The following is a 57,671-nucleotide window of genomic DNA, read 5'->3' as shown; positions in this document are numbered from 1 at the left end:
GCCGCGGTCGGCCGCGGTCGGGGCGGGGGTCGGCGCGTGAGGCTGCTTCCGATGGGAGAGGACTCGCTGCTCCTCGACCTCGACAGTCCGGCAGAGGCCCAGGCATGGCACGCCGAGCTGCTGCGCCGCCGTGGCGCCGGCACGGTGACGCCCATACGGGACATCGTGCCGGGGGAGAAGACGGTGCTGCTGTACGGCGTGTCCGATGTCGACAGCATCCACCGGGAACTGCCGCGGTGGTCCGTGTCCGGGCCGACCGCGGACGACGGGCCCCTGGTGGAGATTCCCGTGCGGTACGACGGGGCCGACCTGGGCGCGGTCGCCGGGCTGTGGGGCGTCAGCGAGGAGGAGGTGGTGCGGGTGCACAGCGGTGCCGAACACCGGGTGGCCTTCTGCGGGTTCGCTCCCGGCTTCGCCTACCTGACCGGCCTCCCCGGCGCATACCAGGTGCCCCGGCTCGCGGTGCCGCGCACCTCCGTACCGGCCGGCTCCGTGGCGCTCGCGGGCACGTACACCGGCATCTATCCCCGTGTCTCGCCAGGAGGCTGGCAGCTGATCGGAAGGACGGACGTCCCCCTCTGGGACCTGGAACGCGAGCCCGCGGCCCTGCTGACCCCGGGCACGCGGGTGCGCTTCGTACCCCAGGAGCCGGCGCCCGGTGAGGCGCCCGTCAGCGTCCGTTCGACGAGTGCCGAGAGGCGCGCGTGAGCGGCGGCAAGCTGGAGGTCGTACGGGCCGGGGCGCTGACCACCCTCCAGGACCTGGGGCGGTATGGGCATGCCGGTCTCGGGGTCCCGCGGTCCGGTGCCCTCGACCAGCCGGCACACCGGCTGGCGAACCGGCTGGTGGGCAATCCCGCCGATGCCGCGACGCTGGAGACCACGCTGACCGGCGTGGCGGTGCGCGCGAGCCAGGCCGTCACCGTCGCGGTGACCGGTGCGCCCGCCCCGGTGCGTGTGGACGGCCGGCCGGTGGCGTGGGCCGCCGCGGTGCACCTGCCCGCCGGTGCCGTCCTCGACGTGGGGCTCACCACCGGCGGCCTGCGCAGCTACGTGGCCATCGGTGGAGGCATCACGGTCGCCCCCGTTCTCGGCAGCCGTTCCACCGACCTGCTGTCCGGGCTGGGGCCGGCGCCCCTCGCGGACGGTGACGCCCTTCCCCTGGGCGCAAGGATCGCGCCGTCCCGCCATGCCGACACCGTGGTGTGGCAGGGGCCCCAACGGGAGCTGGTGCTGCCGGTGCTGCTCGGTCCGCGGGACGACTGGTTCACCGGCGCCGCCGTGCGCACCCTCGCCGCGGCCCGGTTCTCCGTCTCCCCGGCGAGCAACCGCATCGCGCTCCGCACCGAGGGGCCGGCCCTGGAGCGCGCCGTGCACGGCGAGTTGGCCAGCGAAGGCATGGTGCCGGGGGCCGTCCAGGTGCCGCCCGACGGGAAACCCGTGCTGTTCCTCGCCGACTGCCCGACGACCGGTGGCTACCCGGTGATCGGCGTGGTGCCGGAGAGCCGGCTGTTCGCGGCCGCGCAGGCGGTGCCGGGCCTTCCGGTCCGCTTTGTGCCGACGCGGCGCCGACGCCGGCCGGCTGAGTGAGTCACCCGCCAAGGGGCGGTGACTCGGCGGACCGGCCCGGGACATGGCGGCCCGCCGGCAGGGCCTCACACGAAGGACTGCAGCCGGACCCCGGCCGCCACCAGCTCCGTACGGACCGTCCGGGCGAGTTCGGCCGCACCGGGGGTGTCGCCGTGCAGGCACAGGGAGCGTGCCCGCAGGCGGACGCGGGTGCCGTCGGATGCGGTGACTTCGCCGTCGCGGGCGAGGCGGAGGGAGCGCCGGACGACCGCGGACGGGTCCTTGACGACCGCTTCGGGGTGGCTGCGGGGGACCAGCGTGCCGTCCGCGGCGTAGGCGCGGTCGGCGAACGCCTCGCCGACCGCGGCCAGTCCGGCCTTCTCGACGGCGGCGTGCAGCCGGGATCCCGGCAGGCCGAGGACGGGAACGTCCCCACCGGCGAGCAGTATGCCGTCGACGACGGCCGTCGCCTGCTCGTCGTCGACGGCGACGCGGTTGTACAGCGCACCGTGCGGTTTGACATATCCGACGCGCGCCCCAGCGGCCTTGGCGAAGACCGCCAGTGCGCCGATCTGGTAGGCGACTTCGTGGGCGAGCTCGTCGGCCGGTACGTCCATCGCGCGGCGACCGAAGCCGGCGAGGTCCCGGTACGAGACATGGGCGCCGATCGTGACGCCTCGCTCGGCGGCCAGCGCGCAGACCCGGCGCATGGTGCCGGGGTCCCCGGCGTGGAAGCCGCAGGCGACGTTGGCGCTGGTGACCACCGAGAGCAGGGCCTCGTCGTCGGTGAGGCTCCAGCGCCCGAATCCTTCGCCGAGGTCGGCGTTGAGATCGATCACTGCGTCGGTCATGTCCATCCGTTCCGGCATGCCGGGCCGCACGCCGGGCCCGAGAACGCCCGCTGGCACTTCGAGGCCCACACGATAGAGGATTGTTGAACAATGCGGCAAGGGGTGGCATGGGGCTGAAGCGGGCGTCTGCCCCGAGGCCGCCCCTGTTCGGCGCGGCTCGGGCGACCGCGGCGGACGGAAAATCCCTGCGTACCCCAGGGGCGTCCGCTGTACGTTGTGGTGTCCCGTCGCTGTGGTCCACCCGGGTTCCTGCGCCTGTGCGCGATCTGCGCCCGCGCGCCACCGAACGGTGAGTTTCCGCAGCTCAGAAGACGTTTCGAGGCATCCCACAGTGTTCCTGACGATAACCACCACCGGCACCGCCGAACGCCCCGCGACCGACCTCGGGTTCCTGCTGCACAAGCACCCCGACAAGGCGCAGCAGTTCTCCACGTCGTACGGCACCGCGCATGTGCTCTACCCCGAGGCGGACGCCCAACGGTGCACGGCGGCGCTGCTGCTGGAGGTCGATCCCGTCGCCCTGGTCCGCAGGGGGCGGGGGAAGGGCCGGGGCGGCGCTCCGGATTCGGCGCTCGGGCAGTACGTCAACGACCGGCCCTACGCGGCGTCCTCGCTGCTGGCGGTGGCGCTGCGGAGCGTCTTCGCGAGCGCGCTGAAGGGGCAGTGCGCGGCCCGGCCCGAGCTGCCCGAACGGGCACTGCCGTTGCGTGTCGAGGTGCCCGTGCTGCCCGCCCGGGGCGGCGCGGAGCTGGTGCGGAAACTGTTCCGGCCGCTGGGGTGGACGGTGCTGGCCGAGCCGCTGCCGCTGGACGAGACGTTCCCGGAATGGGGCGAATCGCGCTACGTGCGGCTCGTCCTGGAAGGGGAGCTCAGGCTCGCCGACGCGCTGCGGCATCTGTATGTGCTGCTGCCGGTCCTGGACGACGCCAAGCACTACTGGGTCGCGCCCGACGAGGTCGACAAACTGCTGCGCGCCGGCGAGGGCTGGCTGGAGGGCCACCCCGAGCAGCGGGTGATCGTCGGCCGCTATCTCGCACGGCGCGGGTCGCTGACCCGCCAGGCCATGGAGCGGCTGGAGCTGGAGCGGCTGGCCGAGGCCGACGGAGTGCAGGTCGAGGAGATCGACAACGCCGTGGACGAGGAGACCGACACCGAGGAGAAGCCGGTGCCGCTCGCCGTACAGCGGCGCGAGGCGATACTCACGGTGCTGCGCGGGGCCGATGCGGCGCGGGTGCTCGATCTGGGCTGCGGGCAGGGCCAGTTGGTCGGTGCGCTGCTCAAGGAGAAGCAGTTCACCGAGATCGTCGGGGTGGATGTGTCGATGCGGGCGCTGCACGAAGCGCGGCGCCGGCTGCGGCTGGACCGGATGTCCGAGCGGCAGTCGGAGCGGGTGCGCCTCGTACAGGGATCGCTGGCGTACACCGACACCCGGCTCGGCGGGTATGACGCGGCGGTGCTGAGCGAGGTCGTCGAGCATGTCGATCCGGCGCGGCTGCCTGCGCTGGAGTACGCGGTGTTCGGGTCGGCCAGGCCGAGGACGGTCGTGGTGACGACGCCGAACGTCGAGTACAACGTGCGCTGGGAGTCGCTGCCGGCCGGCCATGTGCGCCATGCGGACCACCGCTTCGAATGGACGCGGGAGGAGTTCCGGCGGTGGGCGCGGGAGGTCGCCGGGCGGCACGGCTACACGGTGACCTTCGGTCCCGTGGGGCCGGACGACCCCGAGGTCGGGCCGCCCACCCAGCTCGCGCACTTCCGGATGGCGGACGGTTCGGACGGTGCGGACGGTTCGGACGGTGTGGCGCGTACGAAGGAGGCTGCGGCATGACGGACACCGACCGTACGGCGCCTGCGACCAGTGCCGAGACCGAGAACGAGACCGAGATCAAGACCGAGATCAAGACCGAGATCAAGACCGAGACCATGAGCCAGAAGCAGAACCAGAGCGACGACCGGAACGAGGCGGACCGGTCCCGGCCGCACCGTGTGCTGCCCGTGCCCGACCTCTCGCTCGTGGTGCTGGTGGGGGCCACCGGCTCCGGCAAGTCCACCTTCGCCGCCCGGCACTTCAAGCCGACCGAGGTCATCTCCTCCGACTTCTGCCGGGGGCTGGTCAGCGACGACGAGAACGACCAGGGAGCCAGCGGCGACGCCTTCGACGTGCTGCACTTCATCGCCGGCAAGCGGCTCGCGGCCGGTCGGCTGACCGTCGTGGACGCCACCAACGTGCAGTCCGAGTCCCGTGCCCAGCTGATACGGCTGGCGCGCGAGCACGACGTACTGCCGGTGGCGATCGTGCTCGACGTACCGGAGCAGGTCTGCGCCGAGCGCAATGCCGGGCGCGCCGACCGGGCCGGGCTGCCGCGCCGGGTCATCCAGCGTCATCAGCGTGAACTGCGGCGTTCCTTGCGGCACTTGGAGCGCGAAGGCTTCCGCAAGGTGCACATCCTGCGTGGCCAGGAAGAGGTCGAGTCGGCCGAGGTCGTCACCGAGCGGCGGTTCAACGACCTGCGCCACCTCACCGGCCCGTTCGACATCGTCGGTGACATCCACGGCTGCCGCTCCGAGCTGGAGACGCTGCTCGGGCGGCTCGGCTATGCGCTGGTGCGCGATGAGCTCGGCCGGGCCGTGGACGCGGCGCACCCGGAGGGCCGTACCGCCGTCTTCGTCGGCGACCTGGTCGACCGCGGGCCGGACAGCCCCGGAGTGCTGCGTCTGGTGATGGGCATGGTCGGGGCCGGCCACGCGCTGTGTGTGCCGGGCAACCATGAGAACAAGCTCGGCCGGTACCTCAAGGGCCGCAAGGTCCAGCACACGCACGGTCTGGCGGAGACCACCGAGCAGCTGGACCGGGAGGACGACGCCTTCCGCGCCGAGGTCGGCGACTTCATCCAGGGCCTGGTCAGCCACTACGTCCTGGACGGCGGCGGGCTGGTGGTGTGCCACGCCGGACTGCCGGAGAAGTACCACGGCCGGACGTCGGGCCGGGTGCGGTCGTTCGCGCTGTACGGCGACACGACCGGCGAGACCGACGAGTTCGGGCTCCCGGTGCGCTACCCGTGGGCCGAGGACTACCGGGGCCGCGCCGCCGTCGTCTACGGCCACACGCCCACTCCGCGCGCCAACTGGCTCAACAACACCATCTGCCTGGACACCGGCTGTGTTTTCGGTGGCACGATGACGGCGCTGCGCTGGCCGGAGCGCGAGCTGGTCGACGTACCGGCGGAGCGGGTCTGGTACGAGCCCACCAAACCGCTCGCCACCGAGGCACCGGGTGGTGCGGACGGCCGACCGCTCGACCTGAACGACGTGGTGGGCAAGCGCATCGTGGAGACCCGCCACATGGGCCGGCTCGCGGTCAAGGAGGAGAACTCCGCGGCCGCGCTGGAGGTGATGAGCCGCTTCGCGATCGACCCGCGGCTGCTGCCGTACCTTCCGCCGACGATGGCGCCCTGCGCGACCTCCAAGGAGGAGGCCGGCGGCGAAGCCGCTGAGGGGGGCTACCTGGAGCACCCGAGGGAGGCGTTCGCCGCCTACCGTGCCGACGGTGTGCGCGAGGTGGTGTGCGAGGAGAAGCACATGGGCTCGCGCGCGGTGGTCCTGGTCTGCCGGGACGAGGCCGCGGCCGCCGAGAGCTTCGGGGTGCCGAAGGGGGTGACGGGCGCGCTCTGCACCCGTACGGGGCGGCCGTTCTTCGACGACGCGGAGACGACCGAGCGCGTTCTGCGGCGGATACGTGACTGCGCCGACCGGGCCGGACTGTGGACCGAGCTGGAGACCGACTGGCTGCTGCTGGACGCCGAGCTGATGCCGTGGTCCCTGAAGGCGACCGGTCTGCTGCGCAAGCAGTACGCGGCTGTCGGTGCGGCGTCCGGGGCGGTGTTCCCCGGCGCGCTCGCCGCGCTGGAGTCGGCGGCCGCGCGGGGTGTCGATGTGTCGACTCTGCTGGGGCGGCAGCGCGACCGGGCCGCGGACGCCGCGGCGTTCACGGACGCCTACCGGCGTTACTGCTGGCGGGTTGGCGCCGACGCGGCCGGCGGAGGGGACGGCACTGGTGCGGCCGACGGGGCCGATGCGCTGGACGGCGTACGGCTCGCCCCGTTCCAGATTCTCGCCGTGCAGGGCCGCAGCCTCGCCGGGCTGGCGCACACCGAGCAGCTCGCGCTGATCGACCGGCTCATCGCGGCGGAGGGCGAGATCGCGGCGGCGGACGGGGTCGCGGACCGGCGCGGGCTGCTCGCGCCGACCCGCCGGCTCGTCGTCGACACCGAGGACGAGGCATCGGTCGCGGCCGGTATCGCATGGTGGCTGGATCTCACCGCCGACGGTGGCGAGGGCATGGTCGTCAAGCCGGTCCAGGCGCTGGTGCGGCAGAAGGACGGACGGCTCGTACAGCCGGGCATCAAGTGCCGCGGCCGCGAGTACCTGCGGATCATCTACGGTCCTGAGTACACCCGCCCGGAGAACCTGCGGCGGCTGCGCGTACGCCACCTCGGCCACAAGCGTTCGCTGGCCCTGCGCGAGTACGCGCTCGGGCTGGAGGCGCTCGACCGGCTGGCGGACGGCGAACCGCTGTGGCGGGTGCACGAGGCGGTCTTCGCGGTGCTCGCGCTGGAGTCCGAGCCGGTGGACCCGCGGTTGTAGGGGCGGGCGTACGGGCCGAGGTCACGCCACCCGCGCCGCCCGGAAGGACCGCCGGTAGTCGATCGGCGGTACACCGACGGCGCGGGTGAAGTGGCGGCGCAGGTTGGCGCCGGTACCGAGGCCGGAGACCTCCGCGACCCGGTCCACCGGCAGGTCGCTGCATTCGAGCAACTCGCGGGCACGGGCGAGGCGTTGGGTCTGGAGCCACTGCATGGGCGTGGTGCCTGTCGTGGCGTGGAAGCGGCGTACGAGGGTGCGGGGGCTGGTGTTGCGGTGCGTGACTATCCGCGGGTCGCGCCTTCAGGCCACAGCACGCGTACGGGCGTCCCCGTGTGCTTGCCATAGGCGACCACGTCGGCGGTACCCCCGTAGCCCCGTGCCGGTTCCCCGTCCCACACTGCGATCAACACGTCGACCAGGCCGACGAGGGTTTCACTGCCCGCCATGTGCGCGGCGGAGTCCGAGGTGATCAGGCCGGTTTCGTGGACGTCGGACGCGTGGCGGATCAATTCGTCATAGACGGGGTGGTGCCAGTCGGGGAGGCCGTCGCGGTACTCCATGGCGGGGACGACGACCTCCAGTCGCCCGCCGTGCCGCAGCACCGCTTCCGCGAACCAGGCGTCGGCGCCGTCCGCGATGCACGAGACGCCGATCAGGTCGGTCGAGACGTAGTCGTGTACCGCCTGGTCCAGGAGGCGCCGTACCTGGCGCTCAACTTCCGTGCTCAGTCCTCGGTGCCCGGTGATCCCTACGCGCATCGGATGCCTCTCCTTACAGTTGAAGCTCTCCCCGGCCAGAGCCGGGGGATTCCCGCCTACCTTGCGGCGGCGGGCTGGACGCCGCGAGTGCGCCTGACGACTGCTCTCCCGGCAGCCGGGATGACCACGGTTCCGTGGCCGATCCGGTACAGGTGCAAGATGTTCCGGGCTGCGTTGTGGTCGGCGTTGCCTGACCATCCGCAGTCCGGGTTCTTGCATACGAACGTGGCTTGGTCTTCCCTGCTGCCGGGTGTGATGAGGCCGCACGCCGAGCAGCGCTGGGAGGTGTACGGGGCGGGAACCTTGACCAGCTCGCCGCCGAGGCGCTCCAGCTTGTACGTCAGCATCGTGACCGTGCGGCGCCACGCCTCTTGGAGGTTGGAGCGGTTGAGCCCGGCCTTGGCCTTGACGTTGGTGCCCGGCTCCTCGACGGTGCCCCGAGCGGACTTGACCATGTTCGTGATGTTGAGCTGTTCGACCACGATCACGCCATAGGTGCGGGCGAGGTAGGTGGTCGTCTGGTGCTGCCAGTCGAGTGCTCGTCGCGTGGCTGTTGCTCGGAGCTGCTTGATCTGGTCGTAGGTGTGCTGCAAGCGGCGGGATGACTGCTGTCCGCGCTTGCGGAACGTCTTGCGGTGCGCGGCCTCCCGCTCCAGGCGGAGCAGCTTGGCCTTCTCCTTCGGCGTCAGCCACTTGTCCCGATCGGACTTGCCGTCCGGGAGCCGGGGCGGCCGGCCGTGGTCCTGGTGGTCCTCGTTGGACAGGGCGAGCGGCAGGTTCACCCCGGCGTCGATACCGACTTCCGGTCCCTGGTGGGGCTCCGGCTTGGCTTCGAGGGTCTGGACGCGGAAGGCGATGTGCCAGCCCAAAGCGTCCTTGACCAGCCGGGCTCCGGTGATCCGGTTCTCCTTGTTCGCCCGCTTCCCCACGGGCAGGTCCTTGGTCCAGCGGAAGCGGACCCGTCCCAGCTTGGGAATGTTGACCATGCCCCGGCGGCGGTGCACACGGACGATGCTCAGGTCCCGGCCCTGCGGAATGTCCACCGACATCGGCGACCGGAACCGGGCCTTGAAGTTCGGCGCCTCGGCCCGTCCGTCCCAGCAGTTCTTCCAGGACTGGAAGTACGTCTTCAACACGGCCTGCGCGGCCTGCGCCGGCAGAACGCCGAGCCAGTCCAGATCCTTGCGGGCCTGCCGTATCGCGGCGTCCGCCAATGCCAAGGACCGCTTGCCCTTGGGGAGCATCGTCCACCAGTCGTGGAGGAGGTTCCACATCGTCCGGGCGGCGTGCGCCTGGCCGTCGAGCGTCAACACCTCGGCAGGCGACAGCGCAAGACGGGCACGATGCCCGAACTGTCGTTTAACCGTGGCAAGTTGACTCATGACCGAAAGACTGTCGCTGGTCTGTGTCGCCTCGTTGGAATCCGAACCCTGATGTGCGCACCGGCCGTCACGTCGTGTACAACCTGCACGTTCATTTGGTTTTCGTCACGAAGTGCCGACGGAATGCGTTCACCGGCGCCATGCTGACGCGCTGCGAGGAGATCATGCGGGAGGTGTGCGAGGACTTCGAAGCCGAGCTGAAGCAGTTCAACGGCGAGGAGGATCACGTACACCTGCTGATGCACTATCCGCCGAAGGTGCAGCTCTCCAAGCTGGTCACCGCCCGCCGCTGCGCCAGGGCCTCGACCGAGGACAGCCACGCGTCGGCCACGGCTGGGCGCTGCACGCCGAGGGAACGCCGGGCCCTGCGGGGCAGATCGAGGGCCGGCACACGATCTCCGCTACCCGGAGATCGACTACCTCGGGCGGCAGGGCTGCCAGCTGCGGTTCTCCTGGGCGCCGCTGGCCGCGATGGCGGGCGGCGGGGCGACGCGGTGAGAGAGGCGGGGGCCGCGGGGAAGGCGGCACCATCCCGCCGACATCCCCGACATCGTCCCCGCGACCGTCATCTGGCCCGGGAAGCGGCCAAGATGGGGAGATGGGATTCCATGTCGACTCCGAGGCCGGGCGGCTGCGCCGGGTCATTCTGCATCGCCCCGATCTGGAGCTGAAGCGGCTCACTCCGACGAACAAGGACGCCTTGCTCTTCGACGATCTGTTGTGGGTCCGCCGGGCGCGGGCCGAGCACGACGGGTTCGCGGACGTGCTCCGGGACCGGGGTATCGACGTGCACCTCTTCGGTGATCTGCTGGCCGACAGCCTGCGGATTCCCGAGGCGCGCACGCTCGTACTGGACCGCGTCTTCGACGAGAAGGAGTACGGGCCGCTGGCCACCGACCATCTGCGGGCCGCTTTCGACGAGCTGCCGGTGCCGGAACTCGTCGAAGCGCTGGTCGGCGGTATGACCAAGCGCGAGTTCCTGGAGCGCCACCCCGAGCCCACCTCGGTCCGCTTCCATGTGATGGACCTCGACGACTTCCTGCTGGACCCGCTGCCCAACCACCTCTTCACCCGCGACACCTCCGCCTGGGTCTATGACGGGGTGTCGATCAACGCGATGCGCTGGCCGGCCCGGCAGCGCGAGACCGTGCACTACGAGGCGATCTACCGGCACCATCCGCTCTTCCGGAGCGAGGACTTCCATGTCTGGTCGGAGGGGCAGGCCGACTTCCCCTCGACGATCGAGGGCGGCGACGTCCTGGTGCTGGGCAGCGGCGCGGTGCTGATCGGGATGAGCGAGCGGACCACTCCGCAGGCCGTGGAGTTGCTGGCGCGCGGGCTGTTCGCGGCCGGTTCGGCGCGCACGATCGTGGCGCTCGACATGCCCAAGCGGCGGGCCTTCATGCACCTGGACACCGTCATGACCATGATCGACGGGGACACCTTCATCCAGTACGAGGGACTGGGCATGCTCCGCTCGTACACCATCGAGGCGGGCTCGGGCGACCGGGACCTCAAGGTCACCGACCACCCGCCGGAGCATATGCACCGCGCCATAGCGGCCGCGCTGGGCCTGGCCGACATCCGGGTGCTGACCGCGACGCAGGACGTGCATTCGGCGGAGCGCGAGCAGTGGGACGACGGGTGCAACGTGCTGGCGGTGGAGCCGGGCGTGGTGGTGGCGTACGAGCGGAACGTCACCACGAACACCTTTCTGCGCAAGCGCGGCATCGAGGTGATCACGATCCCGGGCAGTGAGTTGGGGCGGGGACGGGGCGGACCGCGCTGTATGAGCTGCCCGGTGCAGCGGGACGCGGTGCCGGGTACGGGCTGAGGGCGCCGGGTAGGGCTGGGAGGACTCCTGAGGGGCGTGGGCTCGCACACACTCTTCGTATAGAGATACGGTAGTGCGTATACACTTCCAGAGTCCGCGTCCCTCCCGACCGCCACGAACCAGGAGCCCACCATGGCGACAGACCTCACGGGCCGCCACTTCCTCAAGGAGCTGGACTTCAGCGCCGAGGAATTCCGCCGACTCATCGGCCTGGCGGCCGAGCTCAAGGCCGCCAAGCGCGCCGGGACCGAGGTCGCCCGCCTGCGGGGCAAGAACATCGCCCTGATCTTCGAGAAGACCTCCACCAGGACCCGCTGCTCCTTCGAGGTCGCGGCGGCGGACCAGGGCGCGTCGACCACCTACCTCGACCCGTCCGGCTCGCAGATCGGGCACAAGGAGTCCGTCAAAGACACCGCCCGGGTGCTCGGCCGGATGTTCGACGGCATCGAGTTCCGCGGCAGCCGGCAGTCGGACGTCGAGGAACTCGCCGCGCACGCCGGTGTGCCCGTCTTCAACGGGCTGACCGACGACTGGCACCCCACCCAGATGCTCGCCGACGTGCTGACCATGGTCGAGCACGGAGCCGGCCGCCCCCTGGAGGAGACCGCCTTCGCCTACCTCGGCGACGCCCGCAACAACATGGGCAACTCCTACCTCGTCACCGGCGCCCTGCTCGGCATGGACGTACGGATCGTGGCGCCGAAGCAGCTGTGGCCCGAGGAGGCGGTCGTCGCCCGCGCACAGGCGCTCGCCGAGACCAGCGGCGCGCGCATCACGCTCACCGAGGACGTCGCCGACGGCGTACGCGGCGCGGACTTCGTCACCACCGACGTCTGGGTCTCCATGGGCGAGCCCAAGGAGGTCTGGGACGAGCGGATCGCGCTGCTCGCGCCGTACGCGGTCACCATGGACGTGCTGCGCGCCACCGGCAAGCCGGACGTGAAGTTCCTGCACTGCCTGCCCGCCTACCACGACCTGGGCACGGCCGTCGCCCGGGAGATCCACGAGCGGCACGGGCTGACGTCGCTGGAGGTCACCGACGAGGTCTTCGAGTCGGCGCACTCCGTCGTCTTCGACGAGGCGGAGAACCGGATGCACACGATCAAGGCGGTGCTGGTGGCGACGATGGCGGGCTGAGCGGCCCCCTGCCCCATCTGCCCGCATATCCATACGGGCAGATGGGCGATCATGCACACATAGCGGCTACCATCGGGCCGCTCACGGGGTTCGGACCCACCGGTCCGGACCCCGATGCGTGTGGCCCCACCCCGGCCTCACACCCCGCACCACCAGAGAAGAGAACCACCCCATGAGCTCGTCAGGTCCGTCCGGACTGCGCATCAAGTCCCCCGACCTCCTCGTCGCCGAATCCGGCGCGGACCTCGAAGGCCACGGCCTCAAGCGCAGCATGGGGCTCTTCCAGCTCGTGTGCTTCGGCATCGGCGCCATCGTCGGCACCGGAATCTTCGTCGGGCTGTCCGACACCGTCGCCGAGGCCGGCCCCGCCGTCCTCGTCTCCTTCGTGCTGGCCGCCCTCACCTGCGTCTTCACCGCGTTCTCCTTCGCGGAGCTGGGCGGCGCGATACCCGTCTCCGGCAGCTCGTACTCCTACGCCTACGCCACCCTCGGCGAGCGCACCGCCTTTCTCGTCGGCTGGTGCCTGCTCCTCGAATACGGCATCTCGGTCTCCGCGGTCGCCGTCGGCTGGGGCCAGTACCTGAACGAGCTGCTGGGCAGCCTCATCGGCTGGGAGCTGCCGGCGGCGCTCTCCAGCCCGCCCGGTGACGGCGGCATCGTCAACATCCCGGCCGTCGTCGTGATGCTGCTCGCCGCGCTCCTCCTCGTCCGCGGCATCCGGGAGAGCGCCCGCGCGACCGCCGCCATGGCCGTCCTCAAGATCGCGATTCTGATCCTGTTCTGCGTGATCGGCCTCACGGCCTTCCAGGACGGGAACCTCTCGCCGTTCGCCCCGCAGAGCGTCGCCGGCATCACCTCGGGCGCCTCGGTCGCGTTTTTCTCGTACATCGGCTTCGACGCGATCACGACGGCCGGCGAAGAGGTCCGCAACCCGCGCCGCAACATACCCCTCGCGATCATGATCTGCATCGGTGTGGTCACCGTGCTGTACTGCCTGGTCGCGGTCTCCGCGATCGGTGCGCTCTCCTCCGACCAGGTCGCCGACCAGCCCGCCGCGCTCTCGCTGATCGTCAACCGGGTCACCGACTCGACGCTCGGCGGCGGGGTGATCGCCTTCGGCGCGGTCGTCGCCATCGCGTCCGTCGTCCTCGCCGTGATGTACGGCCAGACCCGCATCCTGATGTCGATGTCGCGGGACGGGCTGATCCCGCGGATCTTCGAGCGGATATCGCCCCGCACCTCCACCCCCGTCGCCAACACCTGGATCGTCGCGGTCGTCTTCGCGATCCCGGCCGCGGTCGTGCCGCTGGACGTCGTGATGAACCTGACGACCATCGGAACGCTGGCCGTCATGGCGGTGGTCAACGTCAGCGTGATGGTCCTCCGCCGCACCCGCCCCGATCTGCCCCGCCGCTTCCGCGTCCCGCTCTTCCCGGTCAGCCCCGTCCTCGGCATCGCCTTCTGCGGCTACCTGATGTACGGCACGGGCCTGGCGACATGGCTGCAGTTCGCGGGCTTCCTGGTGGTGGGAGCCCTGGTGTACGCGCTTTACGGTCGCCGGCGGTCGACGCTGCGCTCGGCTTGAGCCGACTTGGTTCCCGCCGCCTTCGGCCGTCCCGCCATGGGGGTTCCTCACCGAACGAGACACTCAACGCCCGCCCCCACTCGGCTTCACCACCCACCCACGGGAGGGGACAGACCGCAGGACGGAGTCCTGAGGGCTGTCACCGCACCCGTACAACCCACGCCCGCCGCGTGGGGGTACCTCCCACGCCCTTCAGGCAGTGGGGGAGCAACGGCGAGAAACCCCCACGGCGGGCCAGCCGAAAACGGCGAGCAACCAAGTCGGCTCAAGCCAAGGGCAGCGCAGCGCATCGCGTACTCGTGACGACAGTCACCAACGAGTGATAACTTCGAAGCGCATCCGGAGAACCTCCACCGGCCCACCCGCCAAAGGGGGCAGGCAGCCCGATGAGTCCGTTCGCAGGATCCGCCCGCCGTACCGACGCCTGGCAGCACATCCGCGTGACCAGGGACGACGGCGTCGTCACCGTCACCCTCGCGCGTCCGGAGAAACTGAACGCGCTCACCTTCGAGGCATATGCCGACCTCCGCGACCTGCTCGCGGAACTGTCCAGGGAACGCTCCGCGCGGGCCCTCGTCCTCGGCGGGGAGGGCCGCGGATTCTGCTCCGGCGGTGACGTCGAGGAGATCATCGGTGCCACGCTGGGCATGGACACCGGGCAGCTGCTGGACTTCAACCGGATGACCGGCCAGGTCGTACGGGCGATCCGCGAGTGCCCCTTCCCGGTGATCGCGGCCGTGCACGGCGTCGCGGCCGGCGCCGGAGCCGTGCTCGCGCTGGCCGCCGACTTCCGTGTCGCCGACCCCTCCGCCCGCTTCGCGTTCCTCTTCACCAAGGTCGGTCTGTCCGGCGGCGACATGGGCGCCGCCTACCTCCTGCCCCGTGTCATCGGCCTCGGCCACGCCACCCGGCTGCTGATGCTCGGCGACACCGTCCGCGCACCGGAGGCCGAACGCATCGGCCTCCTCAGCGAGTTGACGGAGGAGGGGCGGGCCGACGAGGCGGCCGCGGCCCTCGCCCGGCGGCTCGCCGAAGGGCCCGCGCTCGCGCACGCCCAGACCAAGGCGCTGCTCACCGCCGAACTCGACATGCCGCTCGCGGCCGCCGTCGAGATGGACGCCGCCACCCAGGCGCTGCTGATGAACAGCGCCGACTATGCCGAGTTCCACGCCGCCTTCACCGAGAAACGGGCCCCCAAGTGGCAGGGGAAATAGGCGTGGCGGGCGCCGCACGGATCGCGGTCATCGGCGGCGGCCCCGGCGGCCTCTACGCCGCGGCCCTGCTCAAACGCCTGGACCCGGGCCGTGAGATCACCGTCTGGGAGCGCAACGCCCCCGACGACACCTTCGGCTTCGGGGTCGTCCTCTCCGACGAGACCCTGGGCGGCATCGAGCACGCCGACCGGGTGTACGAGGCGCTGCGCCGTGACTTCGTGCGCTGGGACGACATCGACATCGTGCACCGGGGTCGGACCCTGACCTCCGGAGGACACGGCTTCGCCGCGCTCGGCCGCCGTCGGCTGCTGGAGATCCTGCACGAGCGCTGCGCCTCCCTCGGCGTACGGCTCCGCTTCCGTGAACCGGCCCCGCCGGCCGCGGAGTTGGCGGCCTCGTACGATCTCGTGATCGCCGCGGACGGGGTGCACAGCGACACCAGGGAGTCCCACCGGGAGGCGTTCCGCCCCCAGCTCACCACGCACCGCTGCCGCTACATCTGGCTCGCCGCGGACTTCGCCCTCGACGCCTTCCGCTTCGAGATCGCCGAGACCGAGCACGGCGTCGTCCAGCTCCACGGCTATCCGTATGCGGGGGACGCCAGCACCGTCATCGTCGAAATGCGCGAGGAGGTGTGGCGGGCGGCCGGGCTGGACCGCTGCGACGAGCGCGCGTCGAGCGAATGGTGTGCACGGGTCTTCGCCAACGCGCTGGGCGGCCGCCCGCTGCGCTCCAACAAATCGTCCTGGATCGCGTTCCGTACGGTCGTCAACGAGCGCTGGTCGCACGGCCGGATCGTGCTGCTCGGCGACGCCGCGCACACCGCGCACTTCTCCATCGGCTCCGGCACCAAGCTCGCCGTCGAGGACGCCCTCGCGCTCGCCGCGTGTCTGGAGGAGCAGGGCCCGCTGCCCGAGGCGCTCGCCGCGTACGAGGCCGAGCGGCGTCCCGTCGTGGCCTCGACACAGCGCGCCGCCCGCGCCAGCCTCACCTGGTTCGAGGACCTGGCGACCTACGCCGGGCAGCCGCCGCACCAGTTCGCCTTCAACCTCCTCACCCGCAGCCGCCGGGTCACCCACGACAATCTGCGGCTGCGCGACGGCGAGTTCGTCGCCTCTGTGGCGAAGGAGGCCGGCATCCCGTCCGGCACACCGCCCATGTTCACGCCGTTCCGGCTGGGCGGTCTGACGCTGCGCAACCGGGTCGTGGTGTCCCCGATGGACATGTACTCCGCCGACGGCGACGGCACCCCGGGCGACTTCCACCTCGTCCACCTCGGCGCCCGCGCCCTCGGCGGCGCCGGGCTGGTGATGACGGAGATGGTGTGCGTCAGCCCCGAGGGACGGATCACCCCCGGCTGTACGGGCCTGTACGCGCCGAGCCATGAGACCGCCTGGCGCCGGATCACCGACTTCGTGCACACCACCGCCCCCGGCACCGCCCTCGGAGTGCAGCTCGGCCACTCCGGGCGCAAGGGCTCCACCCGGCTGATGTGGGACGGCATCGACCAGCCGCTCCCGGAGGGCAACTGGCCGCTGCTGGCCCCCTCCGCGCTGCCGTACCGGCCCGGCGTCAACCAGGTGCCGCACGCCCTGACCGAGCCCGAACTCGCCACCGTACGCGAACAGTTCGTACGCGCCGCGGAGTCCGCCGCGCGCGCCGGATTCGACCTCCTCGAACTCCACTGCGCGCACGGCTATCTGCTCTCCGGCTTCCTCTCGCCGCTCACCAACCAGCGCACCGACGCCTACGGCGGCGACCTCACCGCCCGGCTGCGCTTCCCGCTGGAGGTCTTCGACGCCGTGCGCGCCGTCTGGCCGGCCGGACGCCCGATGACGGTCCGTATCTCCGCGACCGACTGGGCGGACGGCGGCACCACCGCCGAGGACGCGGTCGCGATCGCGGCCGCCTTCGCCGCGCACGGCGCCGACGCCATCGACGTCTCCACCGGCCAGGTCGTCCCCGACGAGCGCCCCGAATTCGGCCGCTCGTACCAGACACCGTTCGCCGACCGCATCCGCAACACCGTCGGCGTCCCGGTCATCGCGGTCGGCGCCATCTCCTCCTGGGACGACGTCAACTCCCTGGTGCTGGCCGGGCGCGCCGACCTGTGCGCCCTGGCCAGACCGCATCTGTACGACCCGCACTGGACCCTGCACGCGGCCGCCGAGCAGGGCTACTCGGGGCCGGGCGCGCCCTGGCCGCCGCCCTATCAGGCGGGCAGCCGCACCCCGCCGACCGGCCGTACGGACGCACCCAAGCCCCGCCTCACACTGCGGTGACGGGGCGGCCTGGAGAGGCCGGGAGGGGGCCGGTGGCGAGGAGAGTCGTTCCTGCGCCGGTGCGCCCGGGGGCGGAGGTCAGACGACGATCTGCACCCGGCGGCCCTGCGGGTCCAGATGGCTCAGCGCGCCGGGCGACGCGAGACCCGGGAGGGTGTGTTTCCACAGCGTCGTGACGCGGTTCGGGAGGTCCGCGCGGTTCGTCGCGGCGCACGAGAACAACTGCACGCCCATATAGGCGGCGACGAAGAATTCCGCCGCCCGTTCCGGGACGACGGCGGCCAGCAGCTCGCCGTTGGCACGGGCTTCGGTGAACAGGCTGGTGATGATGTCGGTCCACGCCTGATACGGCAGCAGTGGCTCCTCGCTGAACGTCGTCTCGACGGCGATACGCGTGCCGGCCTGCAACAACGGGTCGCTGCGCAGGGCCAGCGCCACCCGGTGGGTGAAGTCGATGGCGTCCTGCAGTCGAGACGCGCTGGTCTGCGGCAGAAAGGGATCGACCTGTTCCGTGATGACCGCGCGGGCCAGGGCGTCCTTGGAGGTGAAGTGGAAGTAGACGGCCCCTTTGGTGACTCCGGCGCGCTGGATGATCTCGGCCATCGTGGCGGCCTGGTACCCGCGTGAGCCGATGACATGAGCTGCGGCTTCGAGGACGGCGCGTCGGGTGCGCACCGCGCGTGCCTGCTTGACCACCGATCATTCTCCGTATGCAGTCTTGAAGTTGTTGTGCCTGAGCGCGACCCGCTGCCGGTGGCGGCCCGCCGCCGTCCAGGAGCCTGTGATCCGCATCATAAAGAAGCCAACCAGGCGGTATTGAAATCCGAGCCGACATGGTGTTGGCGTGTTCCGGTGCGGTGTCACCGAGGGGGCGGAGCGCCGCCCGACCGGGCGCGCCGCCCGCGCTCGGGGAGCCTGTACGGGATCTGACCTCGGGTCACGATGACGGCTGCGGTGGGCCCGGCGCCGGAGGGGCAGCGCGGCTCGGTGCCCGGTCCGGGGAGGGGGCAGGGGCTGCTGCGCACTGGGGTGATGGCGGTGTGGTCACGTCCATCACCCGTATGGATGGCGGGAGTTCGCCGACGGGCCGGGATTTCGGGGGTTCGGAGGTTCGACCTCGGATCGCCCGGCCCCGGTGTGTGCGGGGAGAAAGGGACGGCGGACGGCGGTGGGGAGGGCTGCCGTCCGGCCGTGTCGAGGGGTGGGGAGGTGGACCCGCTGTCGAGGGCGGGGGCGGATCAGCCGGCCGGGATGCGGTCCGGCATCGGGGCGCCGGCGGCCGCCGTGCGCGACAGCATCGCCCACAGGTCGACGATGGACTCCTTCTCCCACCACGTCCGGTCCGCGCCGCCGAGGTGCAGCAGGCCCACCACCACCGAGGTCAGCAACTGGGCGGTGCGGCGCGGTTCGGCGTCCGAGCCCCGCGGTCCGGCCGGCACGGCCGCGTCCAGGGAGCCGAGGGAGCCCACGGGTGACCCGGTCCCGCAGGTGACCGCCTTGTCGAGGAACAGCGCGTACCAGCGGTGCTCCAGGGCGTGGATGTCCAGCCCCGGCGCGGTCTCCGGCCGCAGCCGCAGCCCGGCGCGCAGCACGACGTCGGACTCCACCCGGGTGAACAGCTCGACGGCGAAGTCGCGTACGGCGAGGGCGAGCGGCTCCGGGGAACGGGTGAAGTCGTCCTCGATCTCGTGCAGCGTGGCGAGTGCGGCGTCGCGCACGGCGAGGGTGAGGTCGTCCTTGGACGTGAAGTGGAAGTAGAGGGCGCCCTTGCTCAGGCGGGCCCGCCGGCTGACTTCGACCATGCCCGCCGCGGGCACTCCCTTCTCCAGGAAGGTCTCTGCGGCCGAGCGGATGAGCGCCTGGCGGCTCTGGATGGCGCGATGCTGCGTGGGCACGGTGTCCGTCCCGTCTCTAGTACGGCTGCGAGCTCAGTGCAGTCTACATAGAAAACCAACCATGCGGTTCGATATGGTCGGGCGATGTGGCCGAATGCGTATGGGCCCTGTCGTGAACGCATCGTCGGGTGAATTGCTCGGCGGTGGCCGGCCGATGGGGGGAGTGCGCTTACCAGTGTGGACCGGTGGGCCGATCGGCGTCGCCCCGTAAGGGTATGGCAGGGGCACATTGACAAACAGCGCAGGCGGTTTTTAAATCTCCGGAGGCGGTCAACGGGACTCTCCCTTCCGTTGCATCCGCTTCGACCTCGCGTATCGCCTTTGGAGAGCGCTACGTCATGGCGAGACCGCCTCCGCCGCCCCCGTCGTCGACCGCAGGCCGCCCCGCCGGCCGAGCCAGCAACGTCACCCGAGCCACTGCATCCATCGGAATCCGGAAAGGTCTCCAGCCATGCGCGTACCAGCGGAAGTGGGCGAACGTCCCGTCAGAGGCGCGCGGTGCGCCGGTGGCGAGACGATCAAGGCCGCCGTCTTCGATCTCGACGGCACGCTCGCCAACACCCTGCCCGCGATCAGCAAACTGCTGGTCAAGGTGGCCTCGGAGCAGGGCTGCTCGGTCACCGCGCGGCAGGCGGCCGCGGCCATCGGCAAACCGCCCGGCCCCGCCTTCGGCAGGCTGCTGGGCCGGCCCGAGGACGACGGCCGGGTGCAGGCCGCCATCGGCCGCTACCGCGAACTGTTCTCGTACGAAGTCCTCTGCCAGGGACCGCAGTTGCTGTTCCCCGGCGTCACGGCGGGGCTGTCCGCGCTGCGCGCCCACGGAGTCGAGCTGGCCGTCGCCACCTCCAAGACCACACGGAGCGCCGAGGCGCTGCTCGATGTCATGGGCATCCGCGATCTGGTCGGCCCGGTCATCGGGCAGGACATGGTCCGGCGCGGCAAGCCGCACCCGGAGATGGTGCTGCGGGCGGCCGGCCGGCTGGGTGTGGCCCCCTGGGAGAGCGCGTATGTCGGCGACACCGTGGGGGACATGCGGATGGCGGTGACCGCGCGCATGGCGCCGGTCGCGGTCACCTACGGGATCGGCACGTTCGGCGAACTCGCCGCGGTTGCCGGCACCCGGATGTGCAGCTCCTTCAAGGACGTGGTCTCGGTGATCGCCGCCGCCAGGCCGCGTCAGGCCGCCGCCGCGGGGCCGCGCCGCCGCTGACGGCGCGGCCCGGCGCGAGGACGACCCTTGGGGAGGACAGGCCCCGGGGCTGTCCGATGGGGCAGGGGCGGAAAGCCCTAGCGGGTCTCGCGCACGTAGCGGGCGCCCGCAGACCGCAGTTTGGTGTGCAGCCGGCCGAACACCTCCGCCGCGCGGCCGCCCGGCCAGTCGTCCGGCAGGAGGGGAGCGGGCAGGCCGGGGTCCGCGTACGGGAGACGACGCCAGGCGTCCAGCGCCAGCAGATAGTCCCGGTAGGCCGCCTCAGGGGGCACCGCGCGCCGCCGTGACCACTTCTCCAGGACCGGCTCATGGTCCGCCAGGAACGCGCGGTGCTGCGCGGCGAGGGCGTCCAGATCCCACCACCGCGCCACCGCCCGCGCGGTGGGCGCGAAGCCCGCGTGCGTGCCCGTGAACAGATCGACGTACGAGTCGAGTTGGAGCCGCTCCAGGGTGTGCCGGGTCTCCTCGTAGAGGTGCGCCGGCGCGATCCAGACGCCCGGCGCGGCGGTGCCGAAGCCCAGCCGGGCCAGCCGCGAGCGCAGCAGATGCCGTTTGTGCCGCTCCTCCTCGGGCACGGAGAAGACGGCCAGCACCCAGCCGTCGGACAGCCGGGCGGCCGGCCGCCCGTAGATCCGCCGGTCGCCGTCCGCCAGCAACTGACGGGCGGCGTCGGACAGTCCGTACGCGGCGGCCCCGGCATCCGTGCGCTCCGGGACGAGCAGCCCGCGCCGCTTGAGCCGGGAGACGGCGGAGCGCACCGACGGCGGGTCCACACCGAGCAGGCCGAGCAGCCGGATCAGAGCGGCGACCGGCACCGGACCGGTCGAGCCGGCCGGCTCGCCCGGCTCGCCGCGCCCGTAGGCGCCGTAGAACGTGACGATCAGGGACCGTGGGGTGCGTTGCGTTTGCTGGTCGGTCACCGGGTCACTGTAGATCCACATCGCGCAGCCGGAAGCGCTGGAGCTTGCCGGTCGGGGTACGCGGGAGCGAGGTGTGGAAGACGAATGCGCGCGGGCATTTGTAGGGCGCGATACGGGTCTTGGTGAACGCGCGGAGGGCGGCGACGGTGTCATCCCCACGTGGGACTCCCGCCCGCAGCACCACATGGGCGACGACCACCTGCCCGCGCTCCTCGTCGGCCCGGCCGACCACCGCGGCCTCGCGCACGTCCGGGTGCCGCAGCAGCGCCTCCTCGACCTCCGGGCCCGCGATGTTGTAGCCGGCCGAGATGATCATGTCGTCCGCGCGGGCGACATAGCGGAAGTAGCCGTCGGGCTCCCGGACGTAGGTGTCACCGGTGAGGTTCCAGCCGTCCCGTACGTACTCGGCCTGCCGGGCGTCGGCGAGATAGCGGCAGCCGGTCGGTCCCCGTACGGCGAGCAGTCCCGCCTCGCCGTCCGGCAGCGGCGCCCCGTCCGCGCCCACTATCCGGGCCTCGAAACCCGGCACCGGCACGCCCGTCGTGCCCGGCCGGATCGCGTCGTCGGCGGCGGAGATGAAGATGTGCAGCAGCTCCGTCGCGCCGATGCCGTTGATGATCCGCAGGTTCGTCGCGTCGTACCAGGACTCCCAGGTCGCGGCCGGCAGGTTCTCGCCGGCCGAGACGCATCGGCGCAGCGAGGAGAGGTCGTGCCCGGCGAGCTTGGGCAGCATCGCGCGGTAGGCGGTCGGCGCGGTGAACAGGACCGATATTCGGTGCTTCCCTATGTCGGCGAGCAGCCGCTCGGGGCCGCCCCAGTCGGCGAGGAGAGCCGACGCGCCGGCCCGCAGGGGGAAGACGAGCAGCCCGCCGAGGCCGAAGGTGAAGCCGAGCGGCGGGCTGCCGGCGAACACGTCGTCAGGTTCCGGACGCAGCACCCGCGCCGAGAAGGTGTCGGCGACGGCGAGCACATCGCGATGGAAGTGCATACAGCCCTTCGGACGCCCTGTGGTGCCCGAGGTGAAGGCGATCAGCGCGACATCGTCCGCGGACGTCGGCACGGCCGTGTACGGCGCGGCGCCGGGCTCCGCGAGCCGGCAAAGATCGTCCGCGGTGTCCCCGCCGTAGGTCGTGATCCGCAGCCCGGGGACGCCGGCCTCGGCCAGGTCGTCGACGGAGCGGATATCGCACAGCGCATGCCGTACCTGGGCGATCTCGCAGATCGTGGCGAGCTCGTCCGGGCGCTGGGCGGCCAGCACCGTCACCGCGACCGCGCCCGCCTTCATCACCGCGAGCCAACAGGCGGCCAGCCAGGGCGTGGTGGGGCCGCGCAGCAGGACGCGGTTGCCGGGGCGTACCCCCAGCCGGTCGCCGAGCGCGTGGGCGATCGCGTCGACCCGGTGGCGCAGCTCTCCGTACGTCCAGACCGTGCCGTCGGCGTCGCGCAGCGCGGGCCGGTCCCGGCCCAGCCGCGCGATGGTGCCGTCCAGCAGCTCCGCGCCGCAGTTGAGCCGGTCGGGGTAGCCCAGATCGGTGAGGTGCGGCCACTGCGCGGGCGGCGGCAACTTGTCGCGGGCGAAGGTGTCGGCGTGGGCCGAAGGCCGTAGCTCCATGGCGGATGCGCCCCCTTGCGCCGAGGTGGCCGACGGGCGGCCGGGGAAGGGATGGGGGACTGCGAAGGCCGGTGCGGGAACCGGTCGGAGGCTGACGAGGACTGCTCCGGGACTGCTCGGGGTCTGCCGTACGGATCCGTCGTCAGCGTAACGTGTTCGTGACGGCAGTCAACAGACCGCGATAGAGGGCGCGAGATAGAGGACCGTGACCGAGGACCCTCACTCACCGCCACCGGCCCCGCACCGCCACCGGCCCCACACACCGCCACCAGTCCACCGCATCGCCGACAGCCCGCCGTATCGCTACCAGGGGAGCGCTTCGTGACCGCATTCGCGCTGGAACCGGAAGAGCAGGGGTGGTGCGCCGAGTTGCGCGCGCTGACGGCCGAACGGCTGCGCCCGCTGGCCGAGAAGGGCGAGCCGGGCCGGATCAACCGCCCGCTGGTCGCCGCCTTGGGCGAACTGGGACTGCTGCGCCGCCTGTTCCCCGCCGACGGGCCTTTGCGCGCCCTGGGCCTCTGCCTGTTGCGGGAATCCCTGGCCCAGGAGTGCACGGAGGCGGAGACCGCGCTGGCGCTCCAGGGACTGGGCGCCTACCCGATCGTGCAGTCCGGGACCGCCGACCAGCGCGCCCGCTGGATACCGGAGGTGGCGGCGGGGCGCGCGGTCGCGGCCTTCGCGCTCAGCGAGCCGGGCGCCGGGTCGGACGCCGCGGCGCTGTCCCTGGCCGCCGAACCCGACGGCCCCGGAGGCTGGCGGCTGACCGGCGGGAAATGCTGGATCTCCAACGCCCCCGAGGCCGACTTCGCCACCGTCTTCGCCCGCACCGGGGGCGCGCCCGGCGCCGGCGGTGTCACGGCCTTCCTGGTCCCCGCCGACCGGCCCGGACTGACCGGCGCGCACCTGGACATGCTCAGCCCGCACCCCATCGGGACGCTGGACTTCGACGGGGTGCCGGTGACCCGCGCGGATGTGCTCGGCACGGTCGGCGGCGGCTTCGGCGTCGCGATGCGCACACTGAATCTCTTCCGGCCGAGCGTCGGCGCGTTCGCGGTCGGCATGGCGCAGGCGGCGCTGGACGCGGCGCTGGCGCACGCGGGCACGCGTACCGCGTTCGGCGGCCCGCTCAAGGACCTGCAGTCCGTCGGCCATCAGCTCGCGGAGATGGCCACCCGCGTCGAGTCCGCCCGACTCCTGGTGTACGCGGCCGCGTCGGCGTACGACAGGGCGGCCCCGGACATCGCCCGCCGCTCGGCCATGGCCAAGCTGCTGGCGACCGAGACCGCCCAGTACGTCGTCGACGCGGCCGTCCAGATCCACGGCGCCCGCGCACTGCGCCGCGGCCATCTCCTGGAGCACCTCTACCGCGAGGTGCGCGCGCCCCGCATCTATGAGGGCGCCACCGAGGTACAGCGGTCGATCATCGCCAAGGAGCTGTACCGGGCGGCGCGGCCCTGAACGCCGCTCCCGGACGCATCGGCGGCCGGCTGCGGCTTCGCCGGTCTCAGCCGGTGGACAGGTCGTTGACCTTGTAGACCGGGCCCAGCTTGCACTTGCCGGAGGACGGACCCTGGCCATTGGGGTTCTTGATGAAGGTGCCCGAGACGTTCGCGGACTGGGTCTGGCCGGCCGGCACCTTGACCGACGAGATCATCGCGCTCCCGAAGGTGGCGCCGGTCTCGTCCGTGAACTCCACCGTGCCGTTGTACGTCGCGTTGCTCCCGGAGTTGCCGTTGGTCACGCTCAGCGTGGCGCTCAGCGTGCCGGCCGCGCTGTCGACCTTGCAGTCGGTGATACGGATGTCGGACTCCGGCGCGGTGGTGGAGCTGCTCGTCGGCGTACCGCCGGTGGTGCTCCCCGAGCTGCTGTAGCCGCCGCTGCTACTGCTGCTGTAGCCGCCACTGCTGCTACTGCTGCTGGAGTGGCTGCTGCCGCAGCCCCCGCCGTGCGAGCCGCGCGCACCCGTCAGGGTGACGACCACTAGGCCGAATACGGCGACAGCGCGAATATGACGACGATTCACGTCGGATTCTCCCCCGGTTTGATCGGCCGCCCACCTGGGCCACCGCTGGATCTTGACGAGCGTTTCTTGACGAGCGCGCGTCAGAGTAGCAAGCGGGTGGGTGGACGCCGAATCGGGCCGACGGGCGATTGTCAGTGGTGGGTGTCAGGCTGAAAACACCAAGGATCCGCGAAGGGAATCACGATGATCACGACTGACTTCGTCCCCGGCTCGCCGTGCTGGCTCGATCTGGGTGCCCCCGATGTCGAGGCCGCGGCGGAGTTCTATCGCGCCGTGTTCGACTGGCAGGCCGCACCGTACGGCGATCAGGAGGCGGGCGGATATTCGCTCTTCCGCCTCGACGGCAGGGTCGTCGGCGCGGTCGGCCCGCTGACGGAGGAAGGCGCCCGTTCCGCCTGGACCATCTACTTCAACACCCCCGATGTCGAGGCCACCGTCAAGACGGTGGAGCAGGCCGGCGGCTCGGTCCGTACGCCGCCCGCCGACGTCGGGTCGAGCGAGGGCGGCCGGTTCGCCCAGCTCACCGACCCGCAGGGCGCCCAGTTCGCGGTCTTCCAGCCGGGGCGCTATCCGGGCGTCGAAGTGGTGGACGGGCCGGGCAGCCTCGGCTGGATCGAGCTCTACACCACCGACGCGAAGGCCGCGCAGTCCTTCTACGGCACCGTCTTCGGCTGGACCACGCAGGACATGCCGCTGCCCGGCGACGGCGGCGTCTACACGCTGGTCACCCCCGCGGGCTGCGCCCAGGAGCGGATGCACGGCGGCATCATGGCGGTCCCGGAGATGTTCGAGGCCGGCGGAAAACCTTACTGGCACCCGGTGTTCGGTACCGCGGACTGCGATGCGACGGTCGAGCTGGTGAGGGGGAGCGGCGGCGCGGTGGCGATGGGCCCCGAGACCGCCGAGGGCGTCGGCCGGCTGGCGGTCTGCACCGACCCGTCCGGCGCGGAGTTCGTGGTCCTCACACCGGAGCCCAAGGGCTGATCCCCGGGCGGAGGGTGCCGTGGGTGGAGGCGGGCCCGCCGTCGCGCACTGTGCCCGGCGAGCCGCGGAGGGGTGATGCAACGGCCCCTCCTATCAGCCGCTTTGGCTGTTCGGAGGGGCCGCCGAGAGACCGGGTGACGAAGCCGGGTGGCGAGTCCGGGTGTGACGAGCCGGGTTGTGACGAGACCGGGGGATGAGCCGGCGGTGCCCCGTCAGATATCCCTGAAGATCTCGATCTGCGCGCCGATCGAGTTGAGCCGTTCCGCCAGGTCCTCGTAACCCCGGTTGATGACATAGACGTTGCGCAGGACGGAGGTGCCCTCCGCGGCCATCATGGCGAGCAGGACGACGACGGCCGGGCGCAGCGCCGGGGGGCACATCATTTCCGCCGAGCGCCAGCGGGTCGGGCCGTCGACCAGGACCCGGTGCGGGTCGAGCAGTTTGACCTGGGCGCCCAGTCGGTTCAGGTCCGTCAGATAGATCGCGCGGTTGTCGTAGACCCAGTCGTGGATGAGGGTCTGGCCCTGGGCGCTGGCCGCGATGGCCGCGAAGAAGGGGACGTTGTCGATGTTGAGGCCCGGGAAGGGCATCGGGTGGATCTTGTCCAGGGGCGCCTGGAGTTTGGAGGGGCGGACCGTCAGATCGATCAGCCGGGTGCGGCCGTTGTCGGCGGCGTACTCCGCGCTGCGCTCGTGGTCGAGGCCCATCTCGTCCAGGACCGCCAGCTCGATCTCCAGGAATTCCACCGGGACGCGACGGATCGTCAGCTCCGACTCGGTGACAACCGCCGCCGCCAGCAGGCTCATTGCCTCGACCGGGTCCTCCGACGGCGCGTAGTCCACATCGCGGTCGATGTGCGCGACGCCGTGGACGGTGAGCGTGGTCGTGCCGACACCCTCGACCCGGACGCCCAACTCCTCCAGGAAGAAGCAGAGATCCTGGACCATGTAGTTGGAGGAGGCGTTGCGGATGACCGTCACGCCGTCGTGCCGGGCGGCGGCCAGCAGCGCGTTCTCGGTGACGGTGTCGCCGCGCTCGGTCAGTACGATCGCGCGCTTGGGGGCGACGCTGCGGTCGACCTCGGCGATGTACGTGCCGTCGGTCGCGGTGATCTCCAGACCGAAGTGGCGCAGCGCCGTCATGTGCGGGGTCACGGTCCGGGTGCCGAGGTCGCAACCGCCCGCGTACGGCAGCTTGAAGTGGTCCATCCGGTGCAGCAGCGGACCGAGGAACATGATGACGCTGCGGGTGCGGCGGGCGGCCTCGGTGTCCATCGTGTCGAGGTTCAGCTCGGCCGGCGTGACGATTTCGAGGTCGGCGCCGTCGTTGATCCACCGGGTGCGGACGCCGATGCTGTTGAGCACCTCGAGGATCCGGTAGACCTCCTCAATGCGGGCCACCCGGCGCAGAGTTGTGCGGCCCGCGTTGAGCAGCGTGGCGCAAAGCAGCGCGACGCAGGCGTTCTTGCTCGTCTTGACGTCGATGCTGCCGGACAGCCGTCGGCCGCCGACGACCCGCAGATGCATCGGGCCCGCGTAGCCGAGCGAGATGATCTCGCTGTCCAGGGCCTCGCCGATACGGGCGATCATCTCAAGGCTGATGTTCTGATTCCCACGCTCGATGCGGTTCACCGCACTCTGACTGGTGCCGAGCGCCTCCGCGAGCTGCGTCTGTGTCCAGCCCCGATGCTGTCGAGCGTCCCGGATGAGCCTGCCGATGCGTACCAGGTAGTCGTCTGCCATAACCAGACCGTATCTCAGATATGAGATGGATGTGCAATTGTCATACTCCCTTTCAGTTCTTCTGTTGTTCTATTACTATGCGAACAACTGGAGGTTGCCCATGAAGTCCGCGAAGTCCGGCCCGCGTTCCGTCCTCCCCTCGACGCGCCCCCTGCGGCCCTGGATCGCCGTTTTCCCCTTCCTGATCGCGCTCCTCGCCATCGCCGGCGTCCTCAACGGCGTGTCCGGCCGGCTGCCCGATCCACTCGCCACCCACTTCGGCCCCGACGGAAAACCCGACGGCTATTCCTCCATCCGGGGCTTTCTGACGGCGAGCCTTGCCGCGCTCCTCCTCATCGCGGTGGGCAGCGGGGTGCTCGCCCAGCTCCGCCGCACCGCCCCGGTGACACGCTGGGTGATAAGCGCCGGGTGGGGCGCCGCCGTCATGTTCGCCCTCCCGGTCTGTCTGACGCTGCTGGCCAACGCCCATGCCAGGGACGCGGACGCCGTCCGCTTCCCGATGTGGCAGGTGGCCGCGTGGCTCGGCGCGGCCGTCCTCGCCGGCGGGCTGGGCTGGCTGCTCGCCGGACCGGACACCCGCACGGCGACCGCGCCATCCGACGGCGCGCCACGGCTCGCTCTCGCCGAGGGCGAGTCGGCCGTCTGGTCACACACCGTGAGCTCGCCGCTGCTTGCCCTCCTGGGGGCGCTGATGCTGGGCGCGGGTGTGCTCCTCGGCTTTCTCGATGGCTGGCTCACCGGCGCGATCCTGCTGGTCAGTGCGCTGGCGGTGATCGCCGTCGGCTCCGTACGGGTGACCGTGGACCGGCGTGGCCTGAGACTTGCGTCGACGCTGCTGGGGGTCCGCTTCCGGTGTGTCCCGTTCGACCGGGTGACGGAGGCCGTCGGCCGGCAGGTGCAGATAGCCGCCGAATTCGGCGGCTGGGGATATCGCGTCCGCCCCGATCGCACCGGCCTGGTGCTCCGCTCCGGCGAGGGGCTGGTGCTGCGGCTGACCAGCGGCCGGGAGTTCGTGGTGACGGTCGACGACGCGGCGACCGGCGCCGCGCTGTTCAACGCCTACCTGGACCGGGCGCGTACCCGGCAGAATTCACCACAGGACTCACGGCGAAGCCCACGGCAAGGAGGCTGAGGTGCTGTTCCGCGTCGACCCCGGCTCGGCCGTTCCGCTCGGGGACCAGATCGCCGCCTCGGTACGCGGCGCCATCGCCGACGGCTCGGTACACGCCGGGGAGCGACTGCCCGCCGCCCGCGAACTCGCCGCGTCGCTGGGCGTGAACGTCCATACGGTGCTGCGCGGATACCAGCGGCTCAAGGAGGAGGGGCTGATCGAACTCCGCCGCGGACGCGGCGCGGTGGTCACCGGCGCCGCTTCCCCGGGCCGCGCCCGCCTCGGCGAAGCCGCCGAACGACTGATCGCCGAGGCCCGCAAACTGGGACTCTCGGACGAGGAGATCGTGCGGGTGGTACGGACGGGGCTGGCGGGGCGCTAGGCGCCGGATGCCGCGCGCGCCCTACTCGTCCGCCGCCAACGGACCGCCGATCCCGAGGTCTTCATCGAGTTTGGCGACCAGGGCACTGGTCAGCGAGGGCACATACCGGTCGGCCCACCGCTCGACCAGCCGGAGAAATCCCCGCAGTTTGTCCTGCACGTCGGTGAGGAGATCCGGCAGATCGGCCGTGCGGAGTTCAAGGGGAGGGAGGTCGGTGGTGTCGGCGGGGCGGGAGTCGAGGGGGCGGGGGTCGGTCGTCGGGCTGTGGGCCAGGCTCCGGTCGGGCCAGAGCCGGACGACGGAGCCGAGGTGCTCCGCGTACGGCTCGGGTGAATGGCCGAGCCAGGGCGTCACACCGCGCGTGAAGTCCAGCCAGTCCCGCCAGCTCTCCAGCCCGAAGCAGCAGCCGGGCTCCAGGGTGGCGCCGCTCTCGAGGTCCTGGACGCGCACGCCGCCCTGCGCGAGGACGCATTCGGCGTCGAGCAGACGGCGGATCAGCCCGGCGGCGCCTCCAACGAGGGGGCCATCCCCGCCATCCCGGCCCGCACCGTCGTCGCCGGGGTCGTTGTACGTGGCCAGGATCGCCATGGCGGTGCCCACTTCCAGCGGCGACAGCTCGCCGGACAGGACGAGCATGCCGTGCGCGGGGAGATCCGCGACGGGCCAGTGGGTGAAACCGGAGGTTTCGGATGTCTCCAGCACGGGGTCCATGACGATCACCCGCCGAGTGTCGCCGCCGGGGGACGCGGTCGCACCGGGTTTTCCGGTCGGGCGAGCACAGGGGTGCTGCCGGGTGCACGGGCCCTGCGAGCGCCTCGTACACGGCAGTTACATTGACAGCGTGATCACTCGCCCCTCCCGTGACGGAGCCCTCGCCCGCCCCCGTGCCCTCACGCTCAGCGCCGTACCGCTCGCGGCTCTGCTGGCCGTGGTGGGGCTCGCGCCGCTGCCCTACTCCGTCGCGCGGCCCGGCCAGACCACGAATGTGCTGGGCAAGGACGGCAGCGCCGAGGTCATCTCGATCAGCGGCGCCCCGGTGCGCGGGACCAGCGGCCAGCTGCGGATGGTGGCGATCATGGCGACCGCGCCACGTGCCGAGATCCGCCTGGGAGACGTGATCGACGGCTGGTTCCGTACGGACCGTGCCGTGATGCCGAAGGACTCGGTTTTTCCGGCCGGAATGTCCGACACGAAGATCGCCGAGCACAACCTCGCGGAGATGAAGAGCTCGCAGGATGCCGCGACGGCGGCGGCGCTCCGGTATCTGAAGAAGGATCCGGACCGGGTGAAGGTGACGCTGAAGCTCAGCGACGTGGGCGGGCCGAGTGCCGGGCTGCTCTTCTCGCTCGGCATCATCGACAAGCTGGACGGCGACGGCAGCGGCGGCGATCTCACCGGCGGTCGCAAGATCGCCGGTACGGGGACCATCGCCGCCGACGGGACGGTGGGCGCCGTCGGCGGCGTGGCGCTGAAGACGCAGGCGGCCGAGCGCGACGGGGCGAGCGCCTTCCTCGTACCGAAGGCGGAGTGCTCGACCGCGCAGGCGACCGCCGGCGGACTGCGGCTGATACCGGTCACCACCCTCAAGGGCGCGGTCGAGGCACTGCGCGCACTGGCGAAGGGCGGCTCGGTGCCGAGCTGTTGACCCCGTCACCGCCTCCGGACCGGCCGCTCCCGGGCCTCCGGACCGGCCCGCCCCCCCCGCACCGACTCGCCCCTGTCGGCGTCCTCACCCCTCCAGGATCGTCAGATCGACCTGACCCAGCCGCTCCGGGTCGGCGAGGATGTTGATCTCGACGATCTTGCCGCCGGTGACCGTGAAGCCCAGGACCGAGAACGGCTTGCCGCCCTGCGCCGTGACGACCCCCGCGCCGCCGTTCACCAGCGCCGGCCGCGAGTAGAGGGCGAACCGGGAGAAGGTGACCGCCTGCTCGATCACGGCCCGCGCGCCGTGGACCACCTTCGACAGGCCCGGAGCCACCGCACCACCATCGGCGCGCAGCACCACGTCCGGATCGAGGACCGCGAGCAGCCCCTCGAAGTCACCCTCGCGCGAGGCGGCGAGGAAGGCGTCCACCACTTCCCGCTGGCGCGTGAGATCGGAGTCCGGCACCGGGGCCGTGCCCTGCACCCGGCGGCGCGCACGGCTGGCGAGCTGCCGGGCCGCGGCCGGGGTGCGCTCCACGATGGGTGCGATCTCGTCGAAGGGCACCGCGAACATGTCGTGCAGCACGAACGCGAGCCGCTCGGCGGGCGTCAGCGTTTCGAGCACCACCAGCAGCGCGAGTCCGACCGAGTCGGCGAGCAGCACCTCCTGCTCGGGATCGATGCCGTCCGCGCGGCTCACGATCGGCTCGGGCACATGCGCGTCCAGCGGCTCCTCGCGCCGGGACTTGCGCGAGCGCAGCAGGTCGAGGCAGACCCGACCGACGATCGTCGTCAGCCAGCCGCCGAGGTTCTCGACGCCTTCGGTGCCGGAGCGGCTGAGCCGCAGCCAGGCTTCCTGGACGGCGTCGTCCGCCTCGCTGAGCGAGCCGAGCATCCGGTAGGCGACCGCCCGAAGGTGGGGACGGTTCTCCTCGAACCGGTCCGCCAGCCATTCGCGTTCGTCCCTTACGTCCATCGGTCACTTACCTCCGTAGCGGTCCGTCACAGCCATGACGAACGAAACCCCGCCGATGTGACAGGGCGGCACCCGGGATTCCGCACTTCGGGGATCCGGGGCGACGGGGGACGGGACTTCGGTGAGACGGGACACCCGGCCAGGGCATGACCCCGGCGCAGCGATGTACTAGAGTTATCTCGACATCGAGATATCTGCCAAGAGACGTACCGCTGCCGCGCCAGTAAGGCGTACCTAACTTAGGCATACCTTAGCGGATCGGCAAGGACCTGTGACGGCAGGATGCGGTGGTACGCGCGAATTCATGCATGAAGGAGACTGTCGTGTCGGCGAACAGCTTCGACGCCCGCAGCACGTTGCAGGTGGGCGACGAGTCGTACGAGATCTTCAAGCTGGACAAGGTCGAGGGCTCCGCCCGTCTGCCGTACAGCCTGAAGGTGCTGCTGGAGAACCTGCTCCGCACCGAGGACGGTGCGAACATCACCGCCGACCACATCCGGGCGCTCGGCGGCTGGGACTCCCAGGCCCAGCCCAGCCAGGAGATCCAGTTCACGCCGGCCCGCGTGATCATGCAGGACTTCACCGGCGTGCCCTGTGTCGTCGACCTCGCCACCATGCGTGAGGCCGTCAAGGAGCTCGGCGGCGACCCGGCGAAGATCAACCCGCTCGCCCCCGCCGAGCTGGTCATCGACCACTCCGTCATCGCCGACAAGTTCGGCACCCACGACGCGTTCGCCCAGAACGTCGAGCTGGAGTACGGCCGCAACAAGGAGCGCTACCAGTTCCTGCGCTGGGGCCAGACCGCCTTCGACGAGTTCAAGGTCGTCCCCCCGGGCACCGGCATCGTCCACCAGGTCAACATCGAGCACCTGGCCCGTACCGTCATGGTCCGCAACGGCCAGGCCTACCCCGACACCCTCGTCGGCACCGACTCGCACACCACCATGGTCAACGGCCTGGGCGTGCTGGGCTGGGGCGTCGGCGGCATCGAGGCCGAGGCCGCGATGCTCGGCCAGCCGGTCTCCATGCTGATCCCGCGCGTCGTCGGCTTCAAGCTGACCGGCGAGCTCACCCCCGGCACCACCGCCACCGACCTCGTCCTGACCATCACCGAGATGCTGCGCAAGCACGGCGTCGTCGGCAAGTTCGTCGAGTTCTACGGCGAGGGCGTGGCGGCCACGAGCCTCGCCAACCGCGCCACCATCGGCAACATGTCGCCGGAGTTCGGCTCCACCGCCGCCATCTTCCCGATCGACGACGAGACGCTGAACTACCTCAAGCTGACCGGCCGCTCCGAGCAGCAGGTCGCACTGGTCGAGGCGTACGCCAAGGCGCAGGGCCTCTGGCTCGACCCGGCCGCCGAGCCCGACTTCTCCGAGAAGCTGGAGCTGGACCTCTCCACGGTCGTCCCGTCGATCGCCGGTCCGAAGCGTCCGCAGGACCGCATCGTCCTGGCCGAGGCCGCCCAGCAGTTCGCGCAGGACGTCCGCAACTACGTGGGCGACTCGGACGAGGAGGCGGGCAAGGAATCCTTCCCGGCCTCGGACGCCCCGGCCGTGGACCACAACGGCGCGCCGAGCAAGCCGACCCAGGTCGTCGCCGCCGACGGCACCGTGTACGAGATCGACCACGGCGCCGTCACCGTCGCCGCGATCACCTCCTGCACCAACACCTCGAACCCCTACGTGATGGTCGCCGCCGCGCTGGTGGCCAAGAAGGCGGTCGAGAAGGGCCTGACCCGCAAGCCGTGGGTCAAGACCACCCTCGCCCCGGGCTCGAAGGTCGTCACCGACTACTTCGACAAGGCCGGCCTGACCCCCTACCTGGACAAGCTGGGCTTCAACCTCGTCGGCTACGGCTGCACCACCTGCATCGGCAACTCCGGCCCGCTCGACGAAGAGGTCTCCAAGGCCGTCAACGACGCCGACCTCGCCGTCACCTCGGTGCTCTCCGGCAACCGTAACTTCGAGGGCCGGATCAACCCCGACGTCAAGATGAACTACCTGGCGTCCCCGCCGCTGGTCGTCGCGTACGCCATCGCCGGCTCCATGAAGGTGAACATCACCGAGGACGCCATCGGCAACGACACCGAGGGCAACCCGGTCTTCCTCAAGGACATCTGGCCCTCCGAGGCCGAGGTCAACGACGTCGTGGCGAACGCCATCGGCGAGGACATGTTCAACAAGTCCTACCAGGACGTCTTCGCGGGCGACGCCCAGTGGCAGGCGCTGCCGATCCCGACCGGCAACACCTTCGAGTGGGACGCCGAGTCCACCTACGTCCGCAAGCCCCCGTACTTCGAGGGCATGACGATGGAGACCACCCCGGTCGAGGACATCGCCGGCGCCCGCGTCCTCGCCAAGCTGGGCGACTCGGTCACCACCGACCACATCTCCCCGGCCGGTGCGATCAAGGCCGACACCCCGGCCGGCAAGTACCTCACCGAGCACGGCGTCGAGCGTCGCGACTTCAACTCCTACGGCTCCCGCCGTGGTAACCACGAGGTCATGATCCGCGGCACCTTCGCCAACATCCGCCTGCGCAACCAGATCGCGCCGGGCACCGAGGGCGGCTTCACCCGCGACTTCACCGCCGAGGGCGGCCCCGTGTCGTTCATCTACGACGCGTCGCAGAACTACCAGGCCGCCGGGATCCCGCTGGTCATCCTGGCCGGCAAGGAGTACGGCTCCGGCTCGTCCCGCGACTGGGCCGCCAAGGGCACCGCGCTGCTCGGCGTCAAGGCCGTCGTCGCCGAGTCCTACGAGCGCATCCACCGCTCGAACCTGATCGGCATGGGCGTGCTCCCGCTCCAGTTCCCCGAGGGTGCCTCCGCGCTGTCCCTGGGCCTGACCGGCGAGGAGACCTTCTCCATCACCGGCATCACCGCCCTGAACGACGGCGGCATCCCGGAGACCGTCAAGGTCAAGGCTGCTTCTCCCTCTGGGGCCGATATCGAGTTCGACGCCAAGGTCCGGATCGACACCCCCGGCGAGGCGGACTACTACCGCAACGGCGGCATCATGCAGTACGTGCTGCGCTCGCTCATCCGCAAGTAAGCACAGCCGCACGCGAGCACCTGTAGTTCGCCAGCGGTACGGACGGGCCGCACTCCCTCTGATGAGGGGGTGCGGCCCGTCCGCGTATCCATGCTCAGGAGAGCAGTTCGACCTCTGCGAGGGTGCGCCCGCCGCCGGGAGTGGTCGGGACCAGGCGGTAGTGCCGGTAGCTGCCGGGCTGGTCAAGGGCGAAGACCCTGGTCTGGCGGTCCCAGGTGAAGGACTGACCAGTGCGCTGGTCAAGGGTGGTCCACCGCGCGCCGTCGGGGGAGCCCTCCAGCCGCCAGCCGGTGGGCGCGGTGGTGCGGTCCGCCGAGGTCAGGGTGTACGAGGTGACCCGGGCCGATCTGGTCAGGTCGATCGGGGCACTGGTAAGTACCCCCGAGGTGCCGGAGGTGTCGTCGTGGAGCGGCCCGCCGTCGGGGCGGGTCACATCGGCGGGCGGGGCGGGGACCTTGTCGTCCTTGGTGACGGAGGTCGGAGCGGCGTTCTCGCCGGTGCCCCAGGCGGACGGCTCGGCGCCCATGGTGAATTCGAGGGTGCCGCCGCGGGCGAGGAGAGCGTGCGGCAGAGCGGTGGAATTCCAGGGCTTTCCGTTGAGCCGGAGGGCCTGGACGTAGACGTTGCGGGCGTTGTTGCCCGGCGCCTTGATGATGAGGTCCCGCCCGTTCTCCAGATGCACGGTGGCCTTGGTGAACAGCGGGGAGCCCACCGCGTATTCGCCCTCGCCCATCACCAGCGGATAGAAGCCAAGTGAGCTGAAGATGTACCAGGCGGACATCTCGCCGTTGTCCTCGTCGCCCGGATAGCCCTGGCCGATCTCGCTGCCGAGATAGAGCCGGGACATGGCCTCGCGGACCTTCTGCTGGGTTTTGTAGGGCTGCCCGGCGGCGTCGTAGGTGTAGGCGATGTGGTGGGACGGCTGGTTGCTGTGGCCGTACATGCCCATCCGCGTGTCGCGGGCCTCGGTCATTTCGTGGATGACATCGCCGTAGGAACCGGCGAATTCCTTGGACGCGGTCTCCGGAGTGGCGAAGTACGCGTCCAGCTTCGCGGCGAGACCGGCCCGGCCGCCGTAGAGGTTGGCCAGCCCCCGGGTGTCCTGCGGAGCGGTGAACGCGAAGGTCCAGGCGTTGGTCTCGGTGTAGTCATGGCCCCAGACACGGGGGTCGAACTCTTCGGCGGGCAGCCGCCAGTTGCCCTCCTCGTCCCTGCCCTGGAAGAAGCCGGCCCTCTTGTCGAAGAGTCTGACGTAGTTCCGGGCCCGGCCCAGGAAGTAGTCGGACTCTTCCTTGTAGCGGGGTTTATGCGTTTTCGCGTAGAGCGCCTTTCCCATGCGTGAGATGCCGAAGTCGTTGAGATAACCCTCCAGCGCCCAGGACGCGCCCTCGCGGGTGTCGGTACTCGTATAGCCGAGGAAGGGCGAGGTGGCCATGCCCTTGCGGCCGACACCGGGCTGCGGCGGGGCGACGGTGGCGTTCTTGAGGGCCGCTTCATAGGCGGCTTCGGCGTCGAACTCCACACCCTTGGCGTATGCGTCGGCGAAGGCCACATCGGAACTCGTACCGGTCATCAGATCCGCATAGCCGGGCGAGGACCAGCGGGAGATCCAGCCGCCGTCCTTGTACTGCTGGACGAAGCCGTCGACCATTTTCCCGGCACGTTCCGGCGTGAGCAGGGAGTAGGCCGGCCAGGTGGTCCGATAGGTGTCCCAGAATCCGTTGTTGACGTACACCGAACCGTCGACGATCTCCGAGCCGGTGTGGGTGGGGGTGTCCGGGCCGGTCTGCGGCGAGAAGGGGCTGGCGTAGCGGGTGCGCGAACCCACCCGCTCCGAACCGGAGTTGGGGTACAGGTAAAGGCGGTAGAGGTTGGAGTAGAGAGTGGTCAGCTGGTCAGGGCCGGCCCCCTCGACCTCTATGCGGCCCAGGAGGCTGTCCCACTGCGACCGCGCCCGGTCCCTGACGTCCGAGAAGGACGTCCCGTCCGGGATCTCGCGGGACAGGTTCGCCTTCGCCTGGTCGACGCCGATGAGGGAGGTGGCGATCCGCATGGTCACCGTACGGTCCGCGCCGGGCTTGAAGCGGAGATAGCCCGTGACGTCCTTGCCGCCCCCGCCGCCCAGCCTGCCGCCGCCGGTGACCGGCGCGTCGAAGACGCCGTAGACGAAGAGGCGGGTGGCGCCGACCGACAGACCGCTCTTGACGTCGGAGAAGCCGGTGACGACACCGCGCTCGGTGTCCAGACTCAGCCCGCCCTTGTTGTTGACGTTGTCGAAGATCAGGCTCGCGTCGTCACCGGGGAACGTGAAGCGCATCAGCGCGGCGTGATCGGTCGGCGTGATCTCCGTCTTGAGGCCGTTGTCGAAGGTGACGCCGTAGTAGTGCGGCTTCGCGGTCTCATTGGCGTGGTGGAAGGGCAGCGCGCGCGCCGTACGAGAGGCGTTCGGGGTGCCGGCCGCGGCGGAGGGCATGAGCTGGAAGGTCTGCCGGTCGCCCATCCAGGGGCTCGGCTCATGGCTCGCGCTGAACGCCTGGAGTGTTGGCAGATTGTCGGCGTTGTTCTTCCGCGCGTATTCGTAGAGCCAGTCTGACGAGCCCGCGTTGGTCACCGGCGTCCAGAAGTTGAAGCCGTTGGGGACGGCGGTGGCGGGGAAGGTGTTGCCGCGCGAGAAGCTGCCGCTGGAGAGGGTGCCCCGGGTGGTGACGGCGTAGTCGGCGAGATGGGCCAGTCGCTTGTCCGGGGCTTTGGGGGCGATGGTGAGGTCATCGACCCAGCCGCGGAAGGACGGCGCGGCCTTCGGGGCCTTCGGTGCGTCGTAGCCGACCAGGATCCGGTCGATGGTCTTGCCGGCCGCGACCGCGCCGATCCGCGCCTCCCGGTTGTTCCACTGGTTGACGTAGAGCGTCTTGGCGGCGGCCTGGCCCTGCGGCGTCAGCGGCATGCCGTGCTGGTCGACGGCGCGCAGATCGCTGAGATAGGTGCCGTCGGTGAAGGCCAGATCCACCGCGGCATGGGTCGCGGGGTAGGCCAGATCGGTTTGCGCCATCTCCGGGAAGAGCTTGTAGGAGAGCGAAGTGGTCGCGGTGACGGCCGTATTGACATCGAAGATCTTGTTGTACGCGTAGCCGCGGCCGTCCGCGGTGTGGGTGCCCGCGTAGCGCAGGGCGTGACCGCCGGAGAAGCCGGCGTTGGCCTTGGCGGTGGGGGAGTCGGCGGGGCCGGTGTCGGTCCGGCTGGTCATACCGGAGGCCGTGGGGGTGGTCTCCGGGGCGACGCCGGAGGTCCGCGGTGCGCCGTCGGGCCCGGTTTCGGCAGTGTCGGTCCAGTCGGGCCGAGGGTCGCCGGACTCGAAGGAGGAGCTGAACTCCGTTGACGCCGCCGGTAATTGGGGCGGCGCGGCCTGGGCCGGGCCGTGCAGGGTGGTGATGAGCAGAGCGGCCGCCGCGAGGGCGACGGGGCGGGCGATCCCCCGCAGTGGACTGTGCCGGTGTCTGAGCCGCACGCGAGCCCTCTCAACGAGATTGACATCGTTGTCAGTTGAATAACGCAGAGATAAGTAAGGTGCGTGGGGACTTTGGTGTCAAGGGTGCCGCGGCGATCCGTGGGTCGGGGGCGGGCACGCGATCCGGTGGGCGGAGCGTGGGTGGATGCCCCGTATGCCGGGGAGGTCTCAACTAGGAAAAGGTGACGGCCAACCCTGCATTCGATCTTGCCCAGTCGGCTGGAAGTGGACTATACCTGTCGGCGTCCGATCGGCTGTGTGAACATGGCCGTGGATCCGGGGGGAAACCCGGGGAAGGCAGGATTTCCCCGTATTTCTCTGGGGACTGACCGGTGGACCAGGGTCGGAAAGGGCGCCATGATCCACCGAACAGGCTCTGGCCTGCCCGGTGCACATCCCGTACAACTCAGCTTCATCTGACCTGCGGTGCCGGGGTGGCTCGGTACACCGCCTGAGTCCTGAAGAAGGCGAGGACTTGAGCATGGGATCCACCTCGGAATTCAACCGCCGCGATCTGGTCAAGCGGGCCGCGGCCCTGGGAATCATCGCCGTTCCGGCCATGAGCGCACTGTCGTCCTGTGCCAGCGCCGGCAGCAGCGATGGCGACAAGGTCGAAAAGGGCAAGAAATCGGCCAAGAATCCACTCGCGGTCAATGAGTCCGCCGGTCTGGACGTCGTCATCTTCGACGGCGGATTCGGCGACAAGTACGCGAAGGACGCCCAGGCGGAGTACATCAAGTCCTTCCCTAAGGCCGACGGAAAGATCAAACTTTCCTCCACCCAGAAGATCCAGTCGACGCTCCAGCCGCGCTTCAACGGCGGGAACCCCCCGGACCTCGTCGACAACTCCGGCGCCGAACAGATGGACTTCGGCACACTCGTGGCCAAGGACCAGCTCACCGACCTCACCGCGCTTCTCGACGCCCCCTCGGTCGATGACCCGAACAAGAAGGTACGGGACACACTGCGCCCCGGCGTCGTGGAGATGGGGCAGTTCGGCGGCAAGGAAACCTGGATCCTCTACTACGCCTACACGGTCTACGGCGTCTGGTACTCCAAGGGCAATCTGGGAAAGCTGGACGCGGAATACCCGGAGACCTGGGACGACATGCTCGCCCTCTGCGCGAAGGCCAAGAAGAAGGGCATCGCGGGCTGGACGTACCCGGGCAAGTACCCCTACTACCTGCCCTTCAGCCTCTACCCGCTGATCGCCAAGATCGGCGGCGCGGAGGTCCTGCGGAAGATCGACAACCTGGAGCCGAACGCCTGGAAGGACCCGGCGGTCAAGGCGGCGTTCGACGCCTACTACGAGCTCTACAAGAAGGGCTATGTCCTCAAGGGCTCGCCAGGCCTCGACCACCTCCAGTCGCAGAAGGCATGGGCCGAGGGCAAGGCGCTGTTCATCCCCAACGGCTCATGGGTCGAGAACGAATCCGCCAAGCAGATCGCGAAAAACCCCCAGTTCGACCTCGCCGTCGGCGCGCCCTCCAGCCTCTCCTCCTCGGACAAAATGCCGTTCGGCACCATCTGGGCCTCCGGCGGCGAACCGTACATCGTCCCGAGAAAGGCCCGGAACGCCGAGGGCGGCATGGAACTGCTGCGCATCATGCTCAGCAAGAAGTCCTCGCAGAATTTCATCAAGCAGGTCTCCTCACTCACCTCGTTCAACGGCGGCACCGACGGAATCACCCTGCCGCCGGGCCTGGCCTCGGCGCAGACGGCGCTGCAGAAGGCCGGTTCGAACATCGTCAACCCGCGACTGCAGGACTGGTACGTGGCGCTCCAGAAGGAGCGGATCGGCGTCGGCGCGCTGGGCGAAATGATGGCCGGCCGGATGACACCCGACGAGGCCATCGCCAAGATCCAGAAGTATGCGGACGACACCCGTGACGACTCCAGCGTCAAGAAGTACAAGCGCTGACCGATGAGTTAGTGGGGGGTACTTCCGGGGGCCCCGGCGCCGGCCGGGGCGCGTCACCAGCGGCTGCGTCCCCCCACGCTCGGCCTGGCCCGAGCGGGAGGTGCCCCCACGGAGAGAACGGGATCGGTAGTCATGCAGCACGGTAAATACCGTTTCATCGCGGGATTCTTGGCGCTCCCGCTGGCGATTTATGCGATCTTCGTGATCTCGCCGTTCTTGCAGGCCATCTACTACTCCTTCACGGACTGGACCGGACTCAGTCCGGACATGAAGGTGGTCGGCTTCGACAATTACGTCCGCCTCTTCCAGGACGACGTCTTCTGGGCCTCGGTGGGCAACAGCGTGACGCTGCTTCTCCTGCTGCCGGTGGTGACCCTCTCGCTCGGGCTCTTCTTCGCCTTCATGCTCAATGTCGGCGGCCGCCGCCGGAAGAAGGCGGTCATCGGCGGTGTGCAGGGTTCGGGCACGTACAAGATTCTCTACTTCTTCCCGCAGGTGCTCTCGATCCCGATCGTCGCGCTGCTCTTCCAGTTCGCCTACAACCCGGAGAGCGGTGCGCTCAACGCGTTCTTCCAGGCGATCGGGCTCGACACTGTGCAGCCGGACTGGCTGGGCGACCCGCAGCTCGCGCTGTGGTGCGTCATGGCCGCGATGGTGTGGGCCAACGTCGGTTTCTACGTCGTCCTCTTCTCGGCCGGTATGAGCTCCATTCCGAAGGACTTCTACGAAGCCGCGCTGCTGGACGGAGCCAACCGCTTCAACACGTTCTTCCGGATCACCCTGCCGCTGCTGTGGGACACCGTGCAGACCGGCTGGATCTATATGGGCATCCTCGCCCTGGACGTTTCGGCCTTCGCGTTCGTGCAGATCATGAGTGTCGGACCGGGCGGTCCCGACTATTCCACCGAGGTCCTTCCGCTGTACGTGTACCAGAAGACCTTCCGTGACGGTCAGGCCGGTTACGCGACCTCCATCGGCGTTTCCCTGCTGATTGTGACCCTCGTTTTCTCGGCCATCGTGATGCGGCTGGGACGGCGCGAACGACTGGAGTTCTGATGAGTGCGCACACGGACGGCCCCGCGGACCTCCCGGGCGTGACGGAGGAAGGCGCTGCCGTAATGAAGGAGGGGGTGGCCGTAACGAAGGAGGGCGGTGCCGTAACGGACGAGAAGGGCGCGCCCCCGGGCGGCGCGGCGGCGATCGACGTACGCGCGGTCCGGAACGGGAAACCCGGCGACGGCGCGGGAAACGGCGGGGGCCGGGTCCTCAACGTCTTTTCGCACGGAGTCCTGGTGATCTGGGGCCTTTTGGTCACCATGCCGCTGCTGTGGGCGGTGGTGAGTTCCTTCAAGGACGACACCGAGATCTTCGGCTCGCCCTGGGGACTGCCCTCGGTCCTGCATTTCGACAACTGGTCGCGCGCCTGGGACAAGGCGAACATGGGCCAGTACTTCTTCAACTCGCTCATCGTGGTGGGCGGTTCGCTGATCGGCACCATGCTGCTGGGCGCGATGGCGGCATATGTGCTGGCCCGTTTCGACTTCCCCGGCAATCGCTTTCTGTACTTCCTGTTCGTCGGCGGGATGGGCTTCCCGATCATCCTGGCGCTGGTCCCGCTGTTCTTCGTCATGAAGAACATGACCCTGCTGGACACCTACCACGGCCTGATCCTGGTCTATATCGCCTACTCCCTGCCGTTCACCGTCTTCTTCCTCAGCGGATTCTTCAGAACGCTGCCGACGTCGGTGGCCGAGGCGGCGCTCATCGACGGCGCCTCGCACACCCGCACCTTCTTCCAGGTGATGCTGCCGATGGCCAAACCCGGCCTGATCAGCGTCGGCATCTTCAACTTCCTCGGGCAGTGGAATCAATATCTGCTGCCGACGGTGCTCAATGTCGGCGACCCGGACAAGAAGATGCTGACCCAGGGCCTGGTGGCGCTGGCCGTGAGCCAGGGCTACAAGGGCGACTGGTCGGGGCTGTTCGCCGGACTGACGATCGCGATGCTGCCGGTGCTCGCGGCGTACATCATCTTCCAGCGGCAGGTGGTGGCCGGGCTGACGGCCGGCGCGCTCAAATAGCGCCCGGTCCAGGACTCCGGCCATGTCACCGGACAAGCCTCTTCCTTGGCGGTAGGTGTCTGCCCGTGCCGTCGAGGGGCTGCCGGGCCGTTGAGACCCTGGCCCGTGCTGTTCAGAGTCTGCTCCATGCCCTGCGCCCGACCGGCTGCTCCTTGGGGAGGTGGCCGAACGGACCTCCAGATCACCCGGCCGGGCGCGGGCGACGGCTCCCCGCTGTCAGTGCCGGGGCCTATAAGTGGTGACCATGACCTCTACGCCACTGCACTGGAAGCTCGTCGTCGACGCCCACGACCCGCACGCCCAGGCCGACTTCTGGGCGGCCGCGCTCGGCTACGAGGTCGAGGACAACAGCGCCCTCATCGGCAAGCTCCTCGACCTCGGCGCCATCCCGCCCGAGATCCTCATCGACCACCACGACCGGCGCGCCTGGCGGGACGCGGCGGCGGTACGCCACCCCGACGACCCGTACGACGCGGAGAGCGGCGCGGGACTGGGGCGGCGGCTGCTCTTCAATCGCGTACCGCGATCGGAGACGAAGACGACCAAGAATCGCCTGCATATCGACCTGCACGGGCCGGCGGGCAAACGGGACGCGGAGGTTGAGCGCCTCCGCGCCCTCGGCGCCCGGATCGAGAGTCACGTCAAGGAACCGGGCGGCGAGTGGGTGGTCATGACGGACCCGGAGGGCAACGAGTTCTGCGTGCACTAGGGCCCCGCGCTTCGTGGGCCAACTGGCTGGATCTGTTCGCTTGATACGTGGGAACGGGTCCCCTAGGGGAAGTTCGAACAGATCCCCTAGGGGATGCGAGGGCCCCCTGCGGGTCCACAACGCGGGGGCGATGGGCGGTATTCCCGCGCTGAGCGGCATTCCCGCGAGCGGCCTTCCGGCCCCGAGCGGCATTCCCGCCCCGAGTCGCCCGCCCGCGGCTCGCCATGTGATCGGTGAAGCGGTGAAGCGTGACGGGTGCCGCGTGCCGCGGGCAGGTCGCCGTCGGGCTCGGTGAGGTCGGGTGCACGGCTCCGCTGCGGGATCGCGGACCGCCCTCGGCCCGCTACCCAACGTGATCAAACGCGCAAACCGCCCATGGGTCTGTTTCCCTTCTCTCTTGCCTTCTCAAAGCACTTGACGGGAGGTGGCCCGGGCGGCTCAGCTTAGATTCACATGTTGGAGACAAGCCGGGTCCCGCTGGTGTGGCCCGGCCCGGCGGCCGGTCGTCGTGCCGACCGCCCCAGGCGGGAGTGGATGAGTCGATGGAGACTCCTGGGTCGCAGTCCTCGCTGCACCGGGCCAATCTGGAGCGGGTCGTGCGCGCGGTGCGTATGGCCGGCTCACTCACGCAGGCGGAGATCGCCCGGAGTACGGGGCTGTCCGCGGCCACGGTCTCCAACATCGTTCGCGAGTTGAAGGACGGCGGGACCGTCGAGGTGACGCCCACCTCCGCGGGCGGTCGACGGGCGCGCAGCGTCTCCCTCTCCGGGGACGCGGGCATCGTCGTGGGCGTCGATTTCGGGCACTCCCATCTACGGGTGGCGGTCGGCAATCTGGCGCACCAGGTGCTGGCCGAGGAGGCCGAGCCGATCGATGTGGACGCCTCCGCCGCGGAGGGCTTCGATCGGGCGGAACAGCTGGTCAGCAGGCTGATCGCGGAGACCGGGATCAGCCCGGACAAGGTCGTCGGCGTCGGCCTCGGCGTGCCGGGCCCCATCGACGTCGAATCCGGCACCCTCGGGTCGACGGCGATCCTGCCGGGCTGGTCCGGCACCAACCCCAGCCGGGAGCTCTCCGGGCGCCTCGGGGTGCCCGTCTACGTCGACAACGACGCCAACCTCGGCGCGCTGGGCGAGCTGGTGTGGGGCGGCGGCCGAGGGGCGTCCGACCTCGCGTACATCAAGGTCGCGAGCGGTGTCGGCGCGGGACTGGTGATCAGCGGGCAGATCTACCGCGGGCCGGGCGGCACGGCGGGCGAGATCGGGCATATCACCCTCGACGAGGCGGGCCCGGTGTGCCGCTGCGGCAATCGCGGCTGCCTGGAGACCTTCACCGCCGCCCGGTATGTCCTCCCGCTGCTGCAACCGAGCCATGGCCCCGATCTGACCATGCCGCGGGTGGTCCAGCTGGCTCGCGAGGGCGATCCGGGCTGCCGACGGGTCATTGCGGACGTAGGCCGTCATATCGGTAGTGGTGTGGCCAATCTCTGCAATCTGCTCAATCCGAGCAGGGTGGTGCTCGGCGGCGATCTCGCAGAGGCCGGTGAGCTGGTGCTGGCGCCGATCCGCGAGTCGGTGTCCCGGTACGCGATCCCCAGTGCGGCACGGCAGTTGGGCATCGTCCCGGGCACTCTCGGCGGCCGGGCCGAGGTGCTGGGAGCGCTCGCGCTGGTGCTGAGCGAAATGGGCGATTCAACCCTTCTCGACGGTGTGCAGGTCGAGGACGCACCCGCCCTAGCGTGAACGCGTTGAGTTCACACAGCTAACGCATGGCACCGTTGCCATCTCGTTAAGGATTTACTTCTTGACGGTCGGCGGGCGGCCGAGTTGACTTCCAGCCACCTCGGCCGCAACGACGCGGCCTCGTCAGGGAGGCAACCCCAATGAACGTTTGGACGCGTCGCGTCGTCATAGGAACCGCAGCCGTATCGATGGCCCTCTCGGTGGCCGCGTGCGGGAAGGCCGGTGACGGCGACAAGGCCGGCGGTGGCGACAACAAGACCATTGGTCTCCTGCTGCCGGAGAACAAGACCACGCGCTACGAGACCTTCGACCGGCCGCTCATCGAGGCGAAGATCAAGACGCTCTGCAGCGACTGCAAGGTTCAGTACAACAACGCCTCGCAGGACACCGAGCAGCAGAAGAAGCAGTTCGACGCGCTGATCACCCAGGGCGTGAAGGTCATCATTCTGGACGCGGTCGACTACAAGGCCACCAAGTCCTGGGTGAACCAGGCCGCCAAGAAGGGTGTCAAGGTCGTCGCGTACGACCGGCTGGCCGAGGGCAACATCTCCGCCTACGTCTCCTACGACAACGAGAAGATCGGCCGCCTCCAGGGCGAGGCGCTGGTCAAGGCGCTGGGCGACAAGGCCAAGGACAGCAATGTCGTCATGATCAACGGTTCGCCGACCGACCCGAACATGCCGTTCTTCAAGAAGGGCGCCCACAGCGTCCTCGACAAGAAGGTCAAGAAGATCGCGTATGAGCAGGACATCCCCGACTGGTCGCCGGACGAGGCCAACAAGAAGATGAGCGCGGCCCTCGACTCGCTCGGCAAGGACGGCTTCCAGGGCGTCTACTCCGGCAACGACGGCATGGCCGGCGGCATCGTCACCGCCCTCAAGCAGAAGGGCGTCGAGGTCCCGGTCGGCGGCCAGGACGCCGAGCTCGCGGGTCTGCAGCGGATCCTCAAGGGCGACCAGGCGTTCACCATCTACAAGCAGATCAAGCCGCAGGCCGACTCCACGGCCGAGATCGCGGTCAAGCTGCTCAAGGGCGGGAAGATCGACTCCCTGACCGACGCCAAGGTCGACAGCCTCAGCGGCGAGGTCAAGGGCATCCCCGCCAAGCTGTACGACGCGCAGATCGTGACCAAGGACAACATCAAGGACACGATCCTCAAGGACAAGGTCTACAAGGCGAGCGAGATCTGCGCCGGCGACGCCAAGAAGGCGTGCGAGGCGGCCGGCATCAAGTAAGGCCCCGGTCACACCCCGGTCATGCGGGGCCGCGCGGCACAGCCCGCGCCCCCTGCACCCGGTCCGGCGCCCGCCCCGGTCAACTCCCCCCGTCCCGGGGCGGGCGCCGCGACCGCACCTCGCACACCCCCGCTCTTCGCACCACCATTCCCGCCGTTGTGACGGCGGCGAAGGAGATGATTCACGTGTCCGCTACGCCTGTTCTGGCGTTGCGCGGAGTCTCCAAGCGGTTCGGCGCCGTCCAAGCACTCACGGACGTCACCCTGGAGATCCACCCCGGTGAGGTGGTCGCCCTCGTAGGCGACAACGGCGCCGGCAAGTCCACGCTCGTCAAGACCATTTCCGGCGTCCACCCGGTCGACGACGGCGCCATCGAGTGGGAGGGCAACAAGGTCGGCATCCACAAGCCGCACGACGCCCAGGAACTCGGCGTCGCGACCGTCTACCAGGACCTCGCGCTCTGCGACAACCTCGACGTCGTCGCCAACCTCTTCCTCGGCAACGAGACCCGCACGGCGGGCGTCCTCGACGAGATCGCGATGGAGAAGCGCGCCAAGGAGCTGCTGGACACCCTCTCCATCCGCATCCCCAGCGTCCGGATCCCGGTTGCCGCGCTCTCCGGTGGCCAGCGGCAGGTCGTCGCCATCGCCCGTGCGCTGATCGGCGACCCCAAGGTCGTCATCCTCGACGAGCCCACCGCCGCGCTCGGCGTGGAGCAGACCGCGCAGGTCCTCGACCTGGTCGAGCGGCTGCGCGAGCGCGGCCTCGGTGTCATCCTCATCAGCCACAACATGGCCGATGTGCAGGCCGTCGCGGACCGGGTCGCGGTGCTGCGGCTGGGCCGCAACAACGGTGTCTTCGACGTCGAGGGCACCTCCCACGAAGAGATCATCGCCGCCATCACCGGCGCGTCGGACAACGCCGTGACCCGCCGCAAGGCGCGTACGGACCAGGTGAAGAAGGAGGCCGGGGCATGAGCGACCTCACGAAGCAGCCTGCGGAGGAAGCGACCAAGGAGGCCCCGGCGGCCGCCGACGCTCCGCCGCCGGCCGCCGTCGACCCCCGGCTGCTCGTCCGCGAGGAGGGCTTCGCCGGCTACCTCAAGGACTTCAAGCGCCGGGTGCGCGGCGGTGAGCTGGGCTCCCTGCCGGTCATCATCGGCCTGGTCGTCATCGCGATCATCTTCCAGGTCAAGAACAGCAGCTTCCTGTCCGCCGACAGCCTCGCGAACATCGGCGTCTACACCTCCGGCCTCGGCATCATGGCCGTCGGTATCGTCTTCGTCCTGCTGCTGGGTGAGATCGACCTGTCCGTCGGCTCGGTGGCGGGCGTCGGGGCGGCCGTGTGGGCCGTGCTCAGCGTCACCAACGGTGTCAACGACTGGCTCGCGGTCCTGATCGCCATCACCGCGGGCATCGCCATCGGCGCCCTGCACGGATTCTTTTTCGCCAAGGTCGGCGTGCCCGCGTTCGTCGTCACCCTGGCCGGTTTCCTCGGCTGGAGCGGCCTCCAGATCTGGATGATGGGCAAGGAAGGCTCCATCAACACGCCCAGCGGCAGCGTGGTGGAGAACCTCACCGGCTACTACTTCGAGGACAAGGCCGCCGCGTACGGCCTCGCGCTGATCGCCGTCCTCGCCTACGCCGGCTCCCTGCTGCTGGACGCCAAGCGCCGCAAGGCCGCCGCGCTGCCGGCCCGGCCGCGCAGCGAGATCCTGCTGCGCACCGGCGTCGTCGCGCTGATCGCCTTCGTCGTCGCCTACGTCCTGAACGAGCCGGAGGGCGCCCGCGGGCTGCCGCTGGCGCTGGTGCTGTTCCTCGCCGTGCTGGTCATCGCGGACTTCGTGGTGCGGCGCACCACCTACGGGCGGCAGATCTTCGCGGTCGGCGGCAACGCGGAAGCGGCCCGCAGGGCCGGCATCAACGTGAACAAGATCCGCATCACGGTGTTCGCGATCTCCGGCATGCTCGCCGCCTTCGGCGGGCTCTTCATCGCCAGCCTCTCCGGTGGCGCCACGAAGAACCTGGGCTCCGGCAACACCCTGATGAACGTGATCGCGGCGGCCGTCATCGGCGGCACCAGCCTCTTCGGCGGCCGCGGCAAGATCTGGTCCGCGCTGCTGGGCATGCTGGTCATCCAGTCCATCCAGCAGGGCCTGAACCTGCTCGGCATGGCCAGCGAGATCCAGTACATGATCACCGGCGCGGTGCTGCTCGCCGCTGTCGTGATCGACTCGGTTTCGCGGCGTACGCAGAAGACCGCGGGGCGCACGTAGCTGCGGGTTGTCGTTTGACTGCGGCAGCGCTCCGGGCGCACTTAGCTGCGGGTAGTCGTGCGGCTGCCCCGGCGCTCCGGGCGCACGTAAGTGCAGGCAGTCGTTCGACTGCGGCAGCGCTCCGGGCGCACGTAGCCGCGGGTAGTCGTGCGGCTGCCCCGGCGCTCCGGGCGCACTTGAGTGCCGGCAGTTGTGCGACGACGGCGGCGCTCCCGCCGTAACGGCCCGCCCCCGTCGACAGACGGTCGGATCCGGCCCCCACCAGGCGTGACCAGGTGGGGGCCGGTCCATGTCCGGAAACGGCTCCGTTTGGCGGCATCCGGCGGCATCACCCGAGTGACATACATCGCGAGGCCCGCCCGCAGTCGCGGCGGGCGGAACATTAGACTCATCTGATCGGCAAGCTCGATCGGCAGGCTCGTACCAGCAAGGAGGCAGGGGTGGCGTTGCTGACCCGCATCAGGGGACCGCGCGATCTGGACCGGCTAGGCCCGGAGCAGCTCGAGCAGCTGGCGGGGGAGATCCGTACCTTCCTCGTCGACGCGGTCGCCAAGACCGGCGGACACCTCGGCCCGAACCTCGGGGTGGTCGAGCTGACCATCGCCCTGCACCGTGTCTTCCACTCCCCCCAGGACCGGGTCCTCTTCGACACGGGGCACCAGTCCTACGTCCACAAGCTGCTCACCGGCCGCCAGGACTTCACCGGGCTGCGCGCCAAGGGCGGCCTTTCGGGCTATCCCTCGCGCGCCGAGTCCGACCACGACGTCATCGAGAACAGCCACGCCTCCACGGTGCTGGGCTGGGCCGACGGCCTCGCCAAGGCCAACGAGGTACGCGGCAAGAGCGACCATGTGGTGGCCGTCATCGGTGACGGCGCGCTGACCGGCGGCATGGCCTGGGAGGCGCTCAACAACATCGCCGCCGCCAAGGACCGCCCGCTCGTCATCGTCGTCAACGACAACGAGCGCTCCTACGCGCCGACCATCGGCGGCCTCGCCAACCACCTCGCCACGCTCCGTACCACCGACGGCTACGAGCGTTTCCTGGCGCGCGGCAAGGACATCCTGGAGCGCACCCCGGTCGTCGGGAAGCCGCTCTACGAGACGCTCCACGGCGCCAAGAAGGGCCTCAAGGACTTCATCGCGCCGCAGGGCATGTTCGAGGACCTGGGCCTGAAGTACGTCGGCCCGATCGACGGCCATGACATCGAGGCCCTGGAGTCCGCGCTCGCCCGCGCCAAGCGCTTCGGCGGCCCCGTCATCGTGCACTGCCTCACCGAGAAGGGCCGCGGCTACAAGCCCGCCGAGCAGGACGAGGCGGACCGCTTCCACGGCATCGGCCCGATCCACCCGGACACCGGCCTGCCGGTCAAGACCGCGGCCGCCAGCTGGACCTCCGTCTTCGGCGACGAGATGGTCAAGCTCGGCCGGGAGCGCAAGGACATCGTCGCGATCACCGCGGCCATGCTCCAGCCGGTCGGCCTGAAGAAGTTCGCGGACGCGTTCCCCGACCGCATCTACGACGTCGGCATCGCCGAGCAGCACGCCGCCACCTCCGCCGCCGGCCTGGCCACCGGCGGGGTGCACCCGGTCTTCGCGGTGTACGCGACGTTCCTCAACCGGGCCTTCGACCAGGTCCTGATGGACGTCGCCCTGCACAAGTGCGGTGTGACGTTCGTCCTCGACCGGGCCGGCGTCACCGGTGACGACGGCGCCTCGCACAACGGCATGTGGGACATGTCGATGCTCCAGGTCGTGCCCACCCTGCGGATCGCCGCCCCGCGCGACGCCGCCCAGCTGCGCGCCCAACTGCGCGAGGCCGTCAAGGTCGAGGACGCGCCGACCGTGCTGCGCTACTCCAAGGGCGTCGTCGGCCCGGCCGTCCCCGCGGTCGGCAAGATCGGCGGCATGGACGTCCTGCGGAAGCCCACGGCCGCCAAGCCGGACGTGCTGGTGGTGTCCGTGGGCGCGCTCGCGCCGATGTGCCTGGAGGTCGCCGATCTGCTGGACAAGCAGGGCATCTCCTCCACCGTCGTCGACCCGCGCTGGGTCAAGCCGGTCGACGCGGCGCTGCCGGAGCTCGCCGCCAAGCACCGGGTGGTCGTCACCGTCGAGGACAACATCCGTACCGGCGGCGTCGGTTCGGCCGTCGCGCAGTCGCTGCGGGACGCCGGCGTGGACCTCCCGCTGCGGGACTTCGGCATCCCCGAGCGGTTCCTCGACCACGCCTCCCGCAAGGAGGTCATGGCGGAGATCGGGCTCACCGCCCCGGACATCGCCCGCCAGGTCACCGGACTCGTCGCCAGGATCGACAACCGTGGTGCCGGCGCCGAGGAGGCCACCGACGCCCCGGACGCCACGGGCGGTGCGCGGCCCGCCGAGGTCGCCCGCGACTGATCCGACAGCTGCGCCGATGGGCCGGCCGGTCACCCGTACGGGTGTTCCGCCCGGCCCATCGGCATATCCGCCTCCACGCCCCATCGGGTGAATACCCGCCGTCAGAGGGCCCGCCATACCTGTCTGTTTCCCGCCATTGCGGAGACTCGGTCAGTTCAGGAGAGTTGCGAGGGTCGTCCAGGCGGAGGTTCGCCCATGAGCACACAGCACGGCACAGAGCATGATTCACGCCGCAGTCGCGGCCTGTTCCGGACGAAGACTGTCGAGCAGTCGATCCAGGACACGGAGGAGCCGGAGCACGCGCTACGGAAGTCCCTGTCCGCATGGGATCTGACGGTCTTCGGTGTCGGCGTCATCATCGGCACCGGCATCTTCGTACTCACCGGAAAGGTGGCCAAGGAGACCGCGGGACCGGCCACCGCGCTGGCGTTCGTCGCCGCGGGCATCGTCTGCGCGCTGGCCGCGCTCTGCTACGCCGAGTTCGCCTCCACGGTCCCCGTGGCCGGATCGGCGTACACGTTCGCGTACGCCTCCATCGGTGAGCTGCCCGCATGGATCATCGGCTGGGACCTGGTCCTGGAGTTCGCGCTGGGCACAGCCGTCGTCGCCGTCGGCTGGTCCGGCTATGTGCGCTCGCTGATGGACAACGTCGGCTGGCATCTGCCGGCCACACTGCAAGGGCCCGATGTCGCGGGAGGCAGCTTCGACATCCTGGCCTTCGTGCTGGTCCTGGTGCTGACCGTGATCCTGGTGCTCGGCATGAAGCTGTCCGCCAACATCACCGCGATCGTCGTGGCCATCAAGGTGACCGTGGTCATGATCGTGATCATCGCGGGGCTGTTCTTCATCGTGGGAGACAACTACTCGCCGTTCATCCCCGAGGCGGTTTCCCCGCCGTCCAGTTCCGGATGGGACGCCCCGCTGATCCAAACGATCTTCGGCTACGCACCCACCAACTTCGGCGTCATGGGCATCTTCACCGCCGCGTCCGTCGTCTTCTTCGCCTTCATCGGATTCGACGTGGTGGCCACCGCCGCCGAGGAGACCAAGCTTCCCCAGCGCGACATGCCGCGCGGCATCCTCGGCTCGCTCCTCATCTGCACCGTCCTCTACGTCGCCGTCTCCATCGTGGTGACCGGCATGGAGCACTACACCAAGCTGTCCGTCAGCGCCCCGCTGGCCGACGCCTTCAAGGCGACCGGCCACCCCTTCTACGCCGGCATCATCAGCTTCGGCGCGGCCGTCGGCCTCACCACCGTGTGCCTGATCCTGCTCCTCGGTCAGACCCGGGTGTTCTTCGCGATGAGTCGCGACGGACTGCTGCCGCGGTTCTTCTCCGTCACGCATCCCCGCTTCGGCACCCCGTACCGCCCGACCATCCTGCTCGGTGTGTTCATCGCCATCGTCGCGGGCTTCACCAGCATCAACGAACTCGCGACCCTGGTGAACATCGGCACGCTCTTCGCGTTCGTGGTCGTCGCCGTCGGCGTGATCATCCTCCGCCGCACCCGCCCCGACCTGCACCGCGCGTTCCGAACCCCGTGGGTTCCGCTCGTCCCGATCCTGTCGGTCGCCGCCTCGGTGTGGCTGATGCTCAACCTGCCGGGCGAGACCTGGTTCCGCTTCGCCGTCTGGATGGTGATCGGCATCGTCGTGTACGCCCTCTACGGACGCTCGCACAGCCGCCTCGGTCTCCGGAACCGGCAGGTCGAAAAGGGCTGAAACCGGCCATTCGCCCCCCGTTGTCCTCGCTGCCCGTGCGGCCCGCCGGCCGTACGGGCAGCCTCAGGATCTGCGGCCGCTCCGCCCGCCGCCCCGCCCCCACACCGCACGCGGCCCCGTCACCCGGGCGCCCAGCGCCTCGACGCGCTCCCGCAGCCCACGGTCCGCGGTGACGACGAGACACTCACGGGCGCCGCCCTCCTCCGCCACCAGCTCCACGATCCGGTCATCGCCGCTGCCGCCCGCCGACACCACCCGTACGCCCTCGACGGAGGTCACCCCGCGCGCCGCGCCCTCGACCACGAGGACCATCTCCAGGGGCGGTTCGACCAGCCCAGGCAGCCCCGCGGCGGCGTACCCGGGCAGCGCGTCCCGCAGCCGCTCCGCCGCGCCGTGGCGGTCCCGCCACCAGCCGTCGGGCACCGAGCCGACGACATTCGCGGCATCGACGATCACCAAGGAATCCATGCGGCCAGCCTGCCACGACCGCCCCCGCTCCCCGACACACGGATGCGCGGGCCGACTCCGCCGAGCCGGCCCGCGCATCACCTACGACTGACGTGCCCTTACGCGGGAACGCTCGCCACGCCCGGGGCCAGGAACTTCTTGCCCGTCACCCGCTCGGAGACACCCTCGCGGTCCAGGTACGGCGTGATGCCGCCCAGGTGGAAGGGCCAGCCGGCACCGGTGATCAGACACAGGTCGATGTCCTGCGCCTCGGCGACGACACCCTCGTCCAGCATCAGGCCGATCTCCTGCGCGACGGCGTCCAGGACGCGGTCCCGCACCTGCTCCTCGGTCAGGACGACATCGCCCTGCTTGAGGAGCGCGGCGACCTCCGGGTCCAGCTCCGGCTTGCCGGAGTCGTAGACGTAGAAGCCGCGCTTGCCGGCCTTGACGACGGCGGCGAGGTTCGGGGAGACCTTGAAGCGGTCCGGGAAGGCGCCGTTGAGCGTCTCCGACACATGCAGACCGATCGCCGGGCCGACCAGCTCCAGCAGCACCAGCGGCGACATCGGCAGACCGAGCGGCTCGATGGCCTTCTCGGCGACCTCGACCGGGGTGCCCTCGTCGATGACGTTCTGGATCTCGCCCATGAAGCGGGTCAGGATGCGGTTGACGACGAACGCCGGGGCGTCCTTCGTCAGCACGGCCGTCTTCTTCAGCGACTTGGCGACCGAGAACGCGGTGGCCAGCGACGCGTCGTCGGTCTTCTCCGCGCGGACGATCTCCAGCAGCGGCAGGATCGCGACCGGGTTGAAGAAGTGGAAGCCCACGACCCGCTCGGGGTGCTTGAGCTTCGACGCCATCTCGGTGACCGAGAGGGAGGAGGTGTTGGTCGCCAGGATCGCGTGCTCCGGGACGACCGCCTCGACCTCGGCGAACACCTGCTGCTTGACGCCCATCTCCTCGAAGACGGCCTCGATGACGAAGTCCGCGTCGCCGAAGGCGGTGGCCTTGTCGAGGTGACCGGAGACCAGACCCTTGAGGCGGTTCGCCTTGTCCTGGTTGACCCGGCCCTTGAGCAGCAGCTTGTCGATCTCGCCGTGGACGTACTCCACGCCCTTGTCGATACGGGCCTGGTCGATGTCCGTGAGGACGACCGGCACCTCGAGACGGCGGGCGAACAGCAGCGCCAGCTGAGAGGCCATCAGACCGGCGCCGACGACGCCGACCTTGGTGACCGGGCGGGCCAGCTTCTTGTCCGGCGCACCGGCGGGACGCTTGGCACGCTTCTGCACCAGGTTGAACGAGTAGATGCCGGAGCGCAGCTCGCCACCCATGATCAGGTCCGCGAGGGCCTGGTCCTCGGCGTCGAAGCCCTGCTGGAGGTCGCCGTTCTTGGCGGCGGCGATGATCTCCAGCGCGCGGTAGGCGGCCGGGGCCGCGCCGTGCACCTTGCCGTCGGCGACGGCCTTGCCGCGGGCCACGGCCTCGTCCCACGCCGCACCCCGGTCGATCTCGGGCCGTACGACCTCGTGGTCGCCCTTCAGCACCGAAGCGGTCCAGATCAGCGACTGCTCCAGGAAGTCGGCACCCTCGAAGATCGCGTCCGCGATGCCCAGCTCGAAGACCTGCTGGCCCTTGAGCTGCTTGTTCTGGTTGAGCGAGTTCTCGATCACGACCGAGACGGCCTTGTCCGGGCCGATCAGGTTCGGCAGCAGGACGCAGCCGCCCCAGCCCGGCACCAGACCGAGGAAGACCTCGGGCAGCGAGAAGGCGGGGACCGCCTTGGAGACGGTGCGGTAGGTGCAGTGCAGACCGACCTCGACGCCGCCGCCCATCGCCGCGCCGTTGTAGTACGCGAAGGTCGGCACGGCCAGCCCGGCCAGCCGCTTGAAGACGTCGTGGCCGCCCTTGCCGATGGCCAGGGCCTCGTCGTGCTTCTTCAGCAGCTCGACGCCCTTGAGGTCGGCGCCGACGGCGAAGATGAACGGCTTGCCGGTGAGACCGACACCGACGATCGTGCCGTCCGCGGCCTCCTTCTCCACCTGGTCGATGGCGGCGTTGAGGTTCGCCAGCGACTGCGGACCGAAGGTGGTCGGCTTGGTGTGGTCGAAGCCGTTGTCCAGCGTGACGAGCGCGAATTTGCCCGCGCCCTGGGGCAGGTCGAGGTGGCGTACGTGCGCCTGCGTCACGACCTCGTCCGGGAACAGCTCCGCCGCACCCTTCAACAGCTCAGTAGTGGTGCTCACTTGCCTGCTCCCTCGAAGTGCGGGTTCTCCCAGATGACCGTTCCACCCATGCCGAAGCCGACACACATGGAGGTGATGCCGTAGCGGACCTCCGGCTGCTCCTCGAACTGCCGGGCCAGCTGCGTCATCAGACGCACGCCGGACGACGCCAGCGGGTGGCCGAAGGCGATCGCGCCGCCGTACTGGTTGACGCGCGGGTCGTCGTCGGCGATGCCGTAGTGGTCCAGGAGCGAGAGCACCTGCACCGCGAAGGCCTCGTTGATCTCGAACAGACCGATGTCATCGATCGTCAGACCGGCCTTGGCCAGCGCCTTCTCGGTCGCCGGGACCGGGCCGATGCCCATGACCTCGGGCTCCACACCGGCGAACGCGAAGTCCACCAGGCGCATCTTGACCGGCAGGCCCAGCTCGCGCGCCACGTCCTCGGCGGCGATCAGTGAGGCGGTCGCACCGTCGTTGAGACCGGCGGCGTTGCCCGCGGTCACCCGGCCGTGCGGACGGAACGGGGTCTTCAGGCCGGCCAGGTTCTCCAGGGTCGTGCCCGGACGCATCGGCTCGTCGGCGGTGGCCAGGCCCCAGCCGGTCTCGCCGGCCTCCGCGTTGGTGCGGCGGACCGAGATCGGCACCAGGTCCTGCTGGATCTTGCCGTTGGCGTACGCCTTGGCGGCCTTCTCCTGCGAGCGCACGGCGTACTCGTCGGCGCGCTGCTTGGTGATGTGCGGGAGCCGGTCGTGCAGGTTCTCCGCCGTCATGCCCATGAAGAGGGCGGACTGGTCGACCAGCTTCTCCGACACGAAGCGCGGGTTGGGGTCCACGCCCTCACCCATGGGGTGGCGGCCCATGTGCTCGACACCACCGGCGATGGCGAGGTCGTACGCACCGAAGGACACACCGCCGGCCATGCTCGTCACGGCGGTCATCGCGCCGGCACACATCCGGTCGATGGAGAAGCCGGGCACGGACTGGGGGAGGCCCGCCAGGATGCCGGCGGTACGGCCCAGGGTCAGGCCCTGGTCGCCGATCTGGGTGGTGGCGGCGAGGGCAACCTCGTCGATCTTCGCAGGGTCCAGGTCCGGGTTGCGGCGCAGCAGCTCCCGGATGCACTTGACGACCAGGTCGTCGGCGCGGGTCTCGTGGTAGATGCCCTTCGGGCCCGCCTTGCCGAACGGGGTGCGGACGCCGTCGACGAAGACGACGTCCCTAGCGGTACGAGGCACGTTGGCTCTCCTCCATGTGCGGGGTGGCACTGCTGCGGGGCGCCCCGGGGGACGCTTCACACCGACATGCTACTTGCGGGTAACCAGGCTGCACAGTCCCATGGGCCGGAGCGGCGAACGTCACACGGGTTCGTCGCGCTTTGCGTGGGTCGAGCGGGGGCGTGCCCTTCGTTTTACGCGGGGCTCGGGGCGGGCTTCCGCCGGTCCTCGTCATGACGACGCGGCCCTCGACACAGCGACGCGGTCCCGGACATAGCGACGCGGTTCCCGGCATGACGACGGCCCGGCCGCGCATGCTCGCGCGGCCGGGCCGTCGGTGTCCCGTCCCTGTCAGGCGCCGTTCGTGACCAGCGCCTCCGTGAGGATCACCGCCACCTGCTCGATCTGCCAGGGGCGCGCGCCGTGGCCGGTCAGCACCCTGGAGACCGCCTCCAGCGTCGGCTCGGCCGGCGGCTCCCAGCACAGCCGGCGCACCGTGTCCGGGGTGATCAGGTTCTCCTGGGGGAGGTTCAGCTCCTCGGCGAGCGCGGTCACCGCGGCCCGCGCGGCCGCGAGCCGGGCCGCGGCGGCCGGGTCCTTGTCCGCCCAGGAACGGGGCGGCGGCGGTCCGTTGAGCGGCTGTCCCGGCTGCGGCAGCTCACTGTCCGGCAGCGTACGGGCGCGGTCCACGGCGGCCTGCCACTGCTCCAGCTGACGGCGGCCCATGCGGTGGCCGAAGCCGGGCAGCGCGGCCAGCGCCTGGCTGTTCGCCGGCAGGTTCAGCGCCGCCTCCACGATCGCGGTGTCCCCGAGCACCTTGCCCGGGGAGACGTCGCGCCGCTGGGCGACCTGGTCACGGGCGGTCCACAGCTCCCGTACGACCGCCATCTGGCGACGCCGGCGCACCTTGTGCATCCCGGACGTACGGCGCCAGGGGTCCTTGCGGGGCGGCGGCGGGGGAGCGGCGGCGATGGCCGCGAACTCCTGCCGGGCCCACTCCAGCTTCCCCTGCCGGGTCAGCTCCTCCTCCAGCGCGTCGCGCAGATCCACCAGCAGCTCGACGTCGAGCGCGGCATAGCGCAGCCACGGCTCGGGCAGCGGACGGGTCGACCAGTCGACGGCGGAGTGGCCCTTCTCCAGGGCGTAGCCGAGGACGTTCTCGACCATCGCGCCCAGGCCGACCCGGGCGAAACCGGCCAGCCGCCCGGCCAGCTCCGTGTCGAAGAGCCGGGTGGGGACCATCCCTATGTCGCGCAGACAGGGCAGGTCCTGGGTGGCGGCGTGCAGCACCCACTCGGCGTCGTCGATCGCGTCGCCGAGCGCCGACAGGTCGGGGCAGCCGACCGGGTCGACGAGGACGCTGCCGGCGCCCTCGCGGCG

43 protein-coding genes and 2 pseudogenes (1 of these 45 running past the window's edge) are annotated in these 57,671 nt (G+C 70.1%); 27 read left to right on the top strand and 18 right to left on the bottom strand.

What is annotated here, in order from left to right; translation table 11 throughout:
• Window positions 1-51 precede the first annotated feature (51 nt).
• Together FCH28_RS25690 and FCH28_RS25685 are read left to right on the top strand one after the other, a co-directional pair.
• Complete coding sequence (locus FCH28_RS25690; protein ID WP_342781666.1) at window positions 52-708, top strand: 5-oxoprolinase subunit B family protein; 657 nt, start codon at window positions 52-54, stop codon at window positions 706-708.
• Complete coding sequence (locus tag FCH28_RS25685; RefSeq protein ID WP_136742506.1) at window positions 705-1,589, top strand: 5-oxoprolinase subunit C family protein; 885 nt, start codon at window positions 705-707, stop codon at window positions 1,587-1,589. Before FCH28_RS25690 ends, FCH28_RS25685 begins: the two co-directional genes overlap by 4 nt.
• 65 nt (window positions 1,590-1,654) lie before the next feature.
• Here the strand turns inward: FCH28_RS25685 and FCH28_RS25680 are convergent, their stop codons facing one another.
• The gene (locus FCH28_RS25680; RefSeq protein ID WP_136742505.1) at window positions 1,655-2,419 is read right to left on the bottom strand and encodes a LamB/YcsF family protein; all 765 of its coding nucleotides are present in this window, start codon (window positions 2,417-2,419) and stop codon (window positions 1,655-1,657) included.
• Between the two features lie 331 nt (window positions 2,420-2,750).
• Here FCH28_RS25680 and FCH28_RS25675 point away from each other — a divergent pair, with 331 nt between their 5' ends.
• Both FCH28_RS25675 and FCH28_RS25670 read left to right on the top strand, forming a co-directional pair.
• On the top strand, window positions 2,751-4,247 hold the full coding sequence (locus FCH28_RS25675; RefSeq protein ID WP_136742504.1) for a 3' terminal RNA ribose 2'-O-methyltransferase Hen1: 1,497 nt from the start codon (window positions 2,751-2,753) through the stop codon (window positions 4,245-4,247).
• Window positions 4,248-4,342: 95 nt separating this feature from the next.
• Window positions 4,343-7,063 (top strand): polynucleotide kinase-phosphatase, encoded by a 2,721-nt coding sequence (locus tag FCH28_RS25670; RefSeq protein WP_136742567.1) that lies wholly within the window; start codon window positions 4,343-4,345, stop codon window positions 7,061-7,063.
• Window positions 7,064-7,084: 21 nt separating this feature from the next.
• Here the strand turns inward: FCH28_RS25670 and FCH28_RS25665 are convergent.
• The 3 genes and pseudogenes from FCH28_RS25665 to FCH28_RS25655 all read right to left on the bottom strand — a co-directional run.
• Window positions 7,085-7,333: pseudogene (locus FCH28_RS25665) on the bottom strand (helix-turn-helix domain-containing protein); the annotation flags it as partial.
• A gap of 11 nt (window positions 7,334-7,344) precedes the next feature.
• On the bottom strand, window positions 7,345-7,821 hold the full coding sequence (locus tag FCH28_RS25660) for a hypothetical protein (RefSeq protein WP_136742503.1): 477 nt from the start codon (window positions 7,819-7,821) through the stop codon (window positions 7,345-7,347).
• Between the two features lie 56 nt (window positions 7,822-7,877).
• Entirely contained in the window at window positions 7,878-9,203 is a 1,326-nt protein-coding gene (locus FCH28_RS25655) for an RNA-guided endonuclease InsQ/TnpB family protein (RefSeq protein WP_136742502.1), read from the bottom strand.
• A 23-nt stretch (window positions 9,204-9,226) separates the two neighbouring features.
• Here FCH28_RS25655 and tnpA point away from each other — a divergent pair.
• Window positions 9,227-9,487: pseudogene (tnpA, locus tag FCH28_RS25650) on the top strand (IS200/IS605 family transposase); the annotation flags it as partial.
• Here the strand turns inward: tnpA and FCH28_RS38285 are convergent.
• Window positions 9,448-9,594: a hypothetical protein gene (locus FCH28_RS38285; RefSeq protein WP_169314238.1), complete on the bottom strand. Its 147-nt coding sequence runs from the start codon at window positions 9,592-9,594 to the stop codon at window positions 9,448-9,450. The pseudogene tnpA and the gene FCH28_RS38285 sit on opposite strands and share 40 nt — an antisense overlap.
• Before the next feature lie 207 nt (window positions 9,595-9,801).
• On the opposite strand from FCH28_RS38285, the gene FCH28_RS25645 reads away from it, so the two are divergent.
• The 5 genes from FCH28_RS25645 to FCH28_RS25625 all read left to right on the top strand — a co-directional run bounded on the left by FCH28_RS25645 (window position 9,802) and on the right by FCH28_RS25625 (window position 17,255).
• Window positions 9,802-11,037: an arginine deiminase gene (locus FCH28_RS25645; protein WP_136742501.1), complete on the top strand. Its 1,236-nt coding sequence runs from the start codon at window positions 9,802-9,804 to the stop codon at window positions 11,035-11,037.
• 132 nt (window positions 11,038-11,169) lie between these two features.
• Complete coding sequence (argF, locus tag FCH28_RS25640) at window positions 11,170-12,174, top strand: ornithine carbamoyltransferase (protein WP_136742500.1); 1,005 nt, start codon at window positions 11,170-11,172, stop codon at window positions 12,172-12,174.
• A gap of 172 nt (window positions 12,175-12,346) precedes the next feature.
• Window positions 12,347-13,759: an amino acid permease gene (locus FCH28_RS25635; RefSeq protein ID WP_136742499.1), complete on the top strand. Its 1,413-nt coding sequence runs from the start codon at window positions 12,347-12,349 to the stop codon at window positions 13,757-13,759.
• 386 nt (window positions 13,760-14,145) lie between these two features.
• On the top strand, window positions 14,146-14,973 hold the full coding sequence (locus FCH28_RS25630; protein WP_136742498.1) for an enoyl-CoA hydratase family protein: 828 nt from the start codon (window positions 14,146-14,148) through the stop codon (window positions 14,971-14,973).
• Entirely contained in the window at window positions 14,958-17,255 is a 2,298-nt protein-coding gene (locus tag FCH28_RS25625; protein ID WP_136742497.1) for a bifunctional salicylyl-CoA 5-hydroxylase/oxidoreductase, read from the top strand. Before FCH28_RS25630 ends, FCH28_RS25625 begins: the two co-directional genes overlap by 16 nt.
• Before the next feature lie 78 nt (window positions 17,256-17,333).
• Here FCH28_RS25625 and FCH28_RS25620 read toward each other — a convergent pair whose 3' ends face one another.
• The gene (locus FCH28_RS25620; protein WP_136742496.1) at window positions 17,334-17,951 is read right to left on the bottom strand and encodes a ScbR family autoregulator-binding transcription factor; all 618 of its coding nucleotides are present in this window, start codon (window positions 17,949-17,951) and stop codon (window positions 17,334-17,336) included.
• Between the two features lie 542 nt (window positions 17,952-18,493).
• Window positions 18,494-19,150, bottom strand: a complete 657-nt coding sequence (locus FCH28_RS25615; protein ID WP_136742495.1) for a TetR/AcrR family transcriptional regulator — start codon at window positions 19,148-19,150, stop codon at window positions 18,494-18,496.
• A gap of 451 nt (window positions 19,151-19,601) precedes the next feature.
• Here FCH28_RS25615 and FCH28_RS25610 point away from each other — a divergent pair, with 451 nt between their 5' ends.
• On the top strand, window positions 19,602-20,360 hold the full coding sequence (locus FCH28_RS25610) for an HAD family hydrolase (protein ID WP_136742494.1): 759 nt from the start codon (window positions 19,602-19,604) through the stop codon (window positions 20,358-20,360).
• A 77-nt stretch (window positions 20,361-20,437) separates the two neighbouring features.
• Here the strand turns inward: FCH28_RS25610 and FCH28_RS25605 are convergent, their stop codons facing one another.
• On the bottom strand, window positions 20,438-21,280 hold the full coding sequence (locus FCH28_RS25605) for a PaaX family transcriptional regulator (RefSeq protein ID WP_187363920.1): 843 nt from the start codon (window positions 21,278-21,280) through the stop codon (window positions 20,438-20,440).
• A 4-nt stretch (window positions 21,281-21,284) separates the two neighbouring features.
• Window positions 21,285-22,892, bottom strand: a complete 1,608-nt coding sequence (locus FCH28_RS25600) for an AMP-binding protein (protein ID WP_136742492.1) — start codon at window positions 22,890-22,892, stop codon at window positions 21,285-21,287.
• A gap of 321 nt (window positions 22,893-23,213) precedes the next feature.
• Here FCH28_RS25600 and FCH28_RS25595 point away from each other — a divergent pair, with 321 nt between their 5' ends.
• Entirely contained in the window at window positions 23,214-24,350 is a 1,137-nt protein-coding gene (locus tag FCH28_RS25595; RefSeq protein WP_136742491.1) for an acyl-CoA dehydrogenase family protein, read from the top strand.
• A gap of 46 nt (window positions 24,351-24,396) precedes the next feature.
• Here FCH28_RS25595 and FCH28_RS25590 read toward each other — a convergent pair whose 3' ends face one another.
• Window positions 24,397-24,915 (bottom strand): hypothetical protein, encoded by a 519-nt coding sequence (locus tag FCH28_RS25590; protein ID WP_136742490.1) that lies wholly within the window; start codon window positions 24,913-24,915, stop codon window positions 24,397-24,399.
• Window positions 24,916-25,098: 183 nt separating this feature from the next.
• Between FCH28_RS25590 and FCH28_RS25585 the strand changes: the two genes are divergently transcribed.
• Window positions 25,099-25,899, top strand: a complete 801-nt coding sequence (locus tag FCH28_RS25585; RefSeq protein WP_136742489.1) for a VOC family protein — start codon at window positions 25,099-25,101, stop codon at window positions 25,897-25,899.
• Window positions 25,900-26,111: 212 nt separating this feature from the next.
• On the opposite strand, the gene FCH28_RS25580 is transcribed toward FCH28_RS25585, so the two are convergent.
• Window positions 26,112-27,641 carry a helix-turn-helix domain-containing protein gene (locus FCH28_RS25580; RefSeq protein WP_136742488.1) on the bottom strand — a complete coding sequence of 510 codons (1,530 nt, stop codon included), beginning with the start codon at window positions 27,639-27,641 and terminating at the stop codon, window positions 26,112-26,114.
• A 100-nt stretch (window positions 27,642-27,741) separates the two neighbouring features.
• Between FCH28_RS25580 and FCH28_RS25575 the strand changes: the two genes are divergently transcribed.
• Window positions 27,742-28,773 (top strand): DUF1648 domain-containing protein, encoded by a 1,032-nt coding sequence (locus FCH28_RS25575; RefSeq protein ID WP_136742487.1) that lies wholly within the window; start codon window positions 27,742-27,744, stop codon window positions 28,771-28,773.
• Between the two features lies 1 nt (window position 28,774).
• Window positions 28,775-29,134 (top strand): GntR family transcriptional regulator, encoded by a 360-nt coding sequence (locus FCH28_RS25570; protein WP_136742486.1) that lies wholly within the window; start codon window positions 28,775-28,777, stop codon window positions 29,132-29,134.
• Between the two features lie 21 nt (window positions 29,135-29,155).
• Here FCH28_RS25570 and FCH28_RS25565 read toward each other — a convergent pair whose 3' ends face one another.
• Complete coding sequence (locus tag FCH28_RS25565) at window positions 29,156-29,845, bottom strand: hypothetical protein (RefSeq protein ID WP_246103202.1); 690 nt, start codon at window positions 29,843-29,845, stop codon at window positions 29,156-29,158.
• 130 nt (window positions 29,846-29,975) lie between these two features.
• On the opposite strand from FCH28_RS25565, the gene FCH28_RS25560 reads away from it, so the two are divergent.
• Window positions 29,976-30,779 carry a S16 family serine protease gene (locus FCH28_RS25560; protein WP_342781665.1) on the top strand — a complete coding sequence of 268 codons (804 nt, stop codon included), beginning with the start codon at window positions 29,976-29,978 and terminating at the stop codon, window positions 30,777-30,779.
• A gap of 84 nt (window positions 30,780-30,863) precedes the next feature.
• Here FCH28_RS25560 and sigJ read toward each other — a convergent pair whose 3' ends face one another.
• Complete coding sequence (gene sigJ, locus FCH28_RS25555; RefSeq protein WP_136742484.1) at window positions 30,864-31,757, bottom strand: RNA polymerase sigma factor SigJ; 894 nt, start codon at window positions 31,755-31,757, stop codon at window positions 30,864-30,866.
• Window positions 31,758-32,080: 323 nt separating this feature from the next.
• On the opposite strand from sigJ, the gene acnA reads away from it, so the two are divergent.
• Window positions 32,081-34,813, top strand: a complete 2,733-nt coding sequence (gene acnA / locus FCH28_RS25550) for an aconitate hydratase AcnA (RefSeq protein WP_136742483.1) — start codon at window positions 32,081-32,083, stop codon at window positions 34,811-34,813.
• Between the two features lie 94 nt (window positions 34,814-34,907).
• Here acnA and FCH28_RS25545 read toward each other — a convergent pair whose 3' ends face one another.
• Entirely contained in the window at window positions 34,908-38,318 is a 3,411-nt protein-coding gene (locus FCH28_RS25545) for a GH92 family glycosyl hydrolase (RefSeq protein WP_136742482.1), read from the bottom strand.
• Between the two features lie 481 nt (window positions 38,319-38,799).
• Between FCH28_RS25545 and ngcE the strand changes: the two genes are divergently transcribed.
• From ngcE to FCH28_RS25495, 10 genes are all read left to right on the top strand, one after another.
• Window positions 38,800-40,239, top strand: a complete 1,440-nt coding sequence (gene ngcE / locus FCH28_RS25540; protein ID WP_136742481.1) for an N-acetylglucosamine/diacetylchitobiose ABC transporter substrate-binding protein — start codon at window positions 38,800-38,802, stop codon at window positions 40,237-40,239.
• 132 nt (window positions 40,240-40,371) lie between these two features.
• Window positions 40,372-41,295, top strand: a complete 924-nt coding sequence (locus FCH28_RS25535) for a carbohydrate ABC transporter permease (protein ID WP_136742480.1) — start codon at window positions 40,372-40,374, stop codon at window positions 41,293-41,295.
• Complete coding sequence (locus FCH28_RS25530; RefSeq protein WP_136742479.1) at window positions 41,295-42,320, top strand: carbohydrate ABC transporter permease; 1,026 nt, start codon at window positions 41,295-41,297, stop codon at window positions 42,318-42,320. The genes FCH28_RS25535 and FCH28_RS25530 overlap by 1 nt, the downstream gene beginning before the upstream one ends.
• Window positions 42,321-42,564: 244 nt before the next feature.
• Entirely contained in the window at window positions 42,565-43,029 is a 465-nt protein-coding gene (locus FCH28_RS25525) for a VOC family protein (protein ID WP_136742478.1), read from the top strand.
• A gap of 542 nt (window positions 43,030-43,571) precedes the next feature.
• Window positions 43,572-44,771: an ROK family transcriptional regulator gene (locus FCH28_RS25520; RefSeq protein WP_136742477.1), complete on the top strand. Its 1,200-nt coding sequence runs from the start codon at window positions 43,572-43,574 to the stop codon at window positions 44,769-44,771.
• A gap of 140 nt (window positions 44,772-44,911) precedes the next feature.
• Complete coding sequence (locus tag FCH28_RS25515) at window positions 44,912-46,006, top strand: substrate-binding domain-containing protein (RefSeq protein WP_246103181.1); 1,095 nt, start codon at window positions 44,912-44,914, stop codon at window positions 46,004-46,006.
• A gap of 176 nt (window positions 46,007-46,182) precedes the next feature.
• A complete protein-coding gene (locus tag FCH28_RS25510) occupies window positions 46,183-46,983 on the top strand; it encodes an ATP-binding cassette domain-containing protein (RefSeq protein ID WP_136742476.1) in 801 nt (266 codons plus the stop codon).
• Complete coding sequence (locus FCH28_RS25505; RefSeq protein WP_136742475.1) at window positions 46,980-48,281, top strand: sugar ABC transporter permease; 1,302 nt, start codon at window positions 46,980-46,982, stop codon at window positions 48,279-48,281. Before FCH28_RS25510 ends, FCH28_RS25505 begins: the two co-directional genes overlap by 4 nt.
• Before the next feature lie 440 nt (window positions 48,282-48,721).
• Window positions 48,722-50,677 (top strand): 1-deoxy-D-xylulose-5-phosphate synthase, encoded by a 1,956-nt coding sequence (gene dxs / locus FCH28_RS25500; protein WP_136742474.1) that lies wholly within the window; start codon window positions 48,722-48,724, stop codon window positions 50,675-50,677.
• Window positions 50,678-50,872: 195 nt separating this feature from the next.
• Window positions 50,873-52,399, top strand: coding sequence for an amino acid permease (locus tag FCH28_RS25495; protein ID WP_136742473.1), 1,527 nt, complete (start codon window positions 50,873-50,875; stop codon window positions 52,397-52,399).
• Window positions 52,400-52,462: 63 nt separating this feature from the next.
• On the opposite strand, the gene FCH28_RS25490 is transcribed toward FCH28_RS25495, so the two are convergent.
• The 4 genes from FCH28_RS25490 to FCH28_RS25475 all read right to left on the bottom strand — a co-directional run.
• The gene (locus FCH28_RS25490; RefSeq protein ID WP_136742472.1) at window positions 52,463-52,867 is read right to left on the bottom strand and encodes a PIN domain-containing protein; all 405 of its coding nucleotides are present in this window, start codon (window positions 52,865-52,867) and stop codon (window positions 52,463-52,465) included.
• Window positions 52,868-52,965: 98 nt separating this feature from the next.
• Window positions 52,966-55,095, bottom strand: a complete 2,130-nt coding sequence (locus FCH28_RS25485; protein ID WP_136742471.1) for a 3-hydroxyacyl-CoA dehydrogenase NAD-binding domain-containing protein — start codon at window positions 55,093-55,095, stop codon at window positions 52,966-52,968.
• Complete coding sequence (locus FCH28_RS25480) at window positions 55,092-56,312, bottom strand: thiolase family protein (protein WP_136742470.1); 1,221 nt, start codon at window positions 56,310-56,312, stop codon at window positions 55,092-55,094. Before FCH28_RS25480 ends, FCH28_RS25485 begins: the two co-directional genes overlap by 4 nt.
• Before the next feature lie 330 nt (window positions 56,313-56,642).
• Window positions 56,643-57,671, bottom strand: the 3' portion of a protein-coding gene (locus tag FCH28_RS25475) for a ribonuclease D (RefSeq protein ID WP_136742469.1). 246 nt of this gene lie beyond the right edge of the window; the window shows 1,029 of its 1,275 coding nt (coding positions 247-1,275); its start codon lies beyond the right edge, outside the window; the stop codon is at window positions 56,643-56,645.

The sequence above is a fragment of the Streptomyces piniterrae genome (assembly GCF_005048155.1).
Taxonomy (GTDB): Bacteria; Actinomycetota; Actinomycetes; order Streptomycetales; family Streptomycetaceae; genus Streptomyces; species Streptomyces piniterrae.
Note: the sequence above shows the minus strand (reverse complement) of the source record. Positions and strands in the feature narration are given on the sequence as shown.

Excerpts from the sequence above, each read along its gene's own strand:
- FCH28_RS25575 (WP_136742487.1), top strand. The coding sequence starts at position 27,742 with ATGAAGTCCGCGAAGTCCGGCCCGCGTTCCGTCCTCCCCTCGACGCGC.
- FCH28_RS25600 (WP_136742492.1), bottom strand. The coding sequence starts at position 22,892 with ATGGAGCTACGGCCTTCGGCCCACGCCGACACCTTCGCCCGCGACAAG.
- FCH28_RS25515 (WP_246103181.1), top strand. The coding sequence starts at position 44,912 with ATGAACGTTTGGACGCGTCGCGTCGTCATAGGAACCGCAGCCGTATCG.
- ngcE (WP_136742481.1), top strand. The coding sequence starts at position 38,800 with ATGGGATCCACCTCGGAATTCAACCGCCGCGATCTGGTCAAGCGGGCC.
- FCH28_RS25530 (WP_136742479.1), top strand. The coding sequence starts at position 41,295 with ATGAGTGCGCACACGGACGGCCCCGCGGACCTCCCGGGCGTGACGGAG.
- FCH28_RS25490 (WP_136742472.1), bottom strand. The coding sequence starts at position 52,867 with ATGGATTCCTTGGTGATCGTCGATGCCGCGAATGTCGTCGGCTCGGTG.
- FCH28_RS25690 (WP_342781666.1), top strand. The coding sequence starts at position 52 with ATGGGAGAGGACTCGCTGCTCCTCGACCTCGACAGTCCGGCAGAGGCC.
- sigJ (WP_136742484.1), bottom strand. The coding sequence starts at position 31,757 with ATGGACGTAAGGGACGAACGCGAATGGCTGGCGGACCGGTTCGAGGAG.
- FCH28_RS25565 (WP_246103202.1), bottom strand. The coding sequence starts at position 29,845 with ATGGACCCCGTGCTGGAGACATCCGAAACCTCCGGTTTCACCCACTGG.
- FCH28_RS25585 (WP_136742489.1), top strand. The coding sequence starts at position 25,099 with ATGATCACGACTGACTTCGTCCCCGGCTCGCCGTGCTGGCTCGATCTG.
- FCH28_RS25505 (WP_136742475.1), top strand. The coding sequence starts at position 46,980 with ATGAGCGACCTCACGAAGCAGCCTGCGGAGGAAGCGACCAAGGAGGCC.
- argF (WP_136742500.1), top strand. The coding sequence starts at position 11,170 with ATGGCGACAGACCTCACGGGCCGCCACTTCCTCAAGGAGCTGGACTTC.
- FCH28_RS25680 (WP_136742505.1), bottom strand. The coding sequence starts at position 2,419 with ATGACCGACGCAGTGATCGATCTCAACGCCGACCTCGGCGAAGGATTC.
- FCH28_RS25495 (WP_136742473.1), top strand. The coding sequence starts at position 50,873 with ATGAGCACACAGCACGGCACAGAGCATGATTCACGCCGCAGTCGCGGC.
- FCH28_RS25660 (WP_136742503.1), bottom strand. The coding sequence starts at position 7,821 with ATGCGCGTAGGGATCACCGGGCACCGAGGACTGAGCACGGAAGTTGAG.
- FCH28_RS25645 (WP_136742501.1), top strand. The coding sequence starts at position 9,802 with ATGGGATTCCATGTCGACTCCGAGGCCGGGCGGCTGCGCCGGGTCATT.
- FCH28_RS25535 (WP_136742480.1), top strand. The coding sequence starts at position 40,372 with ATGCAGCACGGTAAATACCGTTTCATCGCGGGATTCTTGGCGCTCCCG.
- FCH28_RS25580 (WP_136742488.1), bottom strand. The coding sequence starts at position 27,641 with ATGGCAGACGACTACCTGGTACGCATCGGCAGGCTCATCCGGGACGCT.
- FCH28_RS25520 (WP_136742477.1), top strand. The coding sequence starts at position 43,572 with ATGGAGACTCCTGGGTCGCAGTCCTCGCTGCACCGGGCCAATCTGGAG.
- FCH28_RS25670 (WP_136742567.1), top strand. The coding sequence starts at position 4,343 with ATGAGCCAGAAGCAGAACCAGAGCGACGACCGGAACGAGGCGGACCGG.
- FCH28_RS25610 (WP_136742494.1), top strand. The coding sequence starts at position 19,602 with ATGCGCGTACCAGCGGAAGTGGGCGAACGTCCCGTCAGAGGCGCGCGG.
- FCH28_RS25635 (WP_136742499.1), top strand. The coding sequence starts at position 12,347 with ATGAGCTCGTCAGGTCCGTCCGGACTGCGCATCAAGTCCCCCGACCTC.
- FCH28_RS25630 (WP_136742498.1), top strand. The coding sequence starts at position 14,146 with ATGAGTCCGTTCGCAGGATCCGCCCGCCGTACCGACGCCTGGCAGCAC.
- FCH28_RS25510 (WP_136742476.1), top strand. The coding sequence starts at position 46,183 with ATGATTCACGTGTCCGCTACGCCTGTTCTGGCGTTGCGCGGAGTCTCC.
- FCH28_RS25655 (WP_136742502.1), bottom strand. The coding sequence starts at position 9,203 with ATGAGTCAACTTGCCACGGTTAAACGACAGTTCGGGCATCGTGCCCGT.
- FCH28_RS25525 (WP_136742478.1), top strand. The coding sequence starts at position 42,565 with ATGACCTCTACGCCACTGCACTGGAAGCTCGTCGTCGACGCCCACGAC.